Here is a 56,602-nt window from a genome sequence, read left to right as displayed (position 1 = left end):
CTGCACGCGATCGACCGCACGGTCGCCTCGCTGCGATCGGTGTCGTTCGACCTCATGCCCGGCGAGCACCTCGCGCTTGCCGGGGCCAGCGGTGCGGGCAAGTCCAGCCTGCTGCGCTGCATCTACCGCAACTACCTTCCCGACTCTGGCACCGTTGTGCTGCACGACGGTGAGCAAGACTTCGAGCTCACGTCGCTCGATGACCGCGCGATGGCGCGGATCCGGGGTCGTGACTTCGGTTACGTGTCGCAATTCCTGAATGCCCCGCCACGGCAAGGGCCGCTCAAGCTCGTCGCGGCGGCTGCCCGTCGGCGCGGTCTGGATGATGCGGATGCCAGGGATGCCGCGGTCGGCTCACTGCGCAAGCTCGGGATCGAGGAGCGATTGTGGGATGTCGACTGTAGCGTGCTCTCCGGTGGTGAACGTCAACGGGTGAACCTGGCAGCGGGCACCGTCAGCCCGCCGCGCCTACTGCTGCTCGACGAGCCGGTGTCCGCACTCGACCCGGCCAACCGCGTGCTCGCTCTCGAGGTGATCGAGGAACTCCGGCACCGGGATGTCAGCGTGCTGGCGGTGTACCACGACATGAACATCATTCGCCGGGTAGCCAACAGAGTGATCTACATGGAGGACGGCGCGATCACCGCGGACGGCGAAGTCGACGAGGTCTTGGATGCCGGGCACCGCGTACTCGAGGAGGTCTACGCATGAGCGGCGTCATCGCTGAGGCGCGGCTCGAGCCGACGGAGCACGCAACCGGAAATGCGCGCTGGGCGCTGGGCGCAAACCCGGCGAGCTACGTCCTCGGTGATGTCCGCGTCGTGCTGCCGAATAGGGTCACCGCCTCGGCGAGCGTCGTGGTCGAGGGCGGTCGCATCGTTGAGGTCGTCGAGGGCGGCGCGCTGCGGGCGGATGTCGCGGGCTCAGGGCTGCTGCTGATGCCCGGGCTCATCGACGTGCACAGCGACGCCCTCGAAAAGGAGCGGGTGCCGCGTCCGGCGGCGCCGCTGCCTCTGGACTTCGCGATGCGCTCATTCGATGCGAAGGTGGCGGCGGCTGGCATCACGACGGTGTTCCACGGTGCGGGCTTCCACAACAAGGTCGCCGACGGCGTGACGCGCACCCCGGTAACGGCGCTCGAAGTGTGCGAGGCGATCGACGCCTACCACAGCGACCGCGTCGACCACCGTGTGCTGCACCGCTTCGACGTGCGTGCGGCCGAGGGAGCAAAGCTGCTGCGCGCTCGCCTGGACGCACTGCCGGCAGATGCTGAACCGATCCTTCTCTCGCACGAGGATCACACACCCGGCCAGGGGCAGTACGCCGACGTCGAGCACTTCATCGAGATGCTCGTCGCCGGCGGCGAAGACCGCGACGTCGTGAGGGAGAAGGTGGCACAGCGCATCGCTGACGCCGAGCTCACCGATCCGATCCGCGACGAGAATCTGGCATGGGCCGGCAACCAGGCACGCCTTGGACGCGTCCGACTCGTCGGGCATGATTCCGACTCAGCCGCGGAGATCGATGCGCTCGTCGAGCGCGGGGGGTCGGTCGCCGAGTTCCCCACCACCATGGAGGCCGCACGGCGTGCGCGGGATTGGGGATTGGTCACGGTCGCGGGCGCCCCCAATGTGCTGCGAGGCAGCTCGCACTCTGGCAACGTCTCGGCGGCCGAACTCATCGCCGAGGGACTGGTCGACGCATTGGCGTCCGACTATCTGCCGAGCAGCCTACTCACCAGCGCGATGCTGATCGCCCGAGATGGTCTGCTCGATCTTCCTGCAGCTGTCGCGTTGGTCACCTCGGGGGCCGCGAGAGCGGCTGGGCTATCAGACAGGGGCGCGATCACAGCGGGTGCGAGGGCTGACTTCGTGCTGGTCAATGATCGTGGGCCATGGCCGACCGTCGTGACGACATTCTCCGCACCGAGAGGCATCGAATGCTGACCCCGGTGATGGGCGCCGAGGTGCACCTCCCGAATGGCGTGGATCAGATCCTGGTCGACACCTGTCGAGCGGCGGCTCGTGCCGCCGCCGGCGCATGGACGAGCTTGAGTCGCGAGGAGCGGGCGCGCGAGGTGCGGATGGGCGCAGACGGCACCCCGACGATGATGATCGATCAGCTCGTCGAGGATGCCATCCGCGCGGAGACCGATCGGCACCGCGTGAACCTGCTCAGTGAAGAGGTCGGGTTCATCGACCACGGCAGCGCGCGCACGCTCGTGGTCGATCCCCTGGACGGCTCAGCGAACGCCGCCGCCGGTGTTCCGCTGTCGTGTTTCTCGGCGGCCATTGTCGAGGACGGCGTTCCGGTAGAGGCGCTGAGCTTCTGGTTGGAGGGTGGCGCGGTGACGTGGGCCCGACGGGGAGAGGAGCCGGACTTCCGCACCTCACGCCGCACGACGTTGAACGGGTCTGCGCTGTCGATGCTGCGCCCGAAGCTCGGTCCGCTCGGTGACAGCACGTCCGCCTGGCTCGACCTGTGCGAGGGTGCAGGTCGCATCCGCGTGTTGTCGTCGAGCTGCTTGGAGGCGATGCTTGTCGCCGACGGGTCGATCGACGCCTTCGCGGATCCCGGTTCGGACACGCATCGCATCGTCGACCTGGTCGCGGCGATGGTGCTCGTCCCCGCCGCCGGCGGATGGGTGCAAGACGCGTTCGGCCGCGAGCTGGAGATTTCAACCGATCTGACACTGCGCTACTCGGGCGTGGTGGCAGCATCCCGTGAGCTGGCGGACGAGATCAGCGAGGTGATCGCTGCCTGGACCTCGATCCCCGTCATCAATCCCACCATGATTCCGATCGCCAACAACGAAGGGCTCTCATGAAACGTCGTCTCCTCCTCATCGGTCTCGACGGGCTGCGCGTAGACCGCGCGTTCGGCACGGGCCTCGCCCCCACCCTCGATGCGCTGGCCGCACGCGGCAGCATGCAGGCGGCGAGCGTTGAGGGGCCCACGATCTCGGGCCCCAGCTGGGCCAGCATCCTCACCGGTGCCACCCACGAGCAGCATGGCGTGTTCGACAACTCGTTCCACGAACACCGAATCGAGCCGGATGGTGATCTGCTCAGTCGCGCGTGGCGAGCGGATGCCGCCACGAAGACCCTGTCCGTCACGAGCTGGCAGGGACTGGCGCACCCGGAGGGCCCTGGCCCGATCATCGCGAACCGGCCGGAACAGATCGCCTCCGGCATCCACCGGGTGATCCTCATCGAACCGGATGCCCCACGCGACGGCGCACTCGACGCGGAGGCATGCGAGCGCGCCATCACCGAACTCGACACGGACGTGCCCGACGTAGCCTTCGTGTACTTCGTGGACTGCGATGACGCGGGTCACACACACGGCGGTCTGCACCCCGAATACGATGAGGCGGTACGCGCGACCGATGCGAATGTCGCGCGAGTGCTCGACGTGATCCAGCGCCGTGCCTCTGAGTCAGGCGAAGAATGGATCGTGGCGCTCACGACCGACCACGGACACACAGACGCCGGCGGCCACGGTGGGGACTCGGAAGTGGAGCGGCGCACGTTCCTGCTGGTGGACGCGATCGGCACCGACGCGGTCGAAGTGCCTGCCGGCATCCGTCCTGTGGAGTTCTCGCCGTTCCTCTTGGCACTCCGCTGACCCACGCAACCTCGGGCAACGAGTGACTCAGCCGGGCGAGACCCGCCGAGCGGTTCGCCCTAGGGTGTCGTTCGTCGAGACGCAGCTCGTGTAACGACGGCCAGCAGGAACCCACAAACGACGCTCCCGGCTGACCAGAACTGCACTGTTCCGTCAATCACCCAAATGACAACTACGAGCGCTAGGGCGAGGAAAGCCAAGGCGAAAAATATCCAGGACAGGAGCTTCAAGATCCACCGCCTACTTGTTGTGCCACTGAAAGCTTGTCACTCGTGTTTCTTGCCGCCGAGACCCGGCACCGACGTGACCTGTTTCATCCATGCCGCGATCTGGGTTTCGTCGAGGTCGTCCAGGGATTTGAGCTCCACGCCCCGGGTCGACTTGCCCATGCCCACCGGCGTCATCGGCGGAACCGGGTCGAGCGATGCACCATTGACGAACATGAGCTTCACGTGACTGGCGAAGCCTCCGCAACTGAAGCACCACCCGTCGCCGACGCCGTAGTACGCCATGCCCCACTTCACGGAGCGCTGGAGGCCGGGCAGCGTCTTGGCCGCGAGCGCGTCGACCGCCTCGGCGATACCGCGCTGCGGCTGCGGCAGGCTGGCGATGTAGGCGAAGACGGGCTGGTCGCCGACCGCTGCTTTCGCGGGACTTGCCCGGCCGGTCATGGCTTCCGGCAGCGTCCAGGCGGCATCGTCTTGTGCCGCGGCATCCGTCGCCGGTTTCTTGGCCTCGTTCTCGCCGCTCTCCCTGCTGTCCACGGTGGGATAGTACTCCCGCCACGTCGCGAGCAGGGGTGGATGTCGAGGCACTAGACAGGCGACGCTGAGGACTGGTGGCCACTGACTGGTGGCGTTCATAACTCAGGCTATTGTCCCGGAGCCATTTCGACTGCCCTCTAATTCCGCGGAAGTATCGCGCGCGACGTCGCCGCCAGTGCTAAACAGCCGGAGTTATGGATACGGCGCGGCCATGCCTCGACACGGCTCGGAAGACTGCGGTCTCGCCAGCGCCGCCGCATCCGCGTAGCTTGGACGCACACCGCAACAGTGCGAACGAGGAGGTTCCCATGGCCGAGCTCTCACCCATCCAGCCGTGTCTGTGGTTTGACGATCAGGCCCGCGAGGCGATGGAATACTACGTCGGCGTCTTTCCGAACTCCCAAATCCTTTCGATCGACGAATATCCCGACGAGTCGCTCGACGAGCATTTCGTCGGCATGACCGGCAAGGTGCTGAACGGCCAGTTCCGTCTGAACGGCGTGGACTTCGTCTGCCTCGACGGAGGGCCGGCCTTCACCTTCAGCGAATCCGTCTCATTCGTCGTGTCCTGCAAGGACCAGGAAGAAATCGACCACTACTGGTCGCGGCTCTCGCACGTGCCCAAGTCGGAGCAGTGCGGGTGGTGCAAAGACCGGTTCGGGCTCAGCTGGCAGATCATCCCCGCGAACATGGGCGAGTTGATCCGCCGCCCGGAGCAGATCCAGGTGATGATGCAGCAGAAGAAGATCGTGATCGCCGAGCTCGAGAACGCTTGATCGGCGTCGCAGACGTTTGCAGCATCGGGGGCACGATGACTGCTCACCCGAGCCCGCGGGCTGCTCTTCCGCCAAACCGTGAACGACGGAGCGCTCATCCGCTCAGGCGACGTGGACGCGCAGCTGGATAACGTCCTCAGCCGTTCGCCCCGCGGCTCGTGCCGCGGACACGGTGCCTGCGCTGCGGGGCGCTCCTCGCCGAGGTGCCCGCCGCAGAGGTCGCGGCCCAGCTTGAGCCAGAACACTTCGCACCTATCGCTCGTTTTCGCGGTGTACCGGTTGTGATCGGGTGTACTGGTGCGGCGCGCAGCCAACGACTTGAGGCGCTCGTGAGTGGGGCCACCAGACACTAGCCAGGGGCGAGGGCTCCCGCGTTGAGAGCGCCACCACCACCGGAACTAGTCAAAACGCCCCAGAAACTAAAAATCGCCCCTGATTCTCATCAGGAGCGATTTCTTGTGGGCAGTTTGAACCAAGCGGTTCGCTGACGCCGACCCTATCCGGTCGGTTCTGGTCGATTTTCAGTCGCTGCGACGGCGGCCGGCGTCGTAGTCCGGCGCCGGGCGAACCCGAGTCGAAAACTGATCACCAGTATCCACAGCAGGACCAGCAGGAACGGCCAGAGGAAGCCATCCTCGCCAACAGAAAGCCCGGTTGCGGCGAGCACGACAATGCTCGTGGCGCCGATTGCGATGCCGACCCAACTCAGCACCCGTCCGAGCGTTCGGGTCACCAGCGCTGCGGCAGAAGCGAAGAGCGCAAACACTCCAAATGGCAAAAGTTGTACCAGGTGTCCGGATCCATCAACGTCTGTCAGGGCCCGGGCCAACTCCGGTGAGATATCGTCCCGAAGGACGAACACGGTAATCACCAGTGTCACAGATGTGAGATTCACAAAGATCGCGGCGATCCCTCCGATGAGCGCCGTAGTCGCGAACCACCCGGAGTCCCGCAGGCGCGAACACAGGTATCCAACGAAGATGATTAAGGCCAGCTGCGCGAGGATCAACACAGCAAACGCTACGTTGGTCCACGGGTTCTCGACAATCCTCTGCTGCTCATCCAGAATCCGCTGTCCGGGTGATCCCGCACCGGTGGAACCCTCACCCACTATCGCGCTGCCAATGAGAGCCAGCAGCACGTACGCCGCTCCGCTGAACGCTCCAACCCTATCCATGGCGTTCACGCGTCGCCGTCCCCCTGTTAGCCCTCGCTCGGCTCCACTAACGACCCCAACTCCATCCATAACAGCCACGGTGTGATCCGGGCGTTTGGTCGTAACTTTGCTCATGATGGCTCCTTCCGATGCACAGCACGTTACTGGCGTTGGGGATCCCAGCGGCATCGTGCTAGCCCGAGAGTCGTTGGAGGAATTCCGCAATTCATCTGAGGCAGATCCCCCGGACAGCCGCATGCGGTCGGGTTTATCATGGAGGTGCAATGGCCATGCGTGCGCGGTCCGACGAAACGCCCGGTCTCCCCGCGTGCGGGGGTGCGAGCGCTGCCGCTGTCGTGCGCCGCACTGGGGCGTGGGCGATCGTCGGGGCGAGCACCGTCTGCTGGGTGATCGTCATGGTGGTCGGCCTTCCGAGGTATCCGCTCTATCTGCTGCCGTGGATGCTCGTGTACGGGGCAGCGGTGGCCGTGGCCTTGGTAATCCTGATACGGGTGCCGTGGCATCCGCTCGCTCTCTGGCTAGCTGTCGGATCACTGATTGCTGCGCAGGATGTTGTCCTCCCCGTGCTCGAAGTAGAACTCGCCTCCGCCGCACCCGCGACCTCGATCGCACTGTCGAACCTCGTACTGCAATGGATTTCGCTGCTGCCCGCCATCGGCATCGCCCACGTGCTTGGACTGTTCCCGGATGGTGAAGTGCATCGTCGCTCCGAACGAGCGACGCTGCGACTGACCTGGCTGATCCTGGTGATTCCGGTTGCGCTCCTTGCCTGCAGCCCGACCGTGGTTACCCCGTTGACCGTCGAGGGCAACGCGCCGATCGCGAACCCGTTCAAGATCCCTTTCGTGAACCTTGACGTGGGGGTGGTGACCGCGTTGCTTGACGTCTCGGCGCTGGCGGTCGTGCTCGCGGGCGCCGTGCTGCTCGTAGTGCGGTACCGATCTGCGGACGCACGGACGCGCCGGGCGATGCGGTGGCTACTCGCGCCGGTCGCGCTTCTGCCGATTCCGGTCGTGGCACAAATCCTGCTCATCGGCGACGCCGACGTCATCATCTCGCTGTGTTGGGCGGCTGTCATCGTATGCTTCATGGTCGCGCCCGCCGTCGGTATTCTGCAGCCGTCAGGCTTGAATGCCGACCGGGTCGTCCGCCGCTCGATCGTGTACGGCTTGTTGTGGACATCGATCACCCTCGTCTACGTAATCGTCGCGGCGACCGTGGGCGCTGCTGCGGGAACGTTGCTGCCGGTTGGCTGGGCTGTCGTTATTGGACTGATTGTGGCCGTCGTCTTCCAGCCGGTGCGCACCCGGCTCGAAGGGCTTGCCGACCGCTGGGTGTTCGGGTCGAAGACGGACGCCGCCCAGCTGGTCGTGGGTCTCGGCGAATCACTGGCCGGCACCTATGACCTCGAGACTCTGCTGCCGCGAATGCGCGCGACGCTTGAGGACGGCATGGGCCTTCGCTGGGTTCGCATCCGGCTCCTGCCAGGAGTGGGTGAGATCGAGCCGCCGAACGCCGACCAACAGTCGGTGCTGACCTTGCCGATCGAGGTCGATGGGGAGCGGATCGGTCTCATCGAGTGCGGTCCCAAACTGTCGGGGCACCTCAGCTCGGCGGATGCGGCCATTCTCGAAACGTTCGCACGACAGGCGGGGATGGCCGTGCGCAACGTGCGCCTGAAGGAGGACCTCGAGGATCAAACCGCCCTGCTGCGAAGCTCACGCGCGCGAATCGTGCATGCGCAGCAGCAGGAACGCCGTCGCATCGAGCGCAACATCCATGACGGCGTGCAGCAGGACCTCACGTCCCTCATCGGGCTGGCCGGACATGCGCGCTTGGAGTTCGAGCACGACCCCGCCGCAGTCGGGGATGACATCGAGGTGATGCAGGAGGGTCTGCGCCGTGTGCTCGCAGACCTTCGCGACTTCGCGCAGGGCATCCATCCGTCGGTGCTCAGCGACCGGGGCCTGCTAGTAGCGATCGAGACACTCTCGGGTCGGCATCCTGTTCCCGTGTCCATCCGAGCGGATGCCTCGCTGCGCGCGCTGCGCCTACCCGACGAGCTGGAGGGTGCCGCGTACTTCACGATCGCCGAGGCGTTCGCCAACACCCTCAAGCACGGCCGGGCCGACCGACTCGACGTCGAACTGAGCGAGAACGGTGACCGTCTCATCGTGCGTGTGAGTGACGACGGCACAGGATTCGACGCCGCTCGGGCACGGGGCTCGGGCTTGGCGAACCTCCGCGACCGGGTCGCCGCGGTCGGCGGTGCGCTCCAGATCGACACCTCGCCCGGTGCAGGGACGACCGTTATCGCCGAGTTCCCGCTTCCCGGCGAAAGGCGCGGTCAATGACCGGGCGGTTGCGCGTTGTCGTCGCCGACGATCACTACCTGGTGCGGGAGGGCGTGCGGCGCGCGCTCGTGAGCGACGGTTCGATCGATGTCATCGCCGTGGTCGGTGACGCTGCGGAACTTGAGCTTGTGGTCGACCGGGAACGACCGGATGTGGTGGTGACCGACATCCGGATGCCGCCCGGTCATAGCACGGAGGGTATCGAGGCCGCTCATCGCATCCGTGAGAGCCATCACGGCGTCGGCATCGTCGTGCTGTCGCAGTACAACGATTCCACCTACGCGCTGGACCTGCTCCGCAATGGCACAGCCGGGATGGCCTACTTGCTCAAGGAGCGCATCGGCGATCCGCGTGCGCTCCTTGAAGCGGTCAAGGAGGTCGCATCGGGAGGGTCGCGCATCGATCCCGACGTCGTGGCATCCCTCGTCCATGCCGGGCGATCGTCGTCGCGACTGGCTAACCTCACCGAGCGGGAGCGGGACGTGCTGGCCCTCATGGCGCAAGGTCGCACCAACGCGGCGGTGGCCCAGGACCTGCACCTGTCCGAGTCTTCGATCGAGAAGTACGCCTCGTCGGTATTCGCCAAGCTCGGCCTGTCCGACGAGCGACACGTCCACAAGCGGGTCGCGGCCGTGCTGGCCTATTTGCAGGACCAGCAGAGCGCGCAGCCGTTGGACGGGTGAAGAGAACCGGGACTTCAGTGCCACAAGCCGTCAGCATCGCTCAGGGGCCGAGACGTGCACCGGAAGCCCGATGCGACGAACCATTCAGTCAGTTAGCCCAGCGAGCGCCCATCTTGAACAGGCACGATGTCGAGGTGCCGCAAGTCATCGTCGAGGTCGACTCTTCGCTTCGGTCCCTGCTGCCCAGGCGAGACCGCGGGGACCACGTCGTACGTGACGCTGCTCCCACAGAGACGGTGGCGCACGTCCTCCAGATCGTGGGCGTGCCGGTGACCGAAGTCGGGACCGCATCAGTGGACGGCCACCGGATCGGCCACGAGGCACTTCGTACGACGCACATCGGATCCTCGTCGACGCTCAACGTCGAAGCTCGGGAACGACCGCAGCCAAACTCCGGTCGCTTCCTGCTCGACGTGCACCTGGGCACGCTGGCGCGACGGATGCGGCTACTCGGCCTCGATGTGGCCTACGAACCTCAGAACGACGACTCCACCCTTGCCGTCCGTTCCGCCGCCGAGCAGCGTGAGTTGCTCACCCGAGACCGCGGACTGCTCTTCCGCAGAATCGTGCACGACGGTGCGCTCATCCGCTCAGGCGATGTGGATGCGCAGCTAGATGACGTCCTCAGTCGCTTCGCCCCGCGACTCGCGCCGTGGACGCGGTGCCTGCGCTGCGGGGCGCTCCTCGCTGAGGTGCCCGCCGCAGAGGTCGCGGCCCAGCTTGAGCCAGGGACCCTCCGCACCTATCGCTCGTTTTCACGGTGCACCAGTTGTGGGCGGGTGTACTGGCGCGGCGCGCACAGCCAACGACTTGAGGCGCTCGTGAGTCGGGCCACCAGACACGAGCCAGGGACGAGTTTCTCGCGGTAGCCACCAACATCGACGCATCGCGAGCCGCACGCATTTCCCCTAAACACCGAACGGCGCGTTCCTGGTGCAGCCGGTCCTTGCCGGACACGGGCCGACGTTGCTTGCCGGTCTGCATGAGCGCATCCAGCTCGAACTCGTGGACCGCCATGAGTTCCGGTCGGGGGCAGTCGCCCTGCGATACCGGCCCACGCAAGTGGCAGCTTGACGTGATTGTCCTGGCACGTTGGCTTGCTCAGTTGAGTAGCGAAACCGCCCGAGCAATGACTAGGGCGAGGAGGACGAATCCTCCGGCGGCTTCCAGGCCCATCATGACTTTTGCCCTGCCCGAGAGCGGCATGGTGTCAGTCGGGCTGAAGGCCATGGAATTAGACAAAGAGAAGTACAGGTAGTCGACGAACGACGCCACCCACCCTGTCCGCTGGGAGGACCGCGCCGCCACCTCGTCGATTGCATCGTGGTCTTCGTCCTGGGGGAACCGAAAGTCTGCCACCGGCATGTCTTTGCGGTCCGCGTGCCGGCGTGAAACCGGTCCGCCGCGATCCAGCTCCCAGAAGACCAAGGCGAACGAAATGATGTTCGTGACCCAGATCTGCAGGGCGGCAAGCAGGATGGTGGGTCCGTCGCCATTGCCGGAAGTGGTGAGCAGAATAATCAGCTGCACCAGAGCCACCCCGTTCGCCGCGACAAGAAGCAGCGCCTGCCCAGTGGCGAGGTTCTTTGACCACCGGGTTTCCTTCTTGAGCCGGTGGGGGTTCAGAAGCAGGAGCGGGATCAGCATAGCGAGGCCGACGAAGACCACCACGTACCGCAGTGCCGGAACGAAAGCACTGGGCAACGTGGCGTACAGACCAAGGGCGATCAACAGCCCGATGACCGCCGGCCAGCGGTGCTCCGCGCGCACTTCTGTATCGGAGCGCACTTCTGTTTCGGTCTGAGGCATTGCCTGAGTCTATTGGTCCCCAAGCAGCCGCTCCCGCCATGGCTCGAGCGACTGGCGCCCTGACAATTCAGCCGTATACAACGGAGCCGCTCGGCGACCCGGACCGCTCGAATAGAGGAAGATTGACGTCGTGAAGATTCTCTCGATTCAGTCCGCCGTCGCATATGGTCACGTTGGCAACTCGGCGGCGGTGTTCCCCCTCCAGCGCATCGGTGTCGAGGTGCTGCCGGTCAACACGGTGAACTTCTCCAATCACACGGGGTATGGCGCGTGGCGCGGATCCCTCATCGCCCCCGAGGATGTGCACGATGTGATCCTCGGTATCGAGGAACGTGGCGTGCTCCCCCAGATCGACGTGGTGCTTTCGGGATACCAGGGCGGCACCGGAATCGGCGACGTCATCGTGGATGCGGTGCGCAGGGTGAAAGCGGCGAACCCCTCGGCCATCTACGCGTGTGACCCCGTAATGGGCAACGCAAAGTCCGGGTGCTTTGTGGCGCCCGAGATCCCCGACCTGCTGCGGGATCGCGTGGTCCCCGTGGCCGACATCATCACTCCGAACCAATTCGAGCTGGGGTTCCTCACCGGAACCGAGCCGACAACGGTGGCCTCAACACTCGACTCCGTCGACCTCGCCCGGGCGATGGGACCGAGCACCGTTCTCGTGACGAGCGTGGAGCGCCCCGACCGCGAGCCCGGCACCATCGAGATGCTCGCAGTGGATGCTGCGGGCGCGTGGATCGTGCAGACTCCCCATCTGCCTTTCAAAGCGAACGGATCGGGTGACGTCACCGCGGCGCTCTTCTCGGCGCACTACCGCGCGACAGGTGACGCCGCTGCAGCGCTGGAACGGACCGCATCCAGCGTGTTCGATCTCATTGAGCTGACGCATCAATCGGGTGAGCGAGAACTGCAGCTCGTGCAGGCTCAGGACTTCTACGCTCATCCGCGGATGCAGTTCACCGCCCAGCGCGTGCGCTGAGAAATCAGATCTCAGCTCGGGTTACGCCTTAGGACTCTGAGGGCACCTTGGGCAGTTCGGCTCCGTAGTTCCAAGACAGGATGGCCGGCTGCTCGCGGTAGTAACTGAGTACGGAGACCGATCCAGCGTCCAACGTGATTTGAGCACCGAATCGAGGGGCCAACCTGAGGTACACGGCTGTCAAAATGCGCAGGAAATGGCCGTGTGCGATCAGGGCGACATCTCCGTGCTCCAACGCGGGCAGCACACGCGTGAGCACTCGCGATGCGCGGGCGGCGACCTCCTCGACTGTCTCACCGGGCGTGTCACCACGAATCACGCCGTGGGTAAATGCGCTCCAGTTGTAGCCGAGCTCGCTGCGGATTTCGCGCGTCGTCCGGCCCTCGTACCCGCCGTAGTCCCACTCAACGAGAAACGGGTCGACCTCGGCATCTAGGCCCGCGAGTTCAGCAGTGTGCCGCGCACGCTGCAGGGGCGAGGTCAGCACGAGCGAGAAATCGTATCCGGCCACGAGCCGGCCCGCGCCGCGGGCAAGGTCCTCTCCCCTGGCCGTGAGCGGGACATCCGTGAGCCCTGTGTGTTTTCCATTCTTCGACCACTCCGTCTCTCCGTGGCGCAAGAGAATCAGCTTCCCTGTCGGGTTGTCCGGAGCGGGATGGTTGGGCAGTGGATCGTTTATGGACATACGGCAACAGTAGTATCGCGCCCCGGATCCCAACCGAGAGATGGGACTGTCCGTTGAGCGTCCGGCATGGGGGCGTGACTTGACGGAGCTGTCACACCCGTGGCTGCCGGGCCGCACTCGGCGTAGCGTGGGCGGAGGTGCCGCGTCCGCGGTTCCTCGTCGAAGGGTGGCCATGAACCTAGGGGCTTGGCACGACAGCACTCGCGGCACTCACAGCGCTCACAGCGCTCACAGCGATCCGAGTCGGCGCAGAGGCTCGATCTCTTCGCCCGCGCTCCGCGAGGCCGGAGGCGATGTGCGGTCTGCCGACGTCCCCTTCATCGGCCCCGTGGCCGCGCCCCGGATGCACGTGATGACGCTCAATGTGCGCCGACGAACGCATTGGCCCACCCGTGCCGCAGACCGATGGAGCGCTCGGCGCCCGCTCCTGCACCGCGTGCTGGAGGCCGAGCGACCGACCATCCTGGGCCTGCAAGAAGTGCTGCCCGCACAGTCGGGCGATATTGACCGGATGCTCGGGCGGCGATACGCGACGGTGGGCAGCGGTCGAGGCGCGAACCACGATGGCGAGCGCTGCGAGATCCGATTCGACATCACACGCTTGCGCCTTCTCGGCTCGCGAACGTGGTGGCTCTCTGATCGCCCCGATGTGCCCGGCTCCCGCTCGTATGGGAACGTGTTGCCCCGGATCGCGGTGCAGGCAGAGCTGGAGGACAACGAGCTGGGCACGCGATTCCACGTCATCGTTACGCACCTCGACCACCTCTCCGCGCGGTCGAGGCTGGCGTCGGCCCGCCAGATCCGCCGGGTCGCGAGCGCCCTCGACGGGCCCAACATCGTCATGGGTGACTTCAATGCCGGACCCTCGTCCGAAGTATCCCGCGAGCTGTGCGCCGATCGCCTTCTCTCCGACACGTGGCTCACAGCCTCCCGGCGGCTGAGCCCGGCGTGGGGCACATACTCGAGTTACGGACCTCCTCGTCAGGGCGGCCGCCGTGTCGACTGGGTGCTCGTGAGCGAAACCGCCCGGGTGGAGGCCGTCGGGGTGAACGCCGTACGGTTCGGTTCCGCGGCTGTCTCCGATCACGAACCGGTGCATGCGCTCATCCGCTGGGAGGTGAACCCGTGAAGTTCACTGCACGCCGTTCGGAGGAAGGAGCCGTGATCGCGACCTTTCTGCGACCACCCGTGCTCCCCGGCGAATACCTCGCGGACGGCGTCCGCATTCTCGTTGCGATGAGCGTCGTCGCGGCCGGATGGGGATGGGGAGCGGTGCAGGTCGCGATCTTCATGCTTGCGCTGCTGGGTGCGTTGGTGCCCCGGGCGCTCGGTGTGCGTTCCGCGGTCGACGTCGCCACCGGGCTCGTTGTGCTTGTCGCAGCGTGGAGCAACGTCTTTGACCTGTACACCGAGGTCTTCGGCTGGGACAAGCTCATCCATTTCCTCCTCATCGGGCTCCTGGCCTCTCTGGCCACGATCACCGCGCAGCGTAGCGGGCTGCTCCCGGCCGGTCCCGGCCATCGCGGCGGGCTGGTCATCGTCACGATCGCATTCGGGGTGGCGGCGGGGGCGCTCTGGGAGGGGCTCGAATGGGCCGGCTACACTCTCGCAATCGCCCCTATTTATGTCGGCTACAGCGACACGATCGGCGACCTCGCCGCCGATGCCAGCGGGGCACTCGCGGCCGGCCTGGCCCTACCGTTCCTTGCCGCGAACGGCGCCGCTCCCCCGGGAGCATCTGCGCTGGCCGATTCCGGCGCGGCCGTTGTCAAACGGCGCGAATTCACGTGACCGTCGGCATCTCGTGGGCCGGCGCCCCCACGTGCGGCCGCCCTCATGTCGATCCCTTTGCGGGCCGGGCCGTGGTGTGAGCCCTTTACCAGGGGACGGTGCCGTTGCGGTCGGTGTATGTCCCGGTGGGTGTTTCGGCGCCGAGGCCTTAATTCAGTCGTTGCCGAATGTCTCCGAAAGCCCTCGGATTCCCTTCAGCCGATGCAGCGTCAGCCGGCACCGGTGAATCCGAGCTGGAATTCCTCAGCGTTCGTTCTCGCCGGAGTTGCCGAGAAGACCGCTGAACAAGTGGCTTCCTTGACCCTCGCGGCTTGCGCGCTCGACTTCCATCGGGTCTGGGTCTGGGGCACCGTCGGGTAGCGGAGCCAGCACCTCCAGCTGTTCGACCGGCGTGCGGGATTCTTTGGCTTCTTTCTTCAGCCGTCGCTTCGCTGCCTTTTCGACGAGGACGGGAACGAAGTCACGGACCCGACCGTCATCCAATTGCCCGTGCTCATCTTGGACGACATCCGCTATGTGTTCGCGTTCTAAGCTCGGAAACCGTTGCGTCAGGCGGTCGATCACCTGGTCGATGGCCTGAGTTTCGTCTAGCTCGCTCATGAGGACATTCTTTAGCGCGAGTGCTCCCGCAGCAACGGTCTGAAGGTGAACTTTCGCTGTGTGTCGGGATCGAGTAGTGGAATCCACTCGATCGCTCCTCCGGATGCGAACTAACGGAAGGGGACAGGGATGCTCGCCGCCCTGGCCCACTCAAAACGCACCTTGTGGCCTCCGCTTTCCTTTCGGACGCCAGCCTCCAGACGAACCACGCGTTGGGCCATGCTGGCCAAATCTGATCCGACGATATCGAACCGGTACTCCCGCAGCAGTTCAGTCACGAGGACGGCCCCGACACCAGGGAAGATCACGAACATCTGGTCCGTGAACAAGAGAGTGTGTTCATAATGCCGGCGAAGGTTCCGACCCAATGCAGGGAAAGCGTAGAGCGACTCAAGCGGTCGCACGGTAACTGTCATAGCGATCATGGGCTCAGAGTCCGCCATCAAGGTAAGCACCAGGTTAACTCCGGATGGGTGTCTACTGAGAATCTAGACGGCTGCACGCTCACCTGCCAGGCACGCCCTCAGTGCTTGACGACTTCGCCCGCGCTATCGCCCGACGCGACCGCTTCACGCCACCGCGTACAGGCCCTCGAGTGCGCTGGTGATCGAGTCGAAGCTGCCAATCGGGTGCGTCTCGTCATTCCTCAATAAGTAGCCTCGAGGGGTGCGTTGGATGACGCCGGCCAGTTCATTGGTGACTTCATGCCGCACCTCCCACAGTGCGGGGCCCGCCACGACAACTGAGAACAGCTCTGCGTAGTTCATCGAAATCCCTCACTTGTTCGATTTCCCCCGCGGATGTCTTCCACAACACAAGCTTGATACCGGTTCGTGTGGGACGTGGTTGTCCGATGGAAGAACAACAGATGACGAGTGTCTGATTTAGACCGCCGCAGTTTCCACGATCGCCATCGTTGAAGTGTTCCAGGGGCGAAGTAGCTGAGGGGCCGCCGCGTTGTTCTCCAGACGGATTTCTGGGCGCCCCTGGTTGTTCGCTGAATGTCTCCGGTCGTTCACGAAGCGGATCTATCTTCAACCTGTTCCGCGTCTGCGGGAACAAAGAGACCCCAATGGAGAATCCGTGAACCCGTTTAAACCCCTCGGAGCCGTCGCTGCCGCGGCGATCATAGCGACGATGCTCGCTGTGGCGCCTGCTGCCGTCGCGTCTGGCCCCACCGTCGTCACCACGTATGACGAGCTTAAGGCCGCGGTCGCGGCGGCGACCGACCCGAGCGTGCCGACCGAGATCGTGCTGTCGGGCGATCTCGTGGCTGACGCGATCCTGAAAATCTCCGGCAATGTGGTGCTCGAGGCGGACCACCCGGTCACGCTCAACCTCGGGGCCTCCACGGTCGAAGTCGGTCCTGGCTCCGCCCTCACCATCGACGAGAACGTCACGATCTCGCAGCCCGAGGTGGGCAACACCCACCCCGTCCGCCTGCTCGACAACACCCACCTCACCGTGAAGGGTCGCATCCTGAGCGCCGCGACGGGCCGCAGCGTCTACACGGTCAACGCCGGGGGCACGGGCACCCGGGTGGACGTTATCGGCGGAGAGGTCACGACCGTCAATGGCCGCGCCCTTTACAGCAACGACGCGGCGAATGTCTGGACCCTCGAGGGCGCCACGATCACGGCGACCGGCACGGGGGCCGCCACCTACCGTGGCTGGTACGTCGTCCGCGGCGACACCGCGATCACGGGATCGGTCGGCGGCGGTGCGCAGTACTACGACTTCCGCGGCTACCAAGTGGACGCCTCCCCGGCGCCCCGCGCCTTCGAGAGCGGCGACCTCGTCGCCCTTGCCGGCAGTGGTTCTTCGAAAGATAATGCGGTTGACGCGCAGCTCTTCTATACAACGGACGGTAGCGACCCGGCCAGTTCCGCCACGACGAAGCCCTACACCACGCCCTTCCCCATCGCGGTCGGCACTACGGTGACGGCGACCTTCATGAAGGACGGCTACCGCGGACAGAACGAGGCCTTCGTCTACGATCGCGACAACGACTCGAAGCCCGGCGCTCTCGCCTCGGTGCAGTCCTTCGCGCTCCTCACGGTGCCTGTCGGCACGCCCGTGGACGAGATTCCGCTCCCCGAGCTTGCAACCGCGACCCTGACCGACGCACGCACCAAGGTGCTCGCCATCGACTGGGACGATACGGCCGTCGACGCTTCGGTGGAGGGGACCGTCGAACTCACCGGAGCACTTGTCGTCACTCCCTCCCTCAGCAACCCGCAGAACATCGCGGCAAGCATCGTGCTGCACGTGGGCGAGTCGGCCATCTCGGAGTTCGCTCTCACGCGCGAGCCCCTTCTCACCGCTGGCAAGAGCAACACCCGCGCCGGCACCACTGTAGGCTCCTTCTCCGCCGAGGGCGGCGATAGCACCTCGTACGCCTACACCCTCACAGGTGGTGCGGATGACGCCTCCTTCACGATCGACGGAGGCCGCCTCGTGGCCGCGCAGGACCTTGCCGGACGCGTTTACACCGTCGAGGTGAAGGCCGCGAGCGGCCGTCAGGAGCTCACACGGTCCTTCACTCTCTCTGTCGCCCCCGAGGGCGAGCCGCTCGCGATCGCCGATCCCTATGAGGGCGTGGACTGGGAGACCGTGCAGCAGCTCAAGGCCTCGTTGCACAATCACACGGAGAACTCACGCCGCGAATGGCCGAACGAAGGCTCTACCGGCAACGTAGCCTCGCGCATCGGGGTCTACGAGGGCCTCGGCTACGGTGCCGTCGCGATCACCGATCACGACTTCGTGTCCTATCCCTGGGATAACTGGGGTCTCACACGCTCGCCGGTCATCGCCATCCCCGGCAACGAGGTAAGCAAGAACGCCCACATCCTGAGCTTCTTCTCCACCTACATGGACAGCCCAGGGCAGGGACCGAATCACACCGTGGGGATGGACCAGAATATCCAGAACACAGGCGCCCTCGGCGGCTTCCTCTACATCGCGCATCCCAGCCGTTCCGGCGGCGCGACGGAGGACCCGAACTACACTCAGAGCCTGCTCGAGGAATACCCGCAGGTGCGTGGCTTCGAGGTGCTCAATGCCGGTCAGTTCACGAACAATCACAGCGAGGAAATCTGGGACGACCTGCTCACCAAGATGATGCCCGAAAGGCCCATCTACGGCACGTCCTCGGACGACGCACACGGTGACAGTATGTCTGCCATCGGCACAGGATGGACCAACATCCTGGCCGCTGAGAAGGATCAAGCCTCGGTGCGCGACGCGCTCTTCAATGGGCAGACGTACTTCTCCACTTACCGTGTCGACCCGGCCAAGGATGACAATAAGCCCAACCCGGGCGTGCCAGCCCCCCGGATCGACAGCATCGATGTCACGGGTAGCACGATCACGATTGCGGCGACCGGCGCGGAGGCAATCCAGTGGATCAGCGCCGGCGGCAAGGTCGTGGCGACCGGTCCGAGCATCGACGTGAACGACGTCGCCGGGGCCTCGAAGTACATCCGTGCCCGTCTCTACGGGGTAGGCATGCAGACGCAGACGCAGACGCAGCCCTTCGGCCTCTTCGAGCAGAGCACCCAGGACACGACTGACCCGGTCATCACCCTGAGTACGGAGCCTGCCACCACGGTCGAGCCTGGCGACGAGCTCGACGTGCCTGCGGCCTCAGCGATGGACGACCGGAGCGGTGCCCTTGCGGTGCCGTCCACGGTCATCACGCCCGAGGGCGACCGCGTGCTCGCGATCGACAACCGCTACACACCCGCTGAGGAGGGCGCATACACGATCGAGTACGCGGCGACGGACGCGGCGGGCAACCGTGCGATCGTCACGCGCACGGTGACGGTCTCGGACGAGCCCGGCGCTGGCGAGCCCGGCGCTGGCGAGCCCGGCGCTGGCGAGCCGGGTGCTGGCGAGCCGGGTGCTGGCGAGCCGGGTGGTGGCGAGCCGTCCATCCCGGCGGCACCCTCCGAGGACGACCTCACCGACACCAACCGCGGCGACGTGAGCGCTCCGGATAGCGTGCAGCTCGGCCAGCCGTTCACGCTCGTCGTAGGCGAGGAGCACTCGGGCGAACCCGTGCGCGTGTTCGCCTTTTCGGAGCCGAAGCTCATCGGCGCTTTCACCGTGGCGGCGGCCGGTTCGCTACGGATCGCGCTGCCGGAGAGTCTGTCCGTGGGCGAACACCGCATCGCCGTGCAGGCTGTGGACGGCACGATCATCGGCTGGACCGAGATCACCGCGACCGCTGCGGCCCCTTCAGGCAGCGGTGGACCCGGCGTCGGAAACGGCAACGCAGGAAGCGGAAGCGGATCTCAGGGTGACCTGGCCACCACGGGTGGTGAGCTGCCAGGCGGCGTGATGATCACGACCGTGCTGCTGCTCGCCCTCGGCGGCCTGTTCCTGTTGCGTGCGCGCCGCCGCGCTGCGCGCGACTGATCGCCTCGGCATCCTGACACCGGCCCGGCCGCTCCCGCAGAGCAGCCGGGCCGGTGAACCTGGCGGTTCACTGACTCCGATTGCACTCGGTCAATTCAGCCAAACCTTCGCCGCCGCTGGGGAGAACCCCGAGCTCGGGCAAGTCGCCATCTAAGCTTGGTCTTCTGCCCACGGAAGGAACCTCAATGAGCATGGAAGGCGCGGCCTGGAGCTCGCTGTACAAGATCTCTAGCGCCAGGGACGGCAAGCACGGCTTCTCCCGTGAGTCCGTTCGGCGGATCCTGACGTTCGCGGTGCCCTACCGGTCGAAGCTGCTGACCTTCATCGCCCTCTCCACCGTGGGAGCTTTCCTCGCGGTCGCGACGCCGGTACTCGCCGGCCAGGTGGTCGACGTCATCGTCGCCCAGGGCCAGGTCACCACAATCGTTTGGCTCGCCGTCGTCATCGCCCTCGTGGCCGTGGCCGACGCCGCCGTGTCACTCGTGACGCGCTGGTACTCGGCGCGGATCGGCGAGGGCGTGATCCTGGACCTCCGCACCGCCGTCTTCAACCACGTGCAGAAGATGCCGATCGCGTTCTTCACCCGCACGCGGACGGGCGCCCTCGTCAGCCGCCTCAACAACGATGTGATCGGCGCTCAGCAGGCCTTCAGCGGCACGCTGTCCGGCGTGGTCACGAACCTCGTGGCGCTGATCCTCACCCTGATCGTCATGCTCAGCACGTCCTGGCTCGTGACGGTGCTCGCCGTGATCATGCTCCCCATCTTCCTGGTACCCGCGCGCCGCATGGGCAGCCGCCTCGCCGCGCTGCGCCGCGAGGCTGCCGATCACAATTCCGCCATGAGCACGCAGATGACCGAGCGCTTCTCGGCGCCCGGCGCCACCCTCGTCAAGCTGTTCGGCCGGCCCGACGAGGAGGCCGAGGAGTTCCGCGTTCGCGCCGCCCGTGTCCGCGACATCGGGGTCCGGACCGCGATGCTGCAGTTCGTCTTCTTCACCGCGCTGATGCTCGTCTCCGCTCTCGCCCTCGCGCTCGTGTATGGGCTCGGCGGCTTCCTCGCACTCGCCGGCCAGCTGAATACCGGTGACGTGGTCACCCTGGCGCTCCTCCTCACCCGCCTCTACGCGCCGCTCACCAGCCTCGCAAACGCACGGGTCGAGATCATGAGCGCGGTGGTCAGCTTCGAGCGCGTCTTCGAGGTGCTGGACCTCGATCCGCTCATCAAGGAGAAGTCCGACGCCGTCGCCGTGCCCGAAGGCCAGGTGGCCGTCGAGTTCGACAACGTCCGCTTCGCCTACCCGTCCGCGGACAAAGTGTCCCTCGCCTCTCTCGAGGAAGTTTCCACGCTAGACACCCGCGGCGGCGAGGAGGTGCTGCACGGCGTGTCCTTCAGGATCGAGCCGGGGCAGACCGTTGCCCTCGTCGGTACGTCCGGTGCCGGCAAGTCCACAATTGCGCAGCTCCTCTCGCGCCTGTATGACGTCGACAGCGGCGCCGTGCGCCTCGCGGGGACGGATGTCCGCGATGTCACCTTCGCCTCCATGCGGCACACCCTGGGCATGGTGACGCAGGACGGCCACCTGTTCCACGAGACGATCCTCTCCAATCTGCGCCTCGCGAGGCCAGAGGCGTCCGACGACGAGGTGTGGGACGCCGTCCGCCGTGCGCGGCTCGAGCCGCTCATCCGGTCTCTGCCGGACCAGCTGGACACCATGGTGGGAGAGCGTGGCTACCGGCTGTCCGGGGGTGAGCGCCAGCGGATGACCATCGCGAGGCTCCTGCTCGCCCAGCCGCGCGTCGTCATCCTCGACGAGGCGACGGCGGCGCTGGACTCGACGTCTGAGGCCGCCGTGCAGGCAGCGCTCAGCGAGGCGCTCAAGGGACGGACGGCGATGGTGATCGCACACCGCCTCTCCACCATCCGCAGCGCGGACCAGATCCTCGTGGTTGAGGACGGCTCGATCGTGGAGCGCGGTACGCACGAGGAACTGCTGGCTGCGGGTGGGCGGTACGAAGAATTGCACCGGACCCAGTTCGCCGTGCAGAAGAGTGTTGCGGCCGATGAGGCAGCGCTGAGCGGGGCCTAGTAGTACTGAGCCGACAGGTTGGTGACAGTCAGGGTTGAAAAGGGAGAAGCACCGGTTCCAGTGGACGCACCGCAACCGTACGAACGAGGAGGTTTCCATGGCCGAGCTCTCACCCATCCAGCCGTGTCTGTGGTTTGACGATCAAGCTCGCGAGGCGATGGAGTACTACGTCGACGTGTTCCCGAACTCCCAAATCCTCTCGATCGACGAGTATCCCGACGAGAAGCTCGACGAGCATCTCGTAGACATGACCGGCAAGGTACTGAATGGCCAGTTTCGTCTGAACGGTGTGGACTTCGTCTGCCTCGACGGCGGGCCGGCCTTCACCTTCAGCGAATTGGTCTCCTTTGTCGTGTCCTGCAAAGACCAGGAGGAAATCGACCACTACTGGTCGCGGCTCTCGCACGTTCCCGAGTCGGAGCAGTGCGGGTGGTGCAAGGACCGGTTCGGCCTCAGCTGGCAGATCATCCCCGCGAACATGGGCGAGTTAATCCGTCGCCCGGAGCAGATCCAGGTGATGATGCAGCAGAAGAAGATCGTGATCGCCGAGCTCGAGAACGCTTGATCGGCGTCGTCGACTTTTGCTGGTCTACCGCGAGGTACGGCGGCCCATAGAACGAGGCCGAGGGGGGGCGGATGCCGCCGGCCGCGACCACCGCGCCATCCGTCGCCTGCTCAATATCGACTGAAAGTTCACGCGGACCAGCGGTGGACTATTGAACGGGCCGCCTGCTCAGTGAGCCGAGGAGCTGACCCGAATCGCGCTCAACTACGGAATATCGCACGTTTCCCCGCGATTGTCATCGCAGTGACCGGGGCAGATAATTCCCGACAAATGCCTTGTGGAGGCGTTTTAGCGGTGCGGCTCAATGGGGCCGCATGAGGCCCTCTTCGAAGTGCGTGCCCGGAACTATCTCGTGGTCCCGCAGGAAGTCTCGCACTTGGATTCGCCCGGCCCGAATGTGATCAACAACCTCTTCGAGCGACATATGCCCAAGGTGCCACCCCTCGAGCCGGCGCTGGATATCGTCAAGAGTCTCGAGAACAGTCTCCGGGTGTGGCGACTGGCGAGAGTCCAGAATGTATCCCACGCAGTACCGCGAGAGGTGTTCCGCCCCGCCACGAGTAGTGAGCTTAACGAGTTCGGCCCGGATCTGATGGTCGCTCTCACTACCTGGAACTCGCGCCGCCAAGTCGGAGTACTCGGCTATCGCGGACACGATGCCTTCAATCACGGCTGCGCGAGCAGCTTCGGCGTCGCGCGCTTCGCGCCGCAACCGCTCCTCTTCGCGCTCGCAACGTTCTTGCTGTCGCTCCGAGTCTCGCGAACGCATCTGCATTCTTGTCACACCGTATGTCGTCGAGGCTCCGACGATGGCAATTCCCAGGGGCAGACCAACCGAGATGGCAAATTGAAGCAAGTCGGCGGGAGGGTTCATATGAGAAGCATTCCAACTCGGCATCCAAAAAGGCAGTCCCCTTACGGGATGTTGGACGGTAGAGGAATAATCGCACCCGCCCTTCTTACACTCGTTCACAGCCAAGTCCAATTGCTGAGATATGGCCGCATACCAACGCCTCGCGAATTAGGAGAAGTACCTAGTTGGTGGCGGCGCGGGGAAGTTCTGGGGCTTCGCGCGGCCATCGACGTAGATGCGCTGAATGAACTGCCCTTGTGCCGCGCCAGTTTTGAATACCTAGAGCTGAAACTGAATCCTGGAAGGTCACCCCTTCTGGGGAGTCAATCCCGGCCGTTGCTCTGTCGTCCGAGACATGCCGACGAAGTACCGGTGCAGAACTCCGGCCTTTGATGGTGATCTGTTCCGCCAGCGCAAACCGACCCATCGCAGCGAAGTAGTAGTGCGAATTGCGACGAATGGCAATGTCGGCAGTTGCAAGTAGAGTTCGACCTACCAGCGCCGACGTTGGCCCTAAGGTGAGAGGAAACTCACAATCATCAGGAGTAAGCATGGGCAGCGAGATCGAGTTGGTGAGCGACGGCGACAGTCTCGTGGCTCTTGGCACCTCAGCCGACGTCGAACGTCTTTTCCTCTCAATGGGACTGGACCATGCCCCGTCGCGGGGCATTGATCTTCATCGTCTCTGGTCTTTCGCCGGCACAAGCGCGGCCGCCATCGAGGTCGGCGCTAACGTAGCCGCGAATTCCGGACGTTGGGTCAAGCTAACCGCCGAGTCGGCGGAGGCCGTAAAGAAGTTTGGATTGATGCCAACGAAGACCCCGGGTGTCAGCCACGCAATGATCGGTGATTCAGGCGACATCAAACAGTGGCTTCAGATCGTGAAAGCCCCGTCCGTGTTGCTTAGCGGACCACTTGCCCTGACGGCACTATCCACGATGATGCAACAGCGCGCGCTGCAGCAGCAAATGGACGAGATCGCCGAGTACCTTCAGGAGATCAACGAGAAGGTCGACGATGTTCTGCGGAATCAGAAAGATGCCGTGCTGGCGGACATGATCGGTGTCGACCTGATCATCGAAGATGCTTTGACCGTCCGTGACAATGTCGGTCGCGTCTCTGAAGTCACGTGGTCGAAGGTGCAAGCGAGTGCGATGACGCTTGCGCGCACGCAGGCCTACGCGCTTCGCCAGCTCGACACCGTCGCCGAGAAACTTGAGAAGAAAGCCGACCTAGGCGAGATCGCCAAGGCGACGAGGATTGCCGAGCCGAAGATTCACGAATGGCTCCGGGTCCTTGCACGCACGGTGCAGCTCCAAGACGGTGTCTCGATACTCGAACTCGATCGAGTGCTCGACGCAACGCCTGAGGACTTGGCGAGCCACCGGCTCGGTCTGAGCACAGCCCGTCAGAATCGTCTCGCACTCATCACCCGCAGTACGGCGCGCATTCTCTCCCAGATGAACGAGACAGTACAGCGTGCCAACACTGCGGTGCTTCTGAATCCCTTCGATTCTCCGGCCGCTGTTAAATCGAGCAACCAGGTTGCGGCGGGCGTTCTCGATTTTCGCGGACGACTTGGGATCGAATCGGGTCACGAGTCTACGGTTGCAAAGCGTTGGGTTCAGGCTGTTGGCGAGGTACGGGATAAGGCTCTCGCCTCGGCAACGGGAGGAGTCGCTGCCGCCGGGCGCGCAGGAGCGGAGTCTTTCGACTGGGCCGCAGGAGCGTTCCGCGCAGTCGACGTCGACGGGGACGGTAGCCCTGATAAGTCACGGGTTGCGGTTGCTGCAGGCAATGCCAACGCCGCGGTCAAGGGGGCGGCAACCAGTGTTACCGGTGCGATTGGATCGATGTTCACGCGCAAGACAGACCAAAGTGCCTCTTCTGAAGCGCCAATCCCTGAGATCTCCTCTGAAAAGCATTGATCCTCGCCAGCAGCGACCAACGAGCGAGCGATTGCGCCTCATGCGCGCCCAACCTGTACTGAGTCATGACGTTGGTGACAGTCGACTGATCGGTGTTGCTCCGAGTTAATACGGTGCCAGAACCCTTGTAAATCAGCGCGGAGACTGAGACCGGTTCAGCTCCGATATCCCACCGACCGACCGCTGATGCGCTGCTACTCGCGTTCACGGGTCCTCCGCCCGTGAACTCGAGTCGCAATGATGGGTACGCTCGTTGAGGCGCGTTGCATTTCACGTGCCGCTCGGCGGGCAATGTCCCGTCGCGCTCAGCTCGAACGAGAAGGAAACACCGTGTCTGATCACGCAAGAATCAAAGGCCACACCGTGACCCGCACCGTGCACATCGAGGCCGCGCGCGCGAGCGTCTGGACGGCGCTGACCGACCCCGAGGTGATGGTCAAGTGGTTCGGAGACGGTGTGGGGTTCGCCGCCCTCGAGCCCGGCGCTACCGGCAGCATCGACTGGGAGGGCTACGGCAGCTTCCCGATCGAAATCACCGAAGTGGTGCCCGACAGCTCGTTCGGCTTCCGTTGGTCAGGAATCCCCGCCGAACAGCTCGACGAGTACTCGACGCACGTGCGCTTCACCATCTCCGATGCTGGCACCGGAACGGATGTCACGGTGATCGAATCGGGCTTCGACACACTCCCCGGCGGTACCCGCTACCGTCGCGCACGTCTTGAGCAGAACCGAGAGGGCTGGGACGTCGAACTCGACGAGCTCGCGCTCCTACTCGAGGGTGTCGCCCAGTAGTTCACGATTACGGGGGGCGCTCGACGAGTTAGCCACCTTGCTCGGCCGGTAGAGGATTATTTGGCAGAGCGCAGAGAATGTGCGCGAAAGTGCTGAAAATCGTCCAGTGATTCAGCGGCCTGTGAATTTTAGGAACAACTCGCCCCGACGCGTCCACTCGCCGCTGACCGTGTCACGGCCGATGACCGTGAGACCGAGATCAGTGAAGAAGGCGATTGCTGCTTCAAGGTCGCGAACGGCAATCCCGACGTTCTCGAGTTTGATGGCCATGCGCTGAAAGCTTGTCACTCGTGTTTCTTGCCGCCGAGACCTGGCACCGAAGCGACCTGTTTCATCCATGCCGCGATCTGGGTTTCGTCGAGGTCGCCCAGGGACTTGAGCTCCACGCCCCGAGTCGACTTGCCCATGCCCACCGGCGTCACCGGCGGAACCGGGTCGAGCGATGCACCATTGACGAACATGAGCTTCACATGGCCGGCGAAGCCTCCGCAGCTGAAGCACCACCCGTCGCCGACGCCGTAGTACGCCATGCCCCACTTCACGGAGCGCTGGAGGCCGGGCAGCGTCTTGGCCGCCAGCGCGTCGACCGCCTCGGCGATACCGCGCTGCGGCTGCGGCAGGCTGGCGATGTAAGCGAAGACGGGCTGGTCGCCGACCGCTGCTTTCGCGGGGCTTGCCCGGCCGGTCATGGCTTCCGGCAGCGTCCAGACGGCATCGTCTTGTGCCACGGCATCCGTCGCCGGTTTCTGGGCCTCGTTCTCGCCGATCTCCCTGCTGTCCACGGTGGGATACTACTCCCGGCGCGCCCTTGAAGTGCGGGGACGGACTCGCCTCGCCCGAAGCGGGTGCTGCGCTAGGCATCACCGTCGAATTGCCGCTACCTACTCAGTGTCCCATTGCTCGCTCAGTTCTTGATCGACTGGTTTCAACGCGCTGCCCGCCTCGTTGTCTATTAGACCGAATGGAGGAAGATTCGGGTCGCGGGTGTAGCGCACGATCACGTCCCCTTCTGCTGTCGTAGGCGGGGTGTTGTCGACGACAATGACCTGAGCGCCACTCCCTGCTCCCGTCAGCCACTTCTCAATGTGGACGTAAAGCCGCTCAATTAGATGGATGTCTGCAAATTCGTCGTCGTCGGCGAGACCCCCAAGGTTCTTCTGGGGCGTGTCGATCATTAAGTACCCGGGATGCGCACCGTTCGTCTCGTATGCGACTTCGAAGACTGCGAGCATCCAAGCAAGCGTCAGGAGAACTTGCCCGCCACTACTCGCTTCATTGAAATGTTCACCCTTAGCAAAGGGCACGAGCTTATCGTCGAGGTAAGGAGGAAGAGTCCCAGGTTCGTCAATCTTCGGATATTCGATCTCATGTAGTATCGCCGAGAACCTTACGCTCAAGTCCGATACGACTGAGTTCCGATCCGGACGAGCCTTTGTCTCCTGCTGTTCTCTTCGAAGTACATCCAAGTTGCGTCGTGCTCGATCGAAGTTGGCCTCTCGCGCCTGGAGACCGGTTCGAAGCTTGAGCCCGCTGCTCACGGCGCTGCGAAGAACGAGGTTGGCCTGGCGGCGCCCTTGGAGTTCGTTTCGCTCGCCCAAGAACGGACTAACGGCCGAGCGCGTGGCGGCGTCTAGTTCGCGGCTGGCATTCGATTCGAGATTTGCCGCCGACTGGGCGATTTCCTGCAAGGCCGGTAGGCCGGCGCTGAGGCGCTGCCAGTATTCGTCGAGCTCTTTGTAGCGCCTCTTTGCCGCTTTGAGCTCTTGGCGCGCGAGTTCAATTCCCACTCGAGAACCATGGGCAGCGAGTGGCTCTTCGTCAGCGACAGCGTGTACGGCGTGGTGGCAAAGGCTGCAATATCCGTTGTCCCGATTCGGGACTGTGTCAAGCGAATTGAAACAGACCGGGCACGTGGTTACTGACAGCTGATCGAACACGCTTTCTGCGTCCGCGAGTAGCGAGAGCTTGCGAACGTCGTCCGCATACTGGGCCCGTAGGCTTGCAAACCTGTCGACCACAGAAATCCGATCGCGCACAAGCGCCTCCGACTCGGCGGCTTTGGTTGCCATCGTCGCATGTCGTTGACGCAGCTCCTGCGCAAAGTCGGATGCAGCAGTTTCACGCTGAGTAAGGAGGCGCAGCTTATTGGTCAGAGAAGCCAGTTCTTTGTCGAGGTCTTGAGCCTCGACCTCGAGTGCGTCGTGGCTCTTCGGCTGTTGTTGAGCGACGAACTCTTGCAACGCTTCTACTGACTTCCGATGAAAAGTAAGAGCTGTCTGAGCTTCTTTGATCCGTCGGGCGAGGTCGGCTTGATAGTTGTCGTGAACGCCGAATACTGCGTCCACAACTTGACGAAGCTTGAGCTCTTTCATCCTGTGGCCGGCGTGAAGAAGCTGCAGGCTGCCCACTCGTTCGTTGTAGAACAGTGTCAGCCAAGTGAGGTCTCGAAAGCCGAGGGCATCCGCTCCCGAGTCATCCTTGGATGGCGCTTCTTTCAATTTCACGTCTTGCAGGCCAACGGTGGTGAGCAACCATTGCGAGATGCTGTCGCTATCGCTGATGGGTTCAACGATTCGACTCGACGCCGTCAAGCCATCCGCCACATCCATGAGGGACGGATAGACCAGGACGTTATTCGCCCCCAGTGCACGCTCTAAGGTGTAATACCCGTCCGGCGTCTGTAGCTCCACGACTACAGCACGCACTTGGCGCTGCACTTCCTTATTCCTAGGGAAGGAACTGGCCCCTAGCGCGTAGTCAATGAACTTGAAAATGCTGGTCTTGCCGGTGTTCGTGCGACCTGCGATGATGCCGATAGGGCGGTGGCGACCACTTGCTCGTTCACGAAAGTCGACGTCGTAGTTTTTCGTTACCCCTAGGAGACGAAGGCGTCGCACACGGATTCCGCGGCTAAGGGAACGGCCCTCGGTTGAAACAGCTTCGTTGAGACTCTCTTGGGAATGTCCCAAGTTCGAACGCTCGTGGCCTGTATTAGAAGTCATTGTCTACTTCATTCTGAAATCGATTGGTTTGAACTTTGACTTCGAGATTGTCGAAGCCGATGTCCCAGCTGCCATAGAGGTCGAGTAGAAGGGGTGGGGTCTGCAGCCATTGCCGAGCTGACGCCGCGAGCTGCGAATCGCTGAGTTTCTTGAATTTCTTGTGGACAACACGGACGGACTCCCGATACTGATCGGCGTACAGTGCGGTAAGCGCCTCCGCAAACTCGTTGCCTCGAGGTGCAATGCCGTACCCATCCCCTCGGGGTGCTACAAACCCATACGCGACTAGAAGGGAGAAATCATGTTGAAGCCTCCGTCGCCTGTTCGCAAATCGTGGTCCAGTCGAGGCATATGAAAGCTGCCGCTCGTCGAAAGCGGAGCGGTGGAGTCTGGCTCGATCCGCTTGGTCGTCGTCTCCGAAAATTGCGAAGGGATTCGCCGCGAAGAAGTCGTAATAAGCGATTCGTTCGAGATCGACGCCTTTCGAGTCTGTCGGGGCAATTTCGTCGAGCAGGATCACTAGTTGAGCGATTCGGAACACCGGGCTTTCCTCAGGAGTCCCGTGTGAATCGAAATCGTCAAGTTCGGATGCGTCCGCACTGAACTGAAACTCGTTGCCGGTCACGCTTCGGGCGCTTCATCGAGAATCAGGCTGCCACGATGTTCTGCCGCAACATCGCGCCAGTCGTGAACCCAGCCAGCGCGTGAATCTTCGACGATGCGATGCATGAGTCCTCGTTTGTGGACGTCGCGAAGCGGGAGCTCGGGAGGGGCTACTAACTTCTTGGTTTGACTCATTACGCCGGCAAAAAGTCTACGAGCGGAATCGGAATAGGCCTCGGCTGTCGGGCCCGTTGCTGGGTCGGCGAGAGCATCCTCCCAAGTGCTGAGCAACGTGGAGTCGATTTCGGCGACCGCTGCCATTTCGGAAGGCATCGAACGCGCTACGACGTCTCGTACGAGAAGGTCGGCATTGAAAAACGCCGAACGCTGCCCATCCATCTCTTCGATTCCGGCGACAGCCATCTGACGTGTGAAAAGGGCGCCTTCGTAGTCGGGCGTCTCCTCTAGGGAAATCATCGGCGGAGCCGCTGCCGACGAACCAATCGTCGCATTGCGCGCTTCGACAATGTCCTTATTGGGACCGTAAAACTCCGCCCAAACATCCTGTGCATCCGGCGACGCAAGTTTGCGCCGCAGCCGAGGCGCGTCCCATAGGTCGAGTTGCACGTGGGGGTATTGCTTTGTCCATTCCCGCACCTTGCCGTCCCACCATTTTCGCTCGGCGGGACTCAGCTCGCACGCCACGCAGAGGGTCCATGCGTCAACCGAGTACCCGTTGAGGTCGGCATGGCGCATCGCAGAAGCAAACGATTCGCGGATCTGTTTCTTCTGCGAGTCCCCAATTTTCTCGTGGAAATACTTGGACTGCCAGATCAGTATCGTGTTTACCAGGCTACCGACCATGACATCGATACCCCAGTCGCCGGGATCCGCCCGAAGGTCGGTGGCAGTTGGATGCTCCATTCCCACCAGGCCGGATAGCATCCGGTGAAAGACAACGCGTCCGCCGTCTTCGCTTCCGGCATCGATGGCGTGGATTCTGAAATCGATGTTCGACGGTTTCGTCATGAAATAGCGACCATCGCGGGTTTCCGCTTCACTGCTGAACTCCTCAATCGCGCTCTCTCGAGGCCTTGTCAGAGTTTATTGCGTTGTGACGGCCCTAATTAGCTCCGAAACACCCCCTAAACAGGTGAACGCTCGGGCGAATCGTATCGCGGGCAAGAGGCGGCATACGGGGCCAAAACCCTCAGGCTGGCGGCCAAGAAGCAGATCAAAGCGGACCCGCCAGACTACGATCGGCGAATGACAACTCCGAGGAATGCTTGGCACTACACCACCAGCCAAGGTCTAGTTGGGATGCTCACCAACCATCGCGTGTGGGCGACTTCAGCTGCGTATATGAACGACAGCGCTGAAATCCGTGCCGGTCGAGAGGCATTGCATCGTGCAATCGAACAGCATGAGCCGCCTCTCGAAAAGTGGCAGACGGAACAACTCTCTCGTATGGGGGTCAGCCGCATCGGACGCCCCGACGATTTGTTTCTCCTCTGCGCCTCCAGCGACGGCGATGCACTTACGCTTTGGCGCTCATACGGCATCGGGAGCGAAGCCGAATACGCTGTCAACTTTGATCCGAGAGTCAGTCTGCTCCCGATTCAGCAGAATGACGCGGAATCTCATCCAGAACCAGTCCCACGTGGGTGGATAGAGGACTCATACGAGTACGCCGACGACGGCGAACAGTTTATGGCTTACGACCCTGACACGCCTTTTTCATTCGGAGGGGACTGGGTCGAGGTTGCATACCTGCGCCCCACAAGCACTGTCGCTCAGGAAGAGCTCGCGAGTCTCCTCAAGTTGTTGCGCAAGCCTGGCAAGGCGAATTCCCGAGTCGTTCCATTCTTTCTCGACTACCTTGCAGGCCCGGATCCCACAGTGCGGTTCAAGCATCCTGGCTTCGAGGACGAGGACGAAGTGCGTGCGCTGTGGAAGGTCTCGCCGTGGTGGCGGTTCGTGAAGTACCGACCCGGGCGTTTCGGGGTCACTCCGTACATCGAAGTCGGAGCTTTCAATGACCCCAAGAATATAGACGAACGGGAATTCAAAAACTTTGTGCGAAATGAACAAGTTGGTCGTCTTCCCATACGCTCTGTGCGCATAGGGCCGACCCGCGCCGCCAAAGAAGCTGAGAAAAGCCTGCGGATGTTGCTAGATGCAAACGGCTACGGCGACGTGAAGATACAGCGCAGCTCGACTCCATATCGCTGACCTAAGAACGCCTTGGGCAGGAAACGACATTCAGAATTCAGCGCGCTGGCGAAAGCGAGCGAAATGACTAGAGGGTGCCCCAACTACGTGGGCTGGCGCTACCACTAAGCACTACTCGCCAGCCAAGTCGTTCCCGGTCAGGTTGAGGGCGCGCCGTGTCAGTCCGCTATGGTTCGATCATGATTACGATCACGACCGAGCCGGTCGACTTGCATGCAACTGCCGCTATCCGCTCGATCGAAAGCAACACTGTTCTTGGTGAATTCAGCTACAAGGTGGATTTCGACACCCCCTCACACGAGAGCGACCGTGTAATCGTCATCTATGCGGAGAATGGTATGGGGAAGACTAATTTCCTCAAGACTGTTCATCATCTGCTCTCCCCTCGGCTAGAGAGCCTGCAATCCCTAGCGGACCTATTCGTAGATGACATGGTTATCAAGTTGCGAAATGGTGCGACAATTTCTCTGCTAAAGCCATCCGAGCCCGACTCGCTATTCGAGTGCAGGATCGATCGCGGGACAACAGATGACGTTATTGCTGTCACATTATCTGTACGACAGGAAGACATCGACGCGCGTGCATTTCGTCGGTCGTCCCCTCGTTCTGACATCGCGATATACCTTGACGAGCTACGCGAGCTAGTGAACCCCACCATTTTCGTTGGTGACGACAGGCTTATCCTCGTCGCGGGCGACTCTGCGGCTCCTCAGCCGGCACGCTCGTACGAAGGCGACTTGCGAAAGGCGACTAGATCTGGACTGAGCGTCCGAGACGCGCTCGATTTGGTGGAGCGCCACTTCATACAACGTGCTATTCGTACGATATCAAACGACTCCACGCAGGCAGGTGAGGGCGTTTACGTTGAGATTACCAAGAGGGTTCTCGAAGGGAGCAACCTTCAGGTTCTAGCTGCTGAAGCGCGAACCGCCTTGCTGGGACAGGCCCAGGATCTTCTCGATAACGCCGCTGAATTCGAGAAGTACGGACTCCTTTCCTTTAGCCAGGTTCGTCGAATCACCGAGATGATCGAAGCCACTCGAGCCAATAGCCAGCGGCTCCGCTCGCTGCAGGGCATTCTTGAGCCGTATTTGTCAAGCGTGGCGGATCGAATGAAAACTCTCGCCGAAACGCAGAAGTTGATCGATACCTACGTCAGCTCGGTCAATTCGTTTCTTGAGCGTAAGACCCTTCACTTCTCAACCAGCGAAGGAATCCGACTACTAGGCAAAAACCGGGAGGAACTAGAGCCTGACAACTTGTCCAGTGGGGAGAAACATCTGTTGCTGCTCTTGAGCCATGCCGTGCTTGCGCGTTCGACGGGGGCTCTGGTGATAATCGATGAGCCGGAGTTATCGCTTGGTCTGCGTTGGCAGCGACAACTCATAAAGGAGCTACTGCGCTGCACCGAAGGCAGCGGGGTTCAGTTGCTGATTGCGTCCCATTCGGTTCAGATAATGGGTGATCTGGACGATGTTGTTCGGCCCACCGAGGTGGCGTGAATTGGCCGCGAAGCCATTAGTAGCACTGAGCGAGTTGCTCATGGAGGCCGAACTCACATCCGCTACGTATCTGATAGTTGAGGGCGTGACCGACAAAGCGTTCTATAGAGAGTGGCTCATTCAAACTGCTGATTCACGCAGCGTGAAGGATCTTGTGATTGAGGCGGTGGGTGCTATAGATGTCGATCAAACGCGCACCGACGAGCTTGGCCTTCCGCGTGGCGCTCGTAGTTCCGTCATCGTCGTGGCTCTGGAAGCGTCTTTGCGACAGGTAGATCTACGTTGCATAGCGGATCGCGATTGCGGCCATCGCGTAGGAGACTTCCAGGTCGACAACCTTTGGTGGACCGATTTCCCCGCCCTGGAAAGCTATCTCTTTGACGACGCTGGCCTGGACACGGTCAACCGCATGGTGCTCGGGGAGCGCTTACCCAGCGGCAGTGCGTTGGTTGCGAGCCTCGCGCCTGTGCTTCGCGAGCTTTACACCGTTCGGCTCGCCAATGAGAGCCTTCCATCCCCCATACTCAGCAAGGGTTTCGACAAATCCAAAGATCCGTCGAAATTTGACGTCAAGAAGACCGTGGCTCCCGATGTGGCTGCCGTGTCCGACACGTACCCGCGACCAACCGATGCGGATCCGAGATCGTATGCGTATGGCCATGACATCGCTGACTTGCTTCTGTTCGTCTATGCAAACGAGATTAAGAATCAGGCCAAAGTTCCTCACCGAGACGCGTTCGAAGCGCATTTCCGCTTATGTCTTCTTCTTTGCCGAACCTTTGAGTCGTCAGATCTAGCAATGGGAATAACCTCTTGGCTCGCAATGGGCCCAAACGCCGGGGATGCCAGCAAGACTTTTTGAAATCTTGGCCATACTGGCCCAGTCAGTCTCGACTAAACCCCCGGATAGCGCGGTGCAACCACCGTGGCGGCACTGAGTTCAGTCTTCTTCCTCCTTCGCGAAGGAAGAATCGAGGAGTGCGGCGGTGGCCGAGCAGTTCCGCGGCCAGTTCGATGCCGGCGTTGTCGTTGACCGCGGTCGCGACCGTGCGGCGGAACATGTGCGGGGTCACCCCAGTAATGCCGCTCCGTCGAGCAGCTGACGGCGCACGTTCGCGGTCGTCTGCGGCGTGCCGTCCCGGGACTAGAACAGCGGTGAATCCAGACCCATGCTCCCGGCCGTGGCGAGCCGCCGGCGCACCGCGTCGGACGTGAACGTGGGCAGAGCCACGACGCGGCTCGACCGGCGGTCTTGGGGTGGTCCTGTCGGAAGGTCGGTTCGCCGTTCCGGCTGACGATCGTGCCGGCCAGGCGGATGAAGGGCACGGGGCTGGTGATGTCGATGTCGCGGCGCCGAATGGCCAGCACCTCACCGATCCGCGCCGAGGTTGCCGAGCATGACCTCGACGATCGCACCGAGCTGGCCGTCGGGCTTGGGGCCGGAGACGTGATCGACGGCATTCTCCCGCTGGGCGATCGCGGCGCGGATCACGGTGACCTCGGGGGGGACGCATCGGGGATGTGCGGCTCGCGGTACAGGCGGGAGGCGTGGTCCATCGGGTTACGCGGCAGGACCTCGTGCCGCACCGCCAACTCCAGCGCCAGCCGCAGCACGACCCGGGCCTGCTTGGCGCGGTTGTAGGAGAGCTTCGCCAGCTGCTTGATGAACTTGTCGCAGCGGGCCACACCGATCTCGCGGAGCGTGAGGTGGTCGAACGCCGGTGCGACCAGGGTGCGCATGTTGCGCTCGTACAGGTTCCGGGTGGTCCGGGAGACCCGGCCCTCCAGGTCGATGTCCTCCAACCAGTAGGTCACCAGGTCGCTGAACAAGCTGTCGGGCGTGAGCGAAGTGTCGGCGGGTTGGAACAGGTCCCGCTCGGAGTCAGGGACGATTCGGGACTGGTTGAGTGGGCAGTGTTTTGATGACCATATAGGTTTGGTATGAAATTCCGCGACGAGCTTCAGGACGGTGGCAGCGAATGAACGACATCGCAACAGTAGAGGAGCTGCGCGCGGCATATCGCGAGCTGGTGATCGCCTGGGCAGCGGCCTCTAAGCCCAAGATCGCCAATCGGTACTTCGATCGCATTCACCAGCGATTTCGGGAGCATCGCGAGACAGAAGCTGGACGCGAGGCGATCACGGGCCTCCTTGACGACCCGTCGCCTGCGGTACGGCTGAAAGCGGGTGTTCACACTCTCTACTGGGCGCCCGAACTCGGTACGGCGGTGCTTGAGGAACTGGCGCAAGGACCGGGTATTCACCCTTTCACGGCGAAATATACGCTTCGGGTCTATAGGTCGGGCAAGCTCAATCTCGAGTAGTTCGATGGGCATCGACATACACGTGTTGATGGCGTGTTCTGTGCAGCCGCGCACAGCGCCGCCAGCATGCCGATTTGGACCTGCGACTCGTCGACTCTCAATCAGATCGGAAGGACCGAATCGCGGGGCGCGAGCGAACGAACACCGGCAGTTCCCCCGAAAATCAACGATCTGAGCGCATCGGTCACGGGCGGACAACCGATGAACAGCCGCTAAGAAAACTTCAGACCCACGGGCGAGGTAGTAACACAAACGAAAAAGTCCCGATAAACCGAAGTTCATCAGGACTTTTCGTTTGGTTTTTGGTCGGGCTGACAGGATTTGAACCTGCGACCCCCTGACCCCCAGTCAGGTGCGCTACCAAGCTGCGCTACAGCCCGTGGCCACTCCCAAACACCGTCCGGCGAACCGAACTGCATCTGCAAGAGACAACTCGAATAGCTTACCGCCTCCACGGAGCACTTGTGGACACGTCGACCCGAATGACGCCCCGAAAGCACCTGTCACCACCAAATTCTTCCGCTCGTGTGCCGCTCCCACTACCGTGGACGACATGCCAGCCCTCCCTGATATCACGGTTCGCTCCGCCGCCGACGTGCCCTGGGACGACGTCCGCACCGTCTTCGGCACCCGCGGCGACCCGGCCACGTGCTGGTGCCAATACTTCAAATTGAACGGCGCCGAGTGGAAGGCCGCCACGCCGGAACAGTGCCGAGACGACCTGCGCGAGCAAATCGCATCCGCTGCGCCTTCCCCCGGCGTTGTCGCGTACCTCGGCGACGAACCCGTCGGCTGGTGCGCCGTCGAACCCAAGGCGCACTACCCCCGCCTGCAACGCAGCCCCATCGCCGCCGCCGGCAGCCCCGCGAGCAGCCCCACAGACTGCACAGCCGGCACAGCCAGCACGGGCAGCACAGCCAGCACAGAGACAGCGGATGCCGCATCCGTCTGGGCCATCACCTGCTTCGTGGTGCGCGTCGGCTTTCGCAAACGCGGCGTCGCCAGCGCGCTGCTCGACGGCGCGGTGCAACACGCGAACAGTCACGGCGCACGCCTCGTCGAGGCCTACCCCATCGACACCACCGCACGCCCGAAGACTTCGGCGGCCGATTGTTCCACGGGCCGCTCTCCCTGTTCGAATCCTCAGGATTCACCGTGTCGGCCAGGCCCACCCGCGATCGCGCCGTCGTCACCCTCGACCTCGCCTGATTCCGGGGGCATCATGGCTTAGGTGACTGGCTCACTGCCAGCACATGCCTTACAGAGCGGGCCGCACACCCAGCAGCACCCGAACAGCACCCGAGCAGCCGTCACGCACCGATATCGGCAGCCGACCCGCTCAACATCCGCTAGTCTGCGGAGGCGGCACTGGCAACGCAGTGCCCGCTCATATCCGATTCATAGGAATCGCCCCTAGGTTTAATGGAGTGGCCGGCCTGGCCCGCATCTCAACAGCAAAGGAACTCATGTCTCAGAACTCATCCGTAGCAACGAAGATCAACATCCCCCTCATTGTGCTGTGGGTGGTCTCGATTGTTGCAGTCGTCGGCGGATACCTGCTCGTGACCACCTCCAACGCCTCGCAGGCCGACCTCTACACCGCCGGCACCGCTGACTACCCCGCCCTCTTCGCCTCGCAGTCTGGTGCCTCCATCGGCACCACGATCATCGGCGCTGGCGTCATCGGCATCCTCCTCGCTCTGGCTCTCCACGCGCGCAACGCCGCCGTGAAGGCAACCGCAGCGTCGACGTACGCTGTCGCACCGCACACGCACGACGACGACGAGGACTTCACCGTCGCCGAGGTCGAGGCCGCTGAGCGCACCGCGCCCGCTGCTGCCGTTCGCCCGGCCACCGTTGCTGACGCTCCGGTCGTTGCAGACGCTCCCGTCATCTCGACGGATGCCCACGCCGCACCGAAGATCGACGACGCACCCAAGAACTAAGTCTCGTTCTCTGAACGGGCCGACAACCGCTGAGGTTGTCGGCCCGTTTTGTGTTTGGGCGGGGGCGGCAGTTCAGACGGCGGGCGCCGGCCGATCGACAGCAGGGCGGTGAACGACTCGCGACTCGCCAGGGCGGCCACAGCGCGACGTGCGGCGCCTGCAGACGTTGGAGGCTCACATCCGCTTCAACCACCGCCCTGAGCCCCGCTGGGCGGCGCCACGGAGTAGCCTGATCGGCACAGTGCACTCCCGCAGAGAAAGCAGGCGCCATGGACGACGTATCAGGCCGGCTCCGGTTCGACCACTCCGCCATCACCACCTACGAGGCCCGCCGTGCGGAGGGCAAGGCCGCCCGCAAGACGCTGCGTCGATCAGCACACTCCGTCTATACGAGTAAGAGCGGCCGCGACCCGCTCGGCGTTCTCAAGACCCAGAACGCGTCCCGACTCCCCTGGCTCGTCCCACTCCGCCTTGAACGGATGCTGCAAAACCCCTTCGCCTTCTATCGCGGCTCTGCCGCGCTGCAAGTCGCGGACCTGGCTGGTGCGCCAACGACCGACGCCGGCGTCGTGCTCTGCGGCGACGCGCACATCGCCAACTTCGGCCTCTTCGCCTCGCCCCAGCGCACCATGGTCTTCGACCTCAACGACTTCGACGAGGCCGCATTCGGCCCGTGGGAGTGGGACGTCAAACGCCTCGTCACCAGCGTCGTCATCGCCGGCCGACACAAAGGCTTCTCCAAGAAGAAGGTGCGCGCCGCCGCGCTGAATGCTGTCGCGTCGTACCGCACCGCCATCAAGGAGATGATGCAGCTCGACGCGCTGGAGCGCTACTACCGGCGCGCAGAGGTGCGCCTGGGCGTCTCCCGTTTCGGCAAGCGCACCCAGAAGATCATCGACGCGGCCATCAAGTCGTCTGAGAATCGAACATCCGCTCGTGTGCTCAACAAGATCACGGTGCGCGCCAACGACGGCACGGTCTCGATCGTCGAACAACCGCCCACCCTCACTCACTTGCCAGAGGAGATCGAAGACCTGGTCGCCGACCTCGTCGAGACCTACCGACATTCCGCGTCACCGGATATCGCATTCCTCCTGTCGCAGTACACCGTGACGGATGCCGTTCGCCGCGTCGTCGGCGTCGGTAGCGTTGGCACCCGCTGCTTCATCGTGGTGCTGACCGGTCCGCGCGGCGAATCACTGATCCTCCAGGTGAAGGAAGCCGGGCACTCCGTGCTGAACGAGTTCGGCGGCATCGAACCCGTCGAGATCTCCCACGGTTCTGACAACTCCAGCGAGGACCACGGCTTTCGCGTGGTCTCGAACCAGCGCATCCTGCAGGCTGTCTCCGACCCGTTCCTCGGGTATTTCAGGGCGGAAGACATGGGGTTCTACGTGCGACAGTTCCGCGACCGAAACGTGTCGGTCGACATCGATGCCCTCACGCACGGCCAGTTCATGGATTACGTCAATGCCTGCGGCCAGCTGTTGGCCAGGGCGCACTCGCAGAGCCCGAATGGCGCGTTCATCACCGGCTACCTCGGGTCGTCAGACGTATTCGACACGGCGATCGCCGAGTGGGCCGACGCGTATGCCGACCAGTCGTATTCCGACTACATCGCCCTGCGGGAAGCGGTGGAGTCCGGCGAGTTCACCACGAAGGTACGGGCGCCGGCCAAGAACGCCGGGGCCACGGTCGGGAAGATGACCGCAGAAGAAGTGACGCGCATCACGGAGGCAGCGGCGAGCTAGCCACCGGTGGTCGAGGAGGCCCGCCAGGGCCGTCTCGAGACCTCCACTGCGCGCCTGGTTTCGAGACGCGTCCTCGTTCCTCGGGCGCTCCTCAACCGACGGATGGGGCAACGACGAAGCGGCCGCCGACCCGAAGGTCGACGGCCGCTCTGTACGGGCCTGCTAGGTGCGCTTGCGCTTCTCGCGCACGCGCATGCTGAGGTTGATCGGGGTTCCTTCGAAGCCCCAGATCTCGCGCAGACGACGCTGGATGTAGCGACGGTAGCCCGCGTCGAGGAACCCGGTGGTGAACACCACGAATGTCGGCGGACGGCTCGAGGCCTGGGTACCGAACAGGATGCGCGGCTGCTTGCCACCGCGAACGGGGTGCGGGTGCGCCGCAGCCAGCTCGGCGAGGAAGGCGTTGAACTTGCCGGTGGGGATGCGGGTGTCCCATGACTCGAGCGCGAGCTCGAGGGCCGGAACCAGCTTCTCCATGTGGCGACCGGTGCGAGCGGAGATGTTCACGCGCGGGGCCCAGGCCACGTGGGCCAGGTCCTGCTCGATTTCACGCTCGAGGTAGCGGCGACGGTCGTCGTCGATCTGGTCCCACTTGTTGAACGCGAGAACGAGCGCACGGCCCGACTCGAGAACGAGGTCGATGATGCGTACGTCCTGCTCGGAGATGACCTCGGTCACGTCGATGAGCACGACGGCAACTTCGGCCTTCTCCAGCGCGGCGCTGGTGCGCAGCGATGCGTAGAAGTCGGCGCCCTGTGCGAGGTGCACACGACGACGGATACCGGCGGTGTCGACGAAGCGCCACACCTTGCCGCCAAGTTCAACCTGCTCGTCAACCGGGTCACGCGTGGTGCCGGCGAGCTCGTTGACAACAACGCGCTCTTCGCCGACGAGCTTGTTCAGCAGGCTCGATTTGCCGACGTTCGGGCGACCGAGCAGGGCGACGCGGCGCGGGCCGCCGACTTCCTGCTTGGCGACGGTGGAGATCAGCGGCAGAACCAGCAGGATCGCATCCAGCAGGTCGGCAACGCCGCGGCCGTGCAGGGCAGACACCGGGTACGGCTGGCCGAGGCCAAGCGACCACAGGTTCGCCGCTTCGGGCTCCTGGCGGATGTCGTCAACCTTGTTCGCAACGAGGAAGACGGGCTTGCCACTCTTCCGCAGCATCCGCACGACTGCTTCATCGGTCGACGTCGGGCCGACGTTGGAGTCAACGACGAACATGACGACGTCAGAGAGGTCGATAGCGATCTCGGCCTGCAGGGCGACGGATGCGTCGATGCCCTTGGCATCTGGCTCCCAGCCGCCGGTGTCGACGACGCTGAAGCGGCGCTCGTTCCACTCCCCCTTGTACGTCACGCGGTCACGCGTCACGCCTGGGGTGTCTTCGACCACGGCTTCGCGGCGACCGAGGATACGGTTCACCAGCGCGGACTTGCCCACGTTCGGGCGTCCGACGATGGCGATGACCGGCAGGGCCGGCAGGTACTGGATGGCGTCGGGATCTTCCGTCGTCAGGTCGAGTACGTCGAAGTCTTCTTCGTCGAGTTCGTAGTCGTCAAGCCCGGTACGGAGAGCTGCTGCTCGCTGGACGGCCAGGTCTTCGTCGAGGTCGGTCAGGCGCGAGACCATCCCCGAATCGAGCTCGGGGATCTGGTCGTCGTCGTTGAAGGCTGAGTCTTTGGAGACTGAGTCGTTAGTCATGCGAGTTCCTCGCGGTTACGTGTGGTGATGACATCGATAACCGCGTCAACGGTCTGCTCGAAGTCGAGATGGGTGGAGTCGACGGTGGTCACACCGTCTGCGGCGCTCATGAAATCGACTACTTGAGAGTCGGCGCGATCCCTCGATCGCAGTTGCTCCGCCACGGCTTTAGCCGATTGGGTCGATATTTCTGCAGAGCGCCTAGTCATTCTAGCCTCTTCAGATGCGGTAAGCAGGATTCGCACCGGAGCCTCAGGCACAACCACCGTTGTGATGTCCCTGCCCTCGATCACAATTCCGGGTTTCGTGCTCTCCCGAGCGAGGCTGCGGAAGAGTTCCGTGAGGTGAGCGCGCACCTCAGGGACACGTGCGATTGCACTCACGGATGCCGACACCCGCGGTTCCCTGATGGCCTCCGTCACGTCGGTGTCTCCCACGCGCACGAAGTACTCGTCTGGGTCTGTGCCGATGGCGTAGTCGAAGTCGTCGAGGGCGGCGACGACGGCTGCGGCATCGTCGGTGTCGACGCCACGGTCAAGCATCAGCCAGGCGAGCGCCCGGTAGGCAGCACCGGTGTCGAGGTAACCGAAGCCGAGCTTGCGGGCAGTGGCCTTGCTGACGCTGGACTTGCCACTGCCGGCCGGGCCGTCGATCGCGACGACGATGGGTGCATCCGTCTGTGGTTCTGCTGCGGCGGGCGCCGCGTCGTGTGAGTGTCTGCCCATGCGGCTAACCTGCAATCCGCCAGCCGCGTGCGACCAGCTCTTCGGTGAGGCGGGCGACCGCCTCGGGGAGTACTGAAATTTCTACCAGGCCGATCTGCGCGCCCGGCGAGTGCTCGAGACGGAGGTCTTCGAGGTTCACCCCGACTTCGCCGATCTCCTGCAGGAGTCTGGCCAGCTGGCCTGGGGTGTCGTCGATCATCACGGTCATCGACGCGAAGCGGCGATCCTGGCCGTGCTTGCCAGGCAACCGGGAGACACCGTCATTGCCGCCGGCGATCTCCTCGGCGATCTTGCGCCGGGCACCGGGAGCGGTGGGGTCGGCGATGGCCGCGATGAAGCGGTCGAGGTCGTCGCGATATGCCACCAGGATGTCGCGCACGGGAGCCGCGTTCGCGCCCAGGATCTGCACCCACAGCTCAGGGTCACTGGCCGCGATGCGCGTGACATCTCGCACACCCTGCCCTGCGAGGTTGAGCGCGGCGTGCGGGCCGTTGATCAGGCGCCGGGCCATCAGGCTCGAGATCACCTGCGGTACGTGGGAGACCAGGGCGACGCTGGCGTCGTGCTCTTCCGGCGTCATCTCAACGAGAATGGCACCGAGGTCGAGGATCAGGTCGTCGATGGCGTTGGCGCGCTGGTAGCTGATCGCATCGTGCGCGGCGACGACCCACGGGCGGCCGACGAACAGGTCGGCGCGTCCGGAGAGCGGGCCGCCGCGTTCGCGCCCGGCCAGCGGGTGCGAACCGATGTAGCGCGACAGGTCGGCACCGAGTGCGCGCAGTTCGGCCAGGGGTGCCAGCTTGACGCTGGCGACATCCGTCACGATCGCGTCGGGGAAGGCTGCCAGCTCGGCGGCCACCACCTGGGCGGTGACATCCGGCGGCACACAGACGACGATGAGCTGCGGGGCGTCGCCCGTGGCCGGCAGCCGACCGGCGCCGTAGTCGACGGCGATGCTCACGTGGGTCGGCGACGCATCGGCCAGGATCACGTCGATGCCGCGGCCCTGGAGCCCGAGGCCGATGCTGGTGCCCAGCAATCCGACGCCGACGACGCGAACCGGTCCGACCAGGCGACTCTCAACCACGTACCGGCTCCTGCCTTCTGCTTGCTAACGGTTCTTGCGTGCTGCGGGGTAATGCGAGGGCTGGTGCCCTACTTGGTGGTCTCTGGGTCTGCAGAGCTCGGGGTGCGGGAGACCGTGAGCAGCTGGCCGAGTTCTACCTTAGTAAGGTCGCGCACGTCGCCCACCTTGAGGGTGCCGAGGTGCAGCGGGCCGAACTGGCGGCGCACGAGGTCGACGACGGGGTGACCGACTGCATCCAGCATCCGTCGCACAATGCGGTTGCGTCCGGAGTGCAGCGTGATCTCGACCAGGCTGTAGCCGTCGCCACTCTGGCCGGAGAGCACGCGTGCCTTGTCGGCCTTGATGGGGCCGTCTTCGAGTTCGATGCCGCTCTGCAGCTTCGCGATGGTCTGGGCACTGACGCGACCCTCAACCTTGGCGATGTAGGTCTTCAGCACGCCGAACGACGGGTGGGCGAGCACGTGCGCGAGGTCGCCGTCGTTGGTCAGGATGAGCAGGCCGCTCGTCATAGCGTCGAGGCGGCCGACGTTGAAGAGGCGTTCCTCATACTTGTCGGTGAATTCGCGCAGGTCGGGGCGACCGCTCTCGTCCTGCATCGACGACACGACGCCGACGGGCTTGTTGAGCATGACGTAGCGGCGGGTGGTGTCCAGCTGCACGGCGATGTTGTCGACGGCGACCTGGTCGGTCTCCGGGTGGATGCGACGGCCGAGCTCAGTGACGACCTTGCCGTTGACGCGCACACGGCCGGCGGTGATCAGGTCTTCTGACACGCGACGCGAGGCAACACCGGCGGATGCCATGACCTTCTGCAGACGCACGCCGTCTTCGGCGGCTTCCGGGTTCGTCGGTCCGTGGCCGTCGCCTGCGGCGTTGCTGGTGTTGTCTGTCATTTCATATCCTCAAATCCGTCTGCACCGTCCGAGAGGAGCGGCGAAATAGGGGGCAGCTCGTCGAGCGAGTTGATCCCGAGCTGCGTGAGCAGCAAGTCTGTGGTGGCGTAATTGATCGCACCGGTCTCACTATCGGTGAATGCTTCGGTGATCAATCCGCGGCCGAGTAGGGTCCGCACGACCGAGTCGACGTTAACTGCACGAATCGACGCTACCGCGCCCCGGCTGATGGGTTGCTTATAGGCGATGACCGCAAGGGTCTCCAGCGCAGCCTGTGACAGCTTGCTCGGGTTCTGCGTGAGCACGAAATCGGTGACGACAGTGTCGAACTCCGGCCGCACGTAGATGCGCCAGCCGCCGGCGACCTCGCGCAGTTCGAAACCGCGGCGCACCGTCGGCACGCCGTCGGTCACGCTCAGTCCGTCGAAGTCGGCGGCGATGCGCCCGATGGCCGCCCGCACCGCTTTCAACGGCTGGTCGAGTGCCGTCGCCAGATGCATGAGGCTCTGCGGCTCGTCGGCCACCATCAGGATCGCTTCGAGCTGGCGCTCGAGGTCGAGGTCGGAGCGGTCTACCGTGGCGGAATCTGACGTGGCGGCATCCGCTTCGGTCTGGTCGGTCAGTGACGTGTCAGTTGTCATAGTCGGCTCCGAGATTGGATAGGTCTTCGTCTGACCAGGATTCAGCGCTCCAGCGCAGGGTGAGCTCGCCGAGCGGCTCGAGCTGTTCGAACGAGATGGCTGAGCGACGGTAGAGCTCGAGCACGGCCAGGAACCGGGCGATCACGACGCCCTTCTCCTCGATGCCCGCGATGAGGCGGCGGAATGAGATCGGCTCGCCAGAGCGCAGGATCGCCACCACGTGCGCGGCCTGCTCACGGATGCTCACCAGCGGCGCATGCAGGTGGTCGAGACCGACGGTGGGAATCTCCCGCGGCGTCATGGCGATCGTGGCGAGCACGGCGAAGTCGGCGGCCGAGAGCGTCCAGACGAGTTCGGGCGTCTGCTGACGGAACTTCTCCTCAAGTCGCACAGAGCGCACGTGCCTCGCCGACTCGGTTTCCAGACGTTCGACGAACCAAGCGGATGCCAGTTTGAAGGCCCGATACTGCAACAGTCGAGCGAACAGCAGGTCGCGGGCTTCGAGCAGCGCAACGTCTTCGGCGTCAACGAGCTCGCCCTGCGGCAGCAGGCCGGCGACCTTCAGGTCGAGCAGGGTGGCGGCGATGACGAGGAATTCGGTGGCCTGGTCGAGCTCTTTCTCCGAGTCGAGGCCGCGCAGATAGGAGATGAACTCGTCGGTCACCGTGCTGAGCGACACCTCGGTGATGTCGAGCTCGTGCTTGCCGATGAGCGACAGCAGCAGGTCGAACGGTCCCTCGAAGTTGCTGAGCGCGACCGAGAACCTGGGGGTCGCCGTGTTTTCCGGCTGATCACTCGCGTGATCAGTGAGCTGGTCGAACTCGCCGGCCGCGCTAGGCGACTGCGCCACGAACGATCAGTTCCCGCGCCATCTGCCGGTAGGCCTTGGCCGCGGCGTGCTCTGGCGCGAATTCGGTGATCGGAACGCCGACGACGCTGGCATCCGGGAACTTCACGGTACGGCCGATGACCGTCTCGAGCACGCTGTCGCCGAACGCATCGACGACGCGCTCCAGTACCTCACGGGAGTGCAGGGTGCGCGAGTCGTACATGGTGGCCAGAATTCCGTCGAGCTCGATGGCGGGGTTCAGGCGGTCCCGAACCTTGTCGATGGTCTCGATGAGCAGTGCAACGCCGCGCAGCGCGAAGAACTCGCACTCCAGCGGGATGAGCACGCCGTGGCTGGCGGTCAGCGCGTTGACGGTGAGGATGCCGAGCGACGGCTGGCAGTCGATGAGGATGACGTCGTAGTCGGCCGAGACCTTGCGCAGCACGCGCGAGAGGATTTGCTCACGGGCGACCTCGTTGACGAGATGCACTTCAGCGGCGGACAGGTCGATGTTGGCCGGGATCAGGTCGAGGCCCTCAACGCTGGTGCGCTGGATGGCTTCGTGCGGGTCTTTCGATCCGCTCAGCAGCAGGTCGTAGATGGTGGTGACGTCGTGAGTCTGCACGCCGAGGCCGGCGGAGAGAGCGCCCTGCGGGTCGAAGTCGATGACGAGCACGCGGCGGCCGTAGCCGGCCAGCGCTGCACCGAAGTTGATGGTGGTGGTCGTCTTACCGACGCCACCCTTCTGGTTGCAGAGGGAGATGATGCGGGCAGGACCGTGGCTGTTGAGTGGTGCGGGGACCGCGAAATCCTGAACTGGTCGCCCGGTGGGACCGACAATTACGTCGTCGAAACCGGGGAGTAGGTCACCCTGCTTTTTCGCCACTGAGATGTCCTCATTCCGTCCTGCGCCCATCACTTCGTTGAGTCTAGCGAGCCTGCGCCCTCTGAACGGCGCGCATCGCCGCAGCAGCGCCGATCCAACTCCTCTCCCCCGGTGGTCGAGGAGGCCGGCCACGGCCGTCTCGAGACCTCCCCGGCCGTCGCGCGGGTCGTGCGCAGCGTCGCGGGTGTTGCAACATGCGCGTCGCTGCGTTCGTACCGCGTGGCTCAACCCCCGGTGGTCGAGGAGGCCGGCCACGGCCGTCTCGAGACCTCGCCGGCGCTCTACTCATCCAGCGGATGGGTTTCGAGACGCGTCCTCGTTCCTCGGGCGCTCCTCAACCGACGGGGTGGGTGGGTGGGCGACAGGGTTACGCGCGGGCGCGCGGATGCGCCGTCGTGTACATGTCGCGCAGGGTGTCCGCGGTCACCAGGGTGTAGATCTGCGTGGTCGCCACCGACGAGTGACCGAGGAGTTCCTGCACCACGCGCACATCCGCTCCCCCGGCCAGCAGGTGCGTGGCGAACGAGTGTCGCAGCGTGTGCGGTGACACCTCGATGTCGAGTGCTGCCCGTTCTGCGGCGGCCTTGATGATCAGCCAGGCGTTCTGCCGGCTCACCCGCTGGCCGCGCAGCCCGAGGAAGAGGGCTGGCGTTGACTTGCCTCGCACGGAGAACAGCGGCCTGGCCCGCACGAGATACGCGTCGATTGCGGCCTGGGCGAAGCTGCCGACCGGCACGATCCGCTGCTTGTCGCCCTTACCGGTCAGCCGCACCACGTCGCCGTCGATCACATCGTCAACGTTGAGGTTCACGACCTCAGACACGCGGGCGCCCGTCGCATAGAGCAGCTCGAGCAGCGCCTTGTCGCGCAGTTGCTGCGGATCGTCGCCGTCCGTTGCCGCGAGCAGCCGCCCGACCTGTTCGATGCTGATCGCCTTGGGGAGGCGGGACGCGAGCTTTGGGGGTCGAGTGTCGCGGGCGACATCCGTTTCAACCACGCCCTCATCGAGCAGGAACCGGTGCAGGCCACGCACCGTCGAGAGCACGCGGGCGATGGACGACGCCGTCAGCGGCGACTCCTCGCGGGTGCCGAGGTAGCGCACGAACTCCGACACGTCGTTCGACGAGATCTCTGCTGGGTTGTCGCACTCACGGTCGGCGAGCCATCCAGCGTAGATCACCAGGTCGCGGCGATACGCGGCGACCGTGTTCTTCGACAGCCCGCGCTCCACCGAGACGTGCCGCAGATACAGATCCACGGCCGCCTCGATGATCATGAGCGGTCGGCTGAATCGGGTGTGGCCCAGTGTGACGGATGCCGCGGCCACGGCTCATCCGCCGGCGCCAGCGTCGACCAGCCACGCGACCTCGAAGCCTGGGCGGCCAGCACCGACAGCACGAGCGACGGGTTCTGCACCCGGCGCGCAAGCACAGCGTCAACGCACTCGTCGAGGGGAACCCAGCGCAGCTGGATATCCGCTTCCTCTTCTGTGCGGTCAAACGCCTCTGCGGTGGCACTCAGGCCGCGCGCGAGGTAAATACGAATCGCTTCGGTGCTGCCGCCTGGCGACGTGTAGAACTCGGTGAGCACGTTCCACTCCGCGGCGACCAGGTCGGCCTCTTCGGCGAGCTCGCGCTTGGCCGCAACCAGCGGATGCTCGTCGGCGAGATCCAGCAGACCAGCCGGGATCTCCCACTCGCGAGCACGCACCGGATGCCGGTACTGGTTGATCAGCAGGGCGCGATCGTTCTCATCGATGGCCAGCACGGCAACCGCGCCGGTGTGATCGACGTACTCGCGCACAATCGGTTCACCGTTGTAGTCGAAGGTGTCGGTGCGGACGTCCCACACCTTTCCCTTGAAGGTGATCGAGCTCGCAGACACGTGCGCGAACGCGGGCGTGTCTGCCAGAAGCTCGGAACCGGAGCCGGAGCCGGCCCACGCGGAACCGGCCGACGCAGAGTCGGCCGGTGTCGAAAGGTTAAGCATCCGCCTTGACTTCGAACAGGCGGCTGGCCTGCTGGCGGTCAAGTGCCGCGCCGATCAGGCCACGGAACAGCGGGTTGGCGTCGTTCGGGCGTGAGCGCAGTTCGGGGTGCGCCTGCGTTCCGACGTAGAACGGGTGCTGGTCGCGCGTCAGTTCGACGTACTCGACGAGGGCGCCGTCTGGCGAGGTTCCGGAGAACCACAGGCCGGCTTCAGCGATCTGGTCGCGGTAGCGGTTGTTGACCTCGTAGCGGTGACGGTGACGCTCAGACGCCTCAGTGGCGCCGTAGATCTCCGACACCAGCGAACCGGGCGCGAGGGCGGCCGGGTAGAGGCCGAGGCGCATGGTGCCGCCCAGGTCGCCGCCGGCGATGATCTCGACCTGCTCTTCCATCGTCGCGATGACGGGGAATTCGGTGTCTTCATCGAACTCGCTCGAGGAAGCGCCGGGCAGTCCAGCCTTGTTGCGGGCGTACTCGATGACCATGCACTGCAGGCCGAGGCACAGGCCGAGCGTCGGGATGCCGTTTTCACGGGCGAAACGCAGGGCGCCGAGCTTGCCTTCGATGCCGCGCACGCCGAATCCGCCTGGGACGCAGATGCCGTCGAGTTCGGCGAGCATGCGTGCAGCGCCCTCTTCGGTTTCGCACTCGTCGGAGGGGATCCAGTGGATCTTGACCTTGCTCTGGTGGGCGAACCCACCGGCGCGCAGCGCTTCGGTGACCGACAGGTAGGCGTCTGGCAGGTCGATGTACTTGCCGACCAGGCCGATGTTCACCTCGAACTTGGGGTCGTGCACGGCGTCGAGCACCGGCTGCCAGCCAGCCCAGTCCACGTCGTCAGCGAGCAGCCCGAGGGTTTCGATGATGTAGGCGTCGAGACCCTGCTCGTGCAGTGTCGTCGGGATGTCGTAGATCGACGGCAGATCGACACAGTTGACGACGGCGGATTCTTCGACGTCGCACATCAGCGCGATCTTGCGCTTGTTCGACTCGGAGACCGGGCGGTCGCTGCGGAGCACGAGCGCGTCTGGCTGGATACCGAGCGAGCGGAGTGCAGCGACAGAGTGCTGCGTCGGCTTGGTCTTCTGCTCACCGGATGCGTTCATGAACGGCACCAGGGACACGTGCACGAAGAACACGTTCTTGCGTCCGAGTTCGTGGCGCACCTGGCGGGCGGCTTCGATGAACGGCTGCGATTCGATGTCACCAACGGTGCCACCGACCTCGGTGATGATGACGTCTGGGCGCGGTTCGTCGCTGGCCTGCAGGCGCATGCGGCGCTTGATCTCGTCGGTGATGTGCGGGATGACCTGCACGGTGTCACCGAGGTATTCGCCGCGGCGCTCCTTGGCGATGACCTGCGAGTAGATCTGGCCGGTCGTGACGTTGGCCGCCTGGTTGAGGTTGATGTTGAGGAAACGCTCGTAGTGGCCGATGTCGAGGTCGGTCTCTGCGCCGTCGTCCGTCACAAAGACTTCACCGTGCTGGAACGGGTTCATCGTTCCAGGGTCGACGTTCAGATAGGGATCGAGCTTCTGCATGACAACGCGCAGTCCGCGTGCCGTGAGGAGATTGCCGAGGCTTGCCGCCGTCAGGCCTTTGCCCAATGAAGAAACGACACCACCGGTCACGAAAATGTGCTTGGTAATGCCGTCTGAGTTGTCCGCGTTAGAAATGTTCACCACGGGCTTCAATCCTATCAGTTCGTGTGGGCAAGGGAGATCAGTTCGCGAGCATGTTCGAGCCCACTCGCCGAATCGGGAAGCCCCGAAAGCAGCCGCGCCATCTCTGCAGCCCGCTCATCACCATGCAATTGGCGGACACTGCTGGCGGTGACGGCCCCGTCGCTGTCTTTCACCACGCTCAGGTGATTGCCAGCGAATGCCGCAACCTGGGCGAGGTGGGTGACCACGATGACCTGGGCCGTTTCGGCCAGCTTCGCCAGGCGTCGCCCGATCTCGATGGCGGCCGCCCCGCCGACTCCGGCATCCACTTCGTCGAAGACGAATGTCGGAACAGGATCTGTCGCGTTGATGACCACTTCGATCGCCAGCATGACCCTGGAAAGCTCACCCCCGGATGCCCCGCGCGCCAGGGGCCGCGGCTCTGCGCCGACGTGTGGCTGCAGCAGGATCTTGACGCTGTCGCGCCCGGTTGCCGTGAATTCGTCGAGGCGGTCGACCAGCACGACGATGGAGGCATCCGGCATGGCCAGCGCCGCCAGTTCCGTCGTCACAGCGGAGGCCAACGCGGTGGCTGCGGCTTCACGGAACGCCGTGATCTGGTCGGCGAGTCCGTCGACGATCAAGAAATCGGATGCCGTCTGCTCTGTCAGCTGGTCGATGCGATCTGAGTCGCCGTCCAGTTCAACGAGGCGCGCACTGCCGGTGTCGAGGAACTCGATGGCTTCGTCGAGCCCGCCGGCGAACTTGCGGGCCAGCGCGGTGAGGTCGGCGCGACGTTCCTGCACGATCTCGAGTTCCCGCGAGCCGTCCGCGTCGAGGCCGGCCAGGTAGCTGGACAGCTGCGCGGCGATGTCGGCCACCAGGAAGCCGGCGTTGGCGATGGCCTCGACGATGGGCGGCAGCTCACTGTCGTGGCTGGCCGCGCGTTCGAGTTGGCGACGGGCGGTGTCGAGCAGGGCGACGGCATCCGGTGCGTCGTCTGGGTTCTCCTCAGCGGAGAGCAGTTCCCTGGACTGGGCAGCGGCGACGCGCAGCTCTTCGAGGTTGCCGAGCCGCTCTGCACGCTCGGAGAGTTCGGTTTCTTCGCCGGACTGCGGCGCGATGGTCTCGACCTCCGCGATGGCGATGCGCAGCTGTTCGGCCTCGGCGGCCCGCTGGTCGCGCTCGAGGATGAGACGTTCAAGCTCGTTCTGGTTGGCGAGCCAGCGCGTGTGGGCGTGCTGGTAGTCGGTGAGCGCTGCGGCGAGGTCTGGGCCGGCGAAGCGGTCGAGGGCGTCGCGTTGCGCGGTCTGGGAGCGCAGTCGAATCTGGTCTGACTGCCCGTGCACGACGACGAGTTCGCCGCCGAGGTCGCTCAGCACGCTGGCCGGTGCGCTGCGTCCGCCGACGACGGCGCGGCTGCGACCCTCAAGCGAAACGGATCGCCCCAGGATGAGCTCGGGGCCGTCGAGGTCTCCCCCGGCGTCGCGGACACGCTCGGCGACGGGACCGTTCGGATCGACGATCCAGCGGCCCTCCACCCAGCTCTGCGCTTGTCCCTGGCGCACGCGCCCGGCATCCGCTCGCTCGCCGAGCAGCAGCCCGAGCGCGGTGACGACCATGGTCTTCCCAGCGCCGGTTTCGCCCGTGACAGCGGTGAAGCCAGGGCCAAGCGGCAGGGTCGCTTCGGCAATGACGCCGAGGTCCCTGATGGTGAGTTCCTCAATCACGCGATCTCACTCATCTCGCTCACGGCCAACAGGCCCCCTCCAGCCGGTGACCGGCAAATTGAATTTATTGACCAAACGGTCGGTGAACGGGCCGCTGTGCAAGCGCGCCAGCCGCACCGGAATCGGTGAGCGGCGAACGATCACGCGCGCGCCCTTTGGCAGCTCATACGGGCGCCGGCCGTCAGCCCACAGGATCGCTGTCCCGTCGTTGCGGCCCAGCACTTCGACGGCCAGCGACGACTCAGGGCCGACGACGAGCGGCCTGGCGAAGAGTGCGTGGGCGCTGAGCGGCACGAGCAGCATGGCGTCAAGGCTCGGCCAGACAACGGGTCCGCCGGCCGAGAAAGAGTACGCGGTGGAGCCGGTCGGTGTCGACATGACGACCCCGTCGCAGCCGAAGGAGGACAGCGGGCGTCCGTCGACCTCGATGACGACTTCGAGCATCCGCTCTCTGCTGGCCTTCTCGACGGTGGCCTCGTTCAGGGCCCAGGTTTCATAGACGACTTCGCTGTCGATCTTGACCCGCACCGAAATGGTCATGCGCTCTTCGACGAGGTAGTCGCGGGCGAGCACCCGGCGAACGGCGTCGCCGAGGTCGTCGCGTTCGCTCTCGGCGAGGAAGCCGACGTGGCCGAGGTTGACGCCGAGCAGCGGAACGCTGGAGCCGCGCACCATCTCTGCGGCGCGCAGGATGGTGCCGTCTCCCCCGAGCACGATGGCCAGTTCAAGGTCGGTCACGGCGATTCCCGGCTGGGCGCTCGTGCCGAATGTCGCCAGGGAGTCGGCGAGGCTCGGCGTTGAGCGCAGCAGGTCATCACGTTCGTCGGCGGCCAGCACAGGCATGGCTCCGGCGGCGACAAGCTGCTCGCACACCGTGACGGCTGCCTCAAGGGAATCAGCCCGGCCGGTGTGCGCGACAACAAGAATCATGCGTGGCGCTGCTGTCATCTCGTCACGCTCCTACAAGTGCGGTTATGCGGTCAAGCCATTCTGTCGGATTGCTGCCCGCTGTGCTCGACAACCAGCACAGATATTCGTGGTTTCCTGCTCCCCCGGCGATCGGCGATTCGATCAGCCCGTTGGTGCGAAGCCCGAGGTCCCATGCCGCCCACAACACGTTCGCGATCGCCTCTGAGCGGAGCGCGGGGTTGTGCACGATGCCTTCTCGAATGCTCTCCTTGCCCACCTCGAATTGCGGCTTGATGAGCAACACGAAGTCGGCGCCCTCTGCGGCGGTGGCCACGAGGGCCGGCAGCACGGTGGTCAGCGAGATGAACGACAGGTCGCCAACGACGAGGTCTGGCCGTGTGGTGACACCGGATGCCCCTGCAATGGTTTCAGGGGTCGCATACCGCAGGTTGAATCCCTCGACGAGAACCAGCCGCGGTTCGATCGCGAGAGTGGGAGACAGCTGGCCGTGTCCGACGTCGACGGCGATCACCGTCGCTGCATCGCGTTCGAGCAGCACCTGGCTGAAGCCGCCGGTTGAGGCGCCGGCGTCGAGCACCGTGCGCCCGGCGACGGGCACCTCGAACGCGTCGAGGGCGGCGATCAGCTTGTGCGCACCGCGGCTCACGTAGTGGTCGGTCGCCGCGACGTGCAGCAGCTGCCCGTCTTTCACAGGGAAGGAGGCCTTCACGACCGGAATGCCGTCAACGGTCACCAGGCCATCGGCAATCAGCTTGGCCGCGACGGTGCGCGACCTGGCAAGGCCGCTGCTGGCCAGCGCCGCGTCGAGACGCTGGGTGGCCGGGCGCGCCGGAGCGGCATCCTGAAGATCAGAGTCGGCGGGCGTTGGGCTGCCGGGCGTGTTGCTGCCGGGCGTTGGGCTGTCAGGAGTCTGGCCGTTGGGCGTGGCTCCGCCCGGGGTCTGTGGCACGTCACTCATGCCGTGGCCGACCGTGGCACGTCAGAACCTTCGAGCGCGCCCTGGAGCTGATCGTGCAGCTGCGCGTAGGCGACCGCACGGGTTTCGAGCGGCTGGGCCTCAATGGCGGCTAGCTGGGCTGGTGTCGATTCTGTCGCGACATCGGTGGAAGCATCTGTGGAAGTCACAGGCCTAGGTTACCGCCAGAGGCTGAGTCGTTCGGGTACGTTCAGCCCGTAGATCGGTCGACCGGATGCCCAAATCACCGCACACGCAGCGCGCAGCAGGTTGATTCCACCGTCGCCCTCCGCCACGATCTCAACGTCGTTCCCCGAGATCGCCACGCGCGCACCGGCCACGGTGGCCGACGACTTGTCCTTGGAGAAAACGGTCTCCGGGTACGGTTCGTGCAGCTCACGGAGATCGGACAGGATGAACGTCGGCCGCGACTTCGCATCGGCGGCCAGCGTGTGCTTGGCCTTGTCGATGCCCGTCAACACGAGCACAGACGGGATCCCAGCGCGGTTGGCGCCGAGGATGTCGGTGTCAAGCCGATCGCCGATGAACAGCGGGTTCGTCGTGTCGAAGCGCTTGATGGCCTCTTCGAAGATGGCGACCTCCGGCTTGCCTGCCACGATGGGCAGGCGTCCGACGGCCGTGTGCACAGCGGACACGAGCGTGCCGTTGCCGGGGGCAATGCCCCTGGCAACCGGAATCGTCCAGTCGGTGTTGGTGGCAATCCACGGGATGCCGCCGCCCTCGACCTCGCTGTGCAGCGCGAACGATGCCTCAGCGAGCTGGGCCCAGCCGATGTCGGGCGAGAAGCCCTGGATGACCGCAGCGGGCTTGTCGTCAGCGGAGCGCGTGACAGTGAAGCCCGCCTTCTCCACCTCGACGACGAGGCCTTCGCCGCCGACGACCAGGATCGTTGACCCGGCCGGCGCCTGCTCAGCGAGCAGACGCACGGCGGCCTGCGGTGAGGTCACCACGTCTCGAGCTTCGACGTTCAGGCCGAGCTCGGTGAGGTGATCAGCCACTGACTGGTCGGTACGCGACGCGTTGTTGGTGATGTACCCAACGCGGATGCTCTCCGCGGCACGATTCAGGCTCTCCACGGCGAACGGGATGGCCGCGGGACCCGCGTACACCACACCATCCAGGTCGGCCAGAACCGTATCGATGCCGTCAAGCGGCGTCCGCGTGCTAATTTTCCGGCCCAGCCTGAGCATCCCGCTCCTCGTCGCCCTCGTCAGTTTCGTCAGCATCAGCCTGGTCTTCGTCGGTCTCGTCAGCGGCGGCGGTCGCATCCGTCGAAACTTCGTCGGCAGCCTCGGCCACGTCAGCAGCGTCGTCAGCCGATGCGTCGTCGCCCAGCACGACTGCCACGTCGTCGTCGCCATCTTCTTCGTCGATTTCGACGATCTCAATGGTCTCGTCGTCATCCATGTGGGACAGAGCGGCGTCCGCGCGAGCGGCAAGCTGGTGCCACTTCTCTGCCTCGTCGGTGCGGCCGAGTTCTTCAAGCACCTCTGCGTATGCCAGGAACAGTTCAGGGCTGTACGAGAACGCCTTGCTCGCGTCGAGCTGCGGGATCTCCAGCTCGAGCAGTGCGGCCTCTGGCTGGTTCAAGTCGAGGCGGGCACCAGACATGGCGATCGCCAGCGACACCTGGACGGCGGCGGGCAGGGTGGAGCGTTCGACCGAACGGCCGAGCTCAAGGGCGCGGTCCGGACGGCCGACGCCACGTTCGCTGTCCACCATCAGCGCAAGCTGGTCGTTGGAACCAGAGATGCGACGGTAGGTGCGCAGCTCGCGCAGCGCGAGGGCGAAGTCGCCCACGGAGTACGCGGTGATCGCGAGGCTTTCACGCACGACGGCGATACGGCCGGCACGACGGGCAGCGGATGTCGCGTGCTTGTGTGCTTCTTCTGGGTCAGTCTCAATCAGGCGGGCGGCCATAGCCAGGTGCTTCGCCACGAACTCGGCGTTGTCCTTGGTGAGGGTCTTCAGCTCGTTGCGGGCGATGCGGTCGAGGTCCTTGTCGGACACATCGTCGGGAAGCTCAGGGTCGTCGTGACGTGAGCGAACCGGGCGCAGCTCGTGCTGCATCCGCTGCTCGTCGGTCATTTCTTCCTGGTACTGGGCCTCACGAGCTTCACGGTCGTTACGGGCCGGAGCGCCGTCGCGGGTCCAGAGCTTCTGCTCGCCGTCGCGGGGAGCTGAGTCACGGCGCGGACGGTCTGACCGCACGTTCTCCTTGTCCCAGGGCTTGCGGGCACCATCACGGCTCGGGCGATCTACGCCGCCACGGTAGGAGGAGTGTTCCTTACGGTCGCCATCCTTGGCCCAGGGCTTACGCTCGCCATCGCGAGGTGCGCCGGAGCGGGGTGCGCTCGAACGGTCGGAGTTGCCGCGGTATGGAGCGCGTTCGCCATCCTTGGCCCACGGCTTACGCTCACCGTCACGAGGCGCGCTCGTGCGGTCAGAGTTGCCACGGTAGGGAGGACGCTCGCCATCACGGGCCGGACGATCGGAGTTGCCACGGTACGGAGCGCGTTCGCCATCCTTCGCCCACGGCTTACGCTCACCATCACGAGGAGCGCTCGTGCGGTCTGAGTTACCACGGTAAGGAGCGCGTTCGCCATCCTTCGCCCATGGCTTGCGCTCACCGTCACGAGGCGCGCCGGAACGAGGAGCACTCGATCGGTCAGAGTTACCGCGGTACGGAGGACGCTCGCCATCACGAGCCGGGCGATCGGAGTTGCCACGGTACGGGGCACGCTCGCCATCACGGGCCGGACGGTCAGAGTTGCCGCGGTACGGGGCGCGTTCGCCATCCTTGGCCCACGGCTTGCGCTCACCGTCACGAGGCGCGCTCGTGCGGTCAGAGTTGCCACGGTAGGGAGGACGTTCGCCGTCACGGGCCGGGCGATCGGAGTTGCCGCGGTACGGAGGGCGTTCGCCATCACGCGGTGCGCCGGAGCGGGGTGCGCTCGAGCGATCAGAGTTGCCACGGTAGGGAGCACGCTCACCATCACGGGCCGGACGATCGGAGTTACCGCGGTACGGAGCACCGCCTGAGCGACCTGCGCCGCCCTGTGCGCCCCTCGAACGGTCGTCACGGCCTGCGCCGGACGAGCGTTCATCCCGGCTGCCGCCGCGTGGGTCGTTGCCGTTGGATCCTGAAGGGCTCACTGTATCTCCTGTGTAATTTGTGGTGCCGTACTGTGTTGCTCTTCTAGCGTACGGCTTAACGCAAAATGGCCACCCGTAGGGTGGCCATTTCACATTTTTCTAAGTTAAGTCCGGCGGTGTCCTACTCTCCCACAGGGTCTC

At 64.2% G+C, this 56,602-nt stretch carries 53 protein-coding genes, 1 tRNA gene and 2 pseudogenes (1 of these 56 cut by a window edge); 24 read left to right on the top strand and 32 right to left on the bottom strand.

Going from position 1 to position 56,602, the window contains the following annotated elements; genetic code table 11:
* The 4 genes in view from AC25Y4_RS15420 to AC25Y4_RS15405 are tightly spaced (each overlapping or abutting the next) and all read left to right on the top strand, a layout consistent with a single transcriptional unit that may run on beyond the window.
* On the top strand, nt 1-711 hold the 3' portion of the coding sequence (locus tag AC25Y4_RS15420) for an ATP-binding cassette domain-containing protein (RefSeq protein ID WP_488121315.1). It extends 60 nt beyond the left edge of the window; only the last 711 of its 771 coding nucleotides appear in the window; its start codon lies off the left edge, out of view; the stop codon is at nt 709-711.
* On the top strand, nt 708-1,946 hold the full coding sequence (locus tag AC25Y4_RS15415; RefSeq protein ID WP_488121314.1) for an alpha-D-ribose 1-methylphosphonate 5-triphosphate diphosphatase: 1,239 nt from the start codon (nt 708-710) through the stop codon (nt 1,944-1,946). The genes AC25Y4_RS15420 and AC25Y4_RS15415 overlap by 4 nt, the downstream gene beginning before the upstream one ends.
* The gene (locus AC25Y4_RS15410; protein ID WP_488121313.1) at nt 1,895-2,827 is read left to right on the top strand and encodes an inositol monophosphatase family protein; all 933 of its coding nucleotides are present in this window, start codon (nt 1,895-1,897) and stop codon (nt 2,825-2,827) included. Before AC25Y4_RS15415 ends, AC25Y4_RS15410 begins: the two co-directional genes overlap by 52 nt.
* On the top strand, nt 2,824-3,627 hold the full coding sequence (locus tag AC25Y4_RS15405; RefSeq protein ID WP_488121312.1) for an alkaline phosphatase family protein: 804 nt from the start codon (nt 2,824-2,826) through the stop codon (nt 3,625-3,627). Before AC25Y4_RS15410 ends, AC25Y4_RS15405 begins: the two co-directional genes overlap by 4 nt.
* Before the next feature lie 266 nt (nt 3,628-3,893).
* On the opposite strand, the gene AC25Y4_RS15400 is transcribed toward AC25Y4_RS15405, so the two are convergent.
* Complete coding sequence (locus AC25Y4_RS15400; protein WP_488121311.1) at nt 3,894-4,391, bottom strand: DUF1801 domain-containing protein; 498 nt, start codon at nt 4,389-4,391, stop codon at nt 3,894-3,896.
* Between the two features lie 308 nt (nt 4,392-4,699).
* On the opposite strand from AC25Y4_RS15400, the gene AC25Y4_RS15395 reads away from it, so the two are divergent.
* Entirely contained in the window at nt 4,700-5,167 is a 468-nt protein-coding gene (locus AC25Y4_RS15395) for a VOC family protein (RefSeq protein WP_488121310.1), read from the top strand.
* 247 nt (nt 5,168-5,414) lie between these two features.
* Nucleotides 5,415-5,489: pseudogene (locus AC25Y4_RS15390) on the top strand (hypothetical protein); the annotation flags it as partial.
* Between the two features lie 174 nt (nt 5,490-5,663).
* On the opposite strand, the gene AC25Y4_RS15385 reads toward AC25Y4_RS15390, so the two are convergent.
* On the bottom strand, nt 5,664-6,344 hold the full coding sequence (locus AC25Y4_RS15385; RefSeq protein WP_488121309.1) for a hypothetical protein: 681 nt from the start codon (nt 6,342-6,344) through the stop codon (nt 5,664-5,666).
* 263 nt (nt 6,345-6,607) lie between these two features.
* On the opposite strand from AC25Y4_RS15385, the gene AC25Y4_RS15380 reads away from it, so the two are divergent.
* From AC25Y4_RS15380 to AC25Y4_RS15370, 3 genes are all read left to right on the top strand, one after another.
* Nucleotides 6,608-8,698: a GAF domain-containing sensor histidine kinase gene (locus AC25Y4_RS15380; protein WP_488121308.1), complete on the top strand. Its 2,091-nt coding sequence runs from the start codon at nt 6,608-6,610 to the stop codon at nt 8,696-8,698.
* On the top strand, nt 8,695-9,381 hold the full coding sequence (locus tag AC25Y4_RS15375) for a response regulator transcription factor (RefSeq protein WP_488121307.1): 687 nt from the start codon (nt 8,695-8,697) through the stop codon (nt 9,379-9,381). The genes AC25Y4_RS15380 and AC25Y4_RS15375 overlap by 4 nt, the downstream gene beginning before the upstream one ends.
* Before the next feature lie 113 nt (nt 9,382-9,494).
* Entirely contained in the window at nt 9,495-10,250 is a 756-nt protein-coding gene (locus tag AC25Y4_RS15370; RefSeq protein WP_488121306.1) for a Mut7-C RNAse domain-containing protein, read from the top strand.
* Between the two features lie 232 nt (nt 10,251-10,482).
* Here AC25Y4_RS15370 and AC25Y4_RS15365 read toward each other — a convergent pair whose 3' ends face one another.
* Nucleotides 10,483-11,190, bottom strand: a complete 708-nt coding sequence (locus AC25Y4_RS15365) for a hypothetical protein (protein WP_488121305.1) — start codon at nt 11,188-11,190, stop codon at nt 10,483-10,485.
* A 130-nt stretch (nt 11,191-11,320) separates the two neighbouring features.
* On the opposite strand from AC25Y4_RS15365, the gene pdxY reads away from it, so the two are divergent.
* Entirely contained in the window at nt 11,321-12,172 is an 852-nt protein-coding gene (pdxY, locus tag AC25Y4_RS15360; RefSeq protein WP_488121304.1) for a pyridoxal kinase PdxY, read from the top strand.
* Between the two features lie 28 nt (nt 12,173-12,200).
* Here pdxY and AC25Y4_RS15355 read toward each other — a convergent pair whose 3' ends face one another.
* Nucleotides 12,201-12,857, bottom strand: a complete 657-nt coding sequence (locus tag AC25Y4_RS15355; protein WP_488121303.1) for a histidine phosphatase family protein — start codon at nt 12,855-12,857, stop codon at nt 12,201-12,203.
* 295 nt (nt 12,858-13,152) lie between these two features.
* On the opposite strand from AC25Y4_RS15355, the gene AC25Y4_RS15350 reads away from it, so the two are divergent.
* Both AC25Y4_RS15350 and AC25Y4_RS15345 read left to right on the top strand, forming a co-directional pair.
* Complete coding sequence (locus AC25Y4_RS15350) at nt 13,153-13,986, top strand: endonuclease/exonuclease/phosphatase family protein (protein WP_488121302.1); 834 nt, start codon at nt 13,153-13,155, stop codon at nt 13,984-13,986.
* 32 nt (nt 13,987-14,018) lie between these two features.
* The gene (locus tag AC25Y4_RS15345; RefSeq protein WP_488121301.1) at nt 14,019-14,648 is read left to right on the top strand and encodes a DUF2238 domain-containing protein; all 630 of its coding nucleotides are present in this window, start codon (nt 14,019-14,021) and stop codon (nt 14,646-14,648) included.
* A gap of 243 nt (nt 14,649-14,891) precedes the next feature.
* On the opposite strand, the gene AC25Y4_RS15340 is transcribed toward AC25Y4_RS15345, so the two are convergent.
* From AC25Y4_RS15340 to AC25Y4_RS15330, 3 genes are all read right to left on the bottom strand, one after another.
* Nucleotides 14,892-15,248: a three-helix bundle dimerization domain-containing protein gene (locus AC25Y4_RS15340; protein WP_488121300.1), complete on the bottom strand. Its 357-nt coding sequence runs from the start codon at nt 15,246-15,248 to the stop codon at nt 14,892-14,894.
* Nucleotides 15,249-15,358: 110 nt separating this feature from the next.
* On the bottom strand, nt 15,359-15,577 hold the full coding sequence (locus tag AC25Y4_RS15335) for a hypothetical protein (RefSeq protein WP_488121299.1): 219 nt from the start codon (nt 15,575-15,577) through the stop codon (nt 15,359-15,361).
* 240 nt (nt 15,578-15,817) lie between these two features.
* Nucleotides 15,818-16,015: a hypothetical protein gene (locus tag AC25Y4_RS15330; protein ID WP_488121298.1), complete on the bottom strand. Its 198-nt coding sequence runs from the start codon at nt 16,013-16,015 to the stop codon at nt 15,818-15,820.
* 316 nt (nt 16,016-16,331) lie between these two features.
* On the opposite strand from AC25Y4_RS15330, the gene AC25Y4_RS15325 reads away from it, so the two are divergent.
* From AC25Y4_RS15325 to AC25Y4_RS15315, 3 genes are all read left to right on the top strand, one after another.
* Nucleotides 16,332-19,667 (top strand): immunoglobulin-like domain-containing protein, encoded by a 3,336-nt coding sequence (locus tag AC25Y4_RS15325; protein ID WP_488121297.1) that lies wholly within the window; start codon nt 16,332-16,334, stop codon nt 19,665-19,667.
* Between the two features lie 185 nt (nt 19,668-19,852).
* The gene (locus AC25Y4_RS15320) at nt 19,853-21,754 is read left to right on the top strand and encodes an ABC transporter ATP-binding protein (protein ID WP_488121296.1); all 1,902 of its coding nucleotides are present in this window, start codon (nt 19,853-19,855) and stop codon (nt 21,752-21,754) included.
* 97 nt (nt 21,755-21,851) lie between these two features.
* Nucleotides 21,852-22,319 (top strand): VOC family protein, encoded by a 468-nt coding sequence (locus tag AC25Y4_RS15315; protein WP_488121295.1) that lies wholly within the window; start codon nt 21,852-21,854, stop codon nt 22,317-22,319.
* Between the two features lie 301 nt (nt 22,320-22,620).
* On the opposite strand, the gene AC25Y4_RS15310 is transcribed toward AC25Y4_RS15315, so the two are convergent.
* Nucleotides 22,621-23,193, bottom strand: coding sequence for a hypothetical protein (locus tag AC25Y4_RS15310; protein ID WP_488121294.1), 573 nt, complete (start codon nt 23,191-23,193; stop codon nt 22,621-22,623).
* 530 nt (nt 23,194-23,723) lie between these two features.
* Between AC25Y4_RS15310 and AC25Y4_RS15305 the strand changes: the two genes are divergently transcribed.
* Together AC25Y4_RS15305 and AC25Y4_RS15300 are read left to right on the top strand one after the other, a co-directional pair.
* Entirely contained in the window at nt 23,724-25,100 is a 1,377-nt protein-coding gene (locus AC25Y4_RS15305) for a hypothetical protein (protein WP_488121293.1), read from the top strand.
* Between the two features lie 330 nt (nt 25,101-25,430).
* Complete coding sequence (locus tag AC25Y4_RS15300) at nt 25,431-25,892, top strand: SRPBCC domain-containing protein (protein ID WP_488121292.1); 462 nt, start codon at nt 25,431-25,433, stop codon at nt 25,890-25,892.
* A 153-nt stretch (nt 25,893-26,045) separates the two neighbouring features.
* Here the strand turns inward: AC25Y4_RS15300 and AC25Y4_RS15295 are convergent.
* From AC25Y4_RS15295 to AC25Y4_RS15275, 5 genes and pseudogenes are all read right to left on the bottom strand, one after another.
* A pseudogene (locus tag AC25Y4_RS15295) lies at nt 26,046-26,162 on the bottom strand (VOC family protein); the annotation flags it as partial.
* A gap of 14 nt (nt 26,163-26,176) precedes the next feature.
* Nucleotides 26,177-26,674 (bottom strand): DUF1801 domain-containing protein, encoded by a 498-nt coding sequence (locus AC25Y4_RS15290; RefSeq protein ID WP_488121291.1) that lies wholly within the window; start codon nt 26,672-26,674, stop codon nt 26,177-26,179.
* Between the two features lie 99 nt (nt 26,675-26,773).
* Nucleotides 26,774-28,894 (bottom strand): hypothetical protein, encoded by a 2,121-nt coding sequence (locus AC25Y4_RS15285; protein WP_488121290.1) that lies wholly within the window; start codon nt 28,892-28,894, stop codon nt 26,774-26,776.
* Nucleotides 28,884-29,519 carry an ABC-three component system middle component 2 gene (locus tag AC25Y4_RS15280; RefSeq protein WP_488121289.1) on the bottom strand — a complete coding sequence of 212 codons (636 nt, stop codon included), beginning with the start codon at nt 29,517-29,519 and terminating at the stop codon, nt 28,884-28,886. Before AC25Y4_RS15280 ends, AC25Y4_RS15285 begins: the two co-directional genes overlap by 11 nt.
* Nucleotides 29,516-30,526 carry a hypothetical protein gene (locus tag AC25Y4_RS15275; protein ID WP_488121288.1) on the bottom strand — a complete coding sequence of 337 codons (1,011 nt, stop codon included), beginning with the start codon at nt 30,524-30,526 and terminating at the stop codon, nt 29,516-29,518. Before AC25Y4_RS15275 ends, AC25Y4_RS15280 begins: the two co-directional genes overlap by 4 nt.
* A 237-nt stretch (nt 30,527-30,763) precedes the next feature.
* On the opposite strand from AC25Y4_RS15275, the gene AC25Y4_RS15270 reads away from it, so the two are divergent.
* The 3 genes from AC25Y4_RS15270 (at nt 30,764) to AC25Y4_RS15260 (ending at nt 34,093) form a co-directional block, all read left to right on the top strand.
* Nucleotides 30,764-31,729, top strand: coding sequence for a hypothetical protein (locus tag AC25Y4_RS15270; RefSeq protein ID WP_488121287.1), 966 nt, complete (start codon nt 30,764-30,766; stop codon nt 31,727-31,729).
* Nucleotides 31,730-31,908: 179 nt separating this feature from the next.
* A complete protein-coding gene (locus tag AC25Y4_RS15265; RefSeq protein ID WP_488121286.1) occupies nt 31,909-33,231 on the top strand; it encodes an AAA family ATPase in 1,323 nt (440 codons plus the stop codon).
* A gap of 85 nt (nt 33,232-33,316) precedes the next feature.
* The gene (locus AC25Y4_RS15260) at nt 33,317-34,093 is read left to right on the top strand and encodes a hypothetical protein (RefSeq protein ID WP_488121285.1); all 777 of its coding nucleotides are present in this window, start codon (nt 33,317-33,319) and stop codon (nt 34,091-34,093) included.
* 507 nt (nt 34,094-34,600) lie between these two features.
* Here the strand turns inward: AC25Y4_RS15260 and AC25Y4_RS15255 are convergent.
* Nucleotides 34,601-34,723 (bottom strand): hypothetical protein, encoded by a 123-nt coding sequence (locus AC25Y4_RS15255; protein ID WP_488121284.1) that lies wholly within the window; start codon nt 34,721-34,723, stop codon nt 34,601-34,603.
* Complete coding sequence (locus AC25Y4_RS15250) at nt 34,720-35,061, bottom strand: tyrosine-type recombinase/integrase (protein ID WP_488121283.1); 342 nt, start codon at nt 35,059-35,061, stop codon at nt 34,720-34,722. The genes AC25Y4_RS15255 and AC25Y4_RS15250 overlap by 4 nt, the downstream gene beginning before the upstream one ends.
* A 149-nt stretch (nt 35,062-35,210) precedes the next feature.
* Between AC25Y4_RS15250 and AC25Y4_RS15245 the strand changes: the two genes are divergently transcribed.
* Nucleotides 35,211-35,555 (top strand): hypothetical protein, encoded by a 345-nt coding sequence (locus AC25Y4_RS15245; RefSeq protein WP_488121282.1) that lies wholly within the window; start codon nt 35,211-35,213, stop codon nt 35,553-35,555.
* Nucleotides 35,556-35,858: 303 nt separating this feature from the next.
* Here AC25Y4_RS15245 and AC25Y4_RS15240 read toward each other — a convergent pair.
* Nucleotides 35,859-35,935 (bottom strand) — tRNA-Pro (locus AC25Y4_RS15240).
* Between the two features lie 173 nt (nt 35,936-36,108).
* Here AC25Y4_RS15240 and AC25Y4_RS15235 point away from each other — a divergent pair.
* The 3 genes from AC25Y4_RS15235 (at nt 36,109) to AC25Y4_RS15225 (ending at nt 39,252) form a co-directional block, all read left to right on the top strand.
* Nucleotides 36,109-36,786, top strand: a complete 678-nt coding sequence (locus tag AC25Y4_RS15235; RefSeq protein WP_488121281.1) for a GNAT family N-acetyltransferase — start codon at nt 36,109-36,111, stop codon at nt 36,784-36,786.
* 235 nt (nt 36,787-37,021) lie between these two features.
* Nucleotides 37,022-37,501 (top strand): hypothetical protein, encoded by a 480-nt coding sequence (locus tag AC25Y4_RS15230; RefSeq protein ID WP_488121280.1) that lies wholly within the window; start codon nt 37,022-37,024, stop codon nt 37,499-37,501.
* A gap of 269 nt (nt 37,502-37,770) precedes the next feature.
* Nucleotides 37,771-39,252 carry a DUF2252 domain-containing protein gene (locus tag AC25Y4_RS15225; RefSeq protein WP_488121279.1) on the top strand — a complete coding sequence of 494 codons (1,482 nt, stop codon included), beginning with the start codon at nt 37,771-37,773 and terminating at the stop codon, nt 39,250-39,252.
* Between the two features lie 162 nt (nt 39,253-39,414).
* Here the strand turns inward: AC25Y4_RS15225 and der are convergent, their stop codons facing one another.
* The 16 genes from der to AC25Y4_RS15145 form a co-directional block, all read right to left on the bottom strand.
* Complete coding sequence (gene der, locus AC25Y4_RS15220; RefSeq protein WP_488121472.1) at nt 39,415-40,884, bottom strand: ribosome biogenesis GTPase Der; 1,470 nt, start codon at nt 40,882-40,884, stop codon at nt 39,415-39,417.
* Between the two features lie 68 nt (nt 40,885-40,952).
* The gene (cmk, locus tag AC25Y4_RS15215; RefSeq protein WP_488121278.1) at nt 40,953-41,681 is read right to left on the bottom strand and encodes a (d)CMP kinase; all 729 of its coding nucleotides are present in this window, start codon (nt 41,679-41,681) and stop codon (nt 40,953-40,955) included.
* A gap of 4 nt (nt 41,682-41,685) precedes the next feature.
* Nucleotides 41,686-42,768 carry a prephenate dehydrogenase gene (locus AC25Y4_RS15210; RefSeq protein ID WP_488121277.1) on the bottom strand — a complete coding sequence of 361 codons (1,083 nt, stop codon included), beginning with the start codon at nt 42,766-42,768 and terminating at the stop codon, nt 41,686-41,688.
* Between the two features lie 68 nt (nt 42,769-42,836).
* Nucleotides 42,837-43,661: a pseudouridine synthase gene (locus tag AC25Y4_RS15205; RefSeq protein WP_488121276.1), complete on the bottom strand. Its 825-nt coding sequence runs from the start codon at nt 43,659-43,661 to the stop codon at nt 42,837-42,839.
* Nucleotides 43,658-44,302, bottom strand: coding sequence for an SMC-Scp complex subunit ScpB (gene scpB / locus AC25Y4_RS15200; RefSeq protein WP_488121275.1), 645 nt, complete (start codon nt 44,300-44,302; stop codon nt 43,658-43,660). The genes AC25Y4_RS15205 and scpB overlap by 4 nt, the downstream gene beginning before the upstream one ends.
* Nucleotides 44,292-45,152: a segregation and condensation protein A gene (locus AC25Y4_RS15195; RefSeq protein WP_488121274.1), complete on the bottom strand. Its 861-nt coding sequence runs from the start codon at nt 45,150-45,152 to the stop codon at nt 44,292-44,294. Before AC25Y4_RS15195 ends, scpB begins: the two co-directional genes overlap by 11 nt.
* The gene (locus AC25Y4_RS15190) at nt 45,136-46,047 is read right to left on the bottom strand and encodes a ParA family protein (RefSeq protein WP_488121471.1); all 912 of its coding nucleotides are present in this window, start codon (nt 46,045-46,047) and stop codon (nt 45,136-45,138) included. The genes AC25Y4_RS15195 and AC25Y4_RS15190 overlap by 17 nt, the downstream gene beginning before the upstream one ends.
* Nucleotides 46,048-46,384: 337 nt before the next feature.
* Nucleotides 46,385-47,293, bottom strand: coding sequence for a site-specific tyrosine recombinase XerD (gene xerD / locus AC25Y4_RS15185; protein WP_488121470.1), 909 nt, complete (start codon nt 47,291-47,293; stop codon nt 46,385-46,387).
* Complete coding sequence (locus AC25Y4_RS15180) at nt 47,290-48,006, bottom strand: NUDIX domain-containing protein (RefSeq protein WP_488121273.1); 717 nt, start codon at nt 48,004-48,006, stop codon at nt 47,290-47,292. The genes xerD and AC25Y4_RS15180 overlap by 4 nt, the downstream gene beginning before the upstream one ends.
* A complete protein-coding gene (pyrG, locus tag AC25Y4_RS15175) occupies nt 47,999-49,687 on the bottom strand; it encodes a CTP synthase (protein WP_488121469.1) in 1,689 nt (562 codons plus the stop codon). The genes AC25Y4_RS15180 and pyrG overlap by 8 nt, the downstream gene beginning before the upstream one ends.
* 17 nt (nt 49,688-49,704) lie before the next feature.
* Complete coding sequence (recN, locus tag AC25Y4_RS15170) at nt 49,705-51,399, bottom strand: DNA repair protein RecN (protein ID WP_488121272.1); 1,695 nt, start codon at nt 51,397-51,399, stop codon at nt 49,705-49,707.
* A 6-nt stretch (nt 51,400-51,405) separates the two neighbouring features.
* Nucleotides 51,406-52,347: an NAD kinase gene (locus tag AC25Y4_RS15165; RefSeq protein WP_488121271.1), complete on the bottom strand. Its 942-nt coding sequence runs from the start codon at nt 52,345-52,347 to the stop codon at nt 51,406-51,408.
* Between the two features lie 4 nt (nt 52,348-52,351).
* Nucleotides 52,352-53,287 (bottom strand): TlyA family RNA methyltransferase, encoded by a 936-nt coding sequence (locus AC25Y4_RS15160; protein ID WP_488121270.1) that lies wholly within the window; start codon nt 53,285-53,287, stop codon nt 52,352-52,354.
* On the bottom strand, nt 53,284-53,454 hold the full coding sequence (locus AC25Y4_RS15155) for a hypothetical protein (protein ID WP_488121269.1): 171 nt from the start codon (nt 53,452-53,454) through the stop codon (nt 53,284-53,286). The genes AC25Y4_RS15160 and AC25Y4_RS15155 overlap by 4 nt, the downstream gene beginning before the upstream one ends.
* Nucleotides 53,455-53,463: 9 nt before the next feature.
* Nucleotides 53,464-54,495, bottom strand: a complete 1,032-nt coding sequence (locus AC25Y4_RS15150) for an HAD-IIA family hydrolase (RefSeq protein ID WP_488121268.1) — start codon at nt 54,493-54,495, stop codon at nt 53,464-53,466.
* Complete coding sequence (locus AC25Y4_RS15145; protein WP_488121267.1) at nt 54,470-56,461, bottom strand: tetratricopeptide repeat protein; 1,992 nt, start codon at nt 56,459-56,461, stop codon at nt 54,470-54,472. Before AC25Y4_RS15145 ends, AC25Y4_RS15150 begins: the two co-directional genes overlap by 26 nt.
* Nucleotides 56,462-56,602: the final 141 nt, after the last annotated feature.

The organism is Leifsonia sp. Y878 (assembly GCF_057669685.1).
The sequence above is the reverse complement of the archived record's forward strand: the minus strand, read 5'-3'. Positions and strand labels throughout refer to the sequence as shown.

What these genes read in the sequence shown, in the direction of transcription:
- cmk (WP_488121278.1), bottom strand. Translation starts at nt 41,681, where the DNA reads ATGGGCAGACACTCACACGACGCGGCGCCCGCCGCAGCAGAACCACAG.
- AC25Y4_RS15310 (WP_488121294.1), bottom strand. Translation starts at nt 23,193, where the DNA reads ATGAACCCTCCCGCCGACTTGCTTCAATTTGCCATCTCGGTTGGTCTG.
- AC25Y4_RS15150 (WP_488121268.1), bottom strand. Translation starts at nt 54,495, where the DNA reads ATGCTCAGGCTGGGCCGGAAAATTAGCACGCGGACGCCGCTTGACGGC.
- AC25Y4_RS15415 (WP_488121314.1), top strand. Translation starts at nt 708, where the DNA reads ATGAGCGGCGTCATCGCTGAGGCGCGGCTCGAGCCGACGGAGCACGCA.
- der (WP_488121472.1), bottom strand. Translation starts at nt 40,884, where the DNA reads ATGGTCTCGCGCCTGACCGACCTCGACGAAGACCTGGCCGTCCAGCGA.
- AC25Y4_RS15230 (WP_488121280.1), top strand. Translation starts at nt 37,022, where the DNA reads ATGTCTCAGAACTCATCCGTAGCAACGAAGATCAACATCCCCCTCATT.
- AC25Y4_RS15340 (WP_488121300.1), bottom strand. Translation starts at nt 15,248, where the DNA reads ATGAGCGAGCTAGACGAAACTCAGGCCATCGACCAGGTGATCGACCGC.
- scpB (WP_488121275.1), bottom strand. Translation starts at nt 44,302, where the DNA reads ATGACAACTGACACGTCACTGACCGACCAGACCGAAGCGGATGCCGCC.
- AC25Y4_RS15235 (WP_488121281.1), top strand. Translation starts at nt 36,109, where the DNA reads ATGCCAGCCCTCCCTGATATCACGGTTCGCTCCGCCGCCGACGTGCCC.
- AC25Y4_RS15380 (WP_488121308.1), top strand. Translation starts at nt 6,608, where the DNA reads ATGGCCATGCGTGCGCGGTCCGACGAAACGCCCGGTCTCCCCGCGTGC.
- AC25Y4_RS15245 (WP_488121282.1), top strand. Translation starts at nt 35,211, where the DNA reads ATGAACGACATCGCAACAGTAGAGGAGCTGCGCGCGGCATATCGCGAG.
- AC25Y4_RS15355 (WP_488121303.1), bottom strand. Translation starts at nt 12,857, where the DNA reads ATGTCCATAAACGATCCACTGCCCAACCATCCCGCTCCGGACAACCCG.
- AC25Y4_RS15395 (WP_488121310.1), top strand. Translation starts at nt 4,700, where the DNA reads ATGGCCGAGCTCTCACCCATCCAGCCGTGTCTGTGGTTTGACGATCAG.
- AC25Y4_RS15330 (WP_488121298.1), bottom strand. Translation starts at nt 16,015, where the DNA reads ATGAACTACGCAGAGCTGTTCTCAGTTGTCGTGGCGGGCCCCGCACTG.
- AC25Y4_RS15405 (WP_488121312.1), top strand. Translation starts at nt 2,824, where the DNA reads ATGAAACGTCGTCTCCTCCTCATCGGTCTCGACGGGCTGCGCGTAGAC.
- AC25Y4_RS15320 (WP_488121296.1), top strand. Translation starts at nt 19,853, where the DNA reads ATGAGCATGGAAGGCGCGGCCTGGAGCTCGCTGTACAAGATCTCTAGC.
- AC25Y4_RS15285 (WP_488121290.1), bottom strand. Translation starts at nt 28,894, where the DNA reads ATGACTTCTAATACAGGCCACGAGCGTTCGAACTTGGGACATTCCCAA.
- AC25Y4_RS15265 (WP_488121286.1), top strand. Translation starts at nt 31,909, where the DNA reads ATGATTACGATCACGACCGAGCCGGTCGACTTGCATGCAACTGCCGCT.
- AC25Y4_RS15225 (WP_488121279.1), top strand. Translation starts at nt 37,771, where the DNA reads ATGGACGACGTATCAGGCCGGCTCCGGTTCGACCACTCCGCCATCACC.
- AC25Y4_RS15180 (WP_488121273.1), bottom strand. Translation starts at nt 48,006, where the DNA reads ATGCTTAACCTTTCGACACCGGCCGACTCTGCGTCGGCCGGTTCCGCG.
- AC25Y4_RS15315 (WP_488121295.1), top strand. Translation starts at nt 21,852, where the DNA reads ATGGCCGAGCTCTCACCCATCCAGCCGTGTCTGTGGTTTGACGATCAA.
- xerD (WP_488121470.1), bottom strand. Translation starts at nt 47,293, where the DNA reads ATGATCATCGAGGCGGCCGTGGATCTGTATCTGCGGCACGTCTCGGTG.
- AC25Y4_RS15205 (WP_488121276.1), bottom strand. Translation starts at nt 43,661, where the DNA reads ATGACAGACAACACCAGCAACGCCGCAGGCGACGGCCACGGACCGACG.
- AC25Y4_RS15365 (WP_488121305.1), bottom strand. Translation starts at nt 11,190, where the DNA reads ATGCCTCAGACCGAAACAGAAGTGCGCTCCGATACAGAAGTGCGCGCG.
- AC25Y4_RS15305 (WP_488121293.1), top strand. Translation starts at nt 23,724, where the DNA reads ATGGGCAGCGAGATCGAGTTGGTGAGCGACGGCGACAGTCTCGTGGCT.
- AC25Y4_RS15375 (WP_488121307.1), top strand. Translation starts at nt 8,695, where the DNA reads ATGACCGGGCGGTTGCGCGTTGTCGTCGCCGACGATCACTACCTGGTG.
- AC25Y4_RS15385 (WP_488121309.1), bottom strand. Translation starts at nt 6,344, where the DNA reads ATGGATAGGGTTGGAGCGTTCAGCGGAGCGGCGTACGTGCTGCTGGCT.
- AC25Y4_RS15410 (WP_488121313.1), top strand. Translation starts at nt 1,895, where the DNA reads ATGGCCGACCGTCGTGACGACATTCTCCGCACCGAGAGGCATCGAATG.
- AC25Y4_RS15190 (WP_488121471.1), bottom strand. Translation starts at nt 46,047, where the DNA reads ATGGGCGCAGGACGGAATGAGGACATCTCAGTGGCGAAAAAGCAGGGT.
- AC25Y4_RS15275 (WP_488121288.1), bottom strand. Translation starts at nt 30,526, where the DNA reads ATGACGAAACCGTCGAACATCGATTTCAGAATCCACGCCATCGATGCC.
- AC25Y4_RS15270 (WP_488121287.1), top strand. Translation starts at nt 30,764, where the DNA reads ATGACAACTCCGAGGAATGCTTGGCACTACACCACCAGCCAAGGTCTA.
- AC25Y4_RS15160 (WP_488121270.1), bottom strand. Translation starts at nt 53,287, where the DNA reads ATGAGTGACGTGCCACAGACCCCGGGCGGAGCCACGCCCAACGGCCAG.
- AC25Y4_RS15165 (WP_488121271.1), bottom strand. Translation starts at nt 52,347, where the DNA reads ATGACAGCAGCGCCACGCATGATTCTTGTTGTCGCGCACACCGGCCGG.